At 49.7% G+C, this 57671-nt stretch carries 45 protein-coding genes; 27 read left to right on the top strand and 18 right to left on the bottom strand.

The features are described from left to right. The first annotated feature begins 89 nt into the window (after positions 1-89). Entirely contained in the window at positions 90-431 is a 342-nt protein-coding gene (locus EOE67_RS14350) for a hypothetical protein (protein WP_127700029.1), read from the top strand. A gap of 67 nt (positions 432-498) precedes the next feature. Then, entirely contained in the window at positions 499-1242 is a 744-nt protein-coding gene (locus EOE67_RS14345; RefSeq protein WP_127700028.1) for a substrate-binding periplasmic protein, read from the top strand. A gap of 127 nt (positions 1243-1369) precedes the next feature. Here the strand turns inward: EOE67_RS14345 and EOE67_RS14340 are convergent, their stop codons facing one another. From EOE67_RS14340 to EOE67_RS14330, 3 genes are read right to left on the bottom strand one after another with little or no spacing between them, the layout of a single operon-like run. Further along, on the bottom strand, positions 1370-2833 hold the full coding sequence (locus tag EOE67_RS14340; RefSeq protein WP_127700027.1) for an efflux transporter outer membrane subunit: 1464 nt from the start codon (positions 2831-2833) through the stop codon (positions 1370-1372). Next, positions 2826-6008: a multidrug efflux RND transporter permease subunit gene (locus EOE67_RS14335; protein ID WP_206099612.1), complete on the bottom strand. Its 3183-nt coding sequence runs from the start codon at positions 6006-6008 to the stop codon at positions 2826-2828. Before EOE67_RS14335 ends, EOE67_RS14340 begins: the two co-directional genes overlap by 8 nt. A 27-nt stretch (positions 6009-6035) precedes the next feature. Further along, positions 6036-7313: an efflux RND transporter periplasmic adaptor subunit gene (locus EOE67_RS14330; protein WP_127700025.1), complete on the bottom strand. Its 1278-nt coding sequence runs from the start codon at positions 7311-7313 to the stop codon at positions 6036-6038. Positions 7314-7630: 317 nt separating this feature from the next. Between EOE67_RS14330 and EOE67_RS14325 the strand changes: the two genes are divergently transcribed. Then, the gene (locus tag EOE67_RS14325; RefSeq protein WP_127700024.1) at positions 7631-8272 is read left to right on the top strand and encodes a TetR/AcrR family transcriptional regulator; all 642 of its coding nucleotides are present in this window, start codon (positions 7631-7633) and stop codon (positions 8270-8272) included. A gap of 368 nt (positions 8273-8640) precedes the next feature. On the opposite strand, the gene EOE67_RS14315 is transcribed toward EOE67_RS14325, so the two are convergent. After that, entirely contained in the window at positions 8641-10440 is a 1800-nt protein-coding gene (locus EOE67_RS14315; RefSeq protein ID WP_127700022.1) for an esterase/lipase family protein, read from the bottom strand. A 212-nt stretch (positions 10441-10652) separates the two neighbouring features. Here EOE67_RS14315 and EOE67_RS14310 point away from each other — a divergent pair, with 212 nt between their 5' ends. Next, positions 10653-11618: a sensor domain-containing diguanylate cyclase gene (locus EOE67_RS14310; protein WP_127700021.1), complete on the top strand. Its 966-nt coding sequence runs from the start codon at positions 10653-10655 to the stop codon at positions 11616-11618. Positions 11619-11717: 99 nt separating this feature from the next. On the opposite strand, the gene EOE67_RS14305 is transcribed toward EOE67_RS14310, so the two are convergent. Beyond that, the gene (locus EOE67_RS14305; protein ID WP_127700020.1) at positions 11718-12428 is read right to left on the bottom strand and encodes a SapC family protein; all 711 of its coding nucleotides are present in this window, start codon (positions 12426-12428) and stop codon (positions 11718-11720) included. A gap of 356 nt (positions 12429-12784) precedes the next feature. On the opposite strand from EOE67_RS14305, the gene EOE67_RS14300 reads away from it, so the two are divergent. Both EOE67_RS14300 and EOE67_RS14295 read left to right on the top strand, forming a co-directional pair. Continuing rightward, positions 12785-14533 carry a phosphoethanolamine transferase family protein gene (locus tag EOE67_RS14300; protein WP_127700019.1) on the top strand — a complete coding sequence of 583 codons (1749 nt, stop codon included), beginning with the start codon at positions 12785-12787 and terminating at the stop codon, positions 14531-14533. Between the two features lie 372 nt (positions 14534-14905). Next, positions 14906-15778: a porin gene (locus EOE67_RS14295; RefSeq protein ID WP_240652825.1), complete on the top strand. Its 873-nt coding sequence runs from the start codon at positions 14906-14908 to the stop codon at positions 15776-15778. Between the two features lie 141 nt (positions 15779-15919). On the opposite strand, the gene EOE67_RS14290 is transcribed toward EOE67_RS14295, so the two are convergent. Together EOE67_RS14290 and corA are read right to left on the bottom strand one after the other, a co-directional pair. Then, a complete protein-coding gene (locus tag EOE67_RS14290; protein ID WP_127700017.1) occupies positions 15920-16147 on the bottom strand; it encodes a hypothetical protein in 228 nt (75 codons plus the stop codon). Positions 16148-16312: 165 nt separating this feature from the next. Beyond that, a complete protein-coding gene (corA, locus tag EOE67_RS14285) occupies positions 16313-17257 on the bottom strand; it encodes a magnesium/cobalt transporter CorA (protein WP_127700016.1) in 945 nt (314 codons plus the stop codon). A 449-nt stretch (positions 17258-17706) separates the two neighbouring features. On the opposite strand from corA, the gene EOE67_RS14280 reads away from it, so the two are divergent. Beyond that, positions 17707-18114, top strand: a complete 408-nt coding sequence (locus tag EOE67_RS14280; protein WP_127700015.1) for a DUF5412 family protein — start codon at positions 17707-17709, stop codon at positions 18112-18114. Between the two features lie 391 nt (positions 18115-18505). On the opposite strand, the gene EOE67_RS14275 is transcribed toward EOE67_RS14280, so the two are convergent. Further along, positions 18506-21181, bottom strand: coding sequence for a TonB-dependent receptor domain-containing protein (locus EOE67_RS14275; protein WP_127700014.1), 2676 nt, complete (start codon positions 21179-21181; stop codon positions 18506-18508). Positions 21182-21324: 143 nt separating this feature from the next. Continuing rightward, positions 21325-24015, bottom strand: coding sequence for a hypothetical protein (locus EOE67_RS14270; RefSeq protein WP_127700013.1), 2691 nt, complete (start codon positions 24013-24015; stop codon positions 21325-21327). A 335-nt stretch (positions 24016-24350) separates the two neighbouring features. Between EOE67_RS14270 and phoB the strand changes: the two genes are divergently transcribed. The 5 genes from phoB (at position 24351) to EOE67_RS14245 (ending at position 29777) form a co-directional block, all read left to right on the top strand. After that, positions 24351-25037, top strand: a complete 687-nt coding sequence (phoB, locus tag EOE67_RS14265; protein WP_127700012.1) for a phosphate regulon transcriptional regulator PhoB — start codon at positions 24351-24353, stop codon at positions 25035-25037. A gap of 51 nt (positions 25038-25088) precedes the next feature. Continuing rightward, the gene (phoR, locus tag EOE67_RS14260) at positions 25089-26426 is read left to right on the top strand and encodes a phosphate regulon sensor histidine kinase PhoR (protein WP_127700011.1); all 1338 of its coding nucleotides are present in this window, start codon (positions 25089-25091) and stop codon (positions 26424-26426) included. Positions 26427-26645: 219 nt separating this feature from the next. After that, the gene (locus EOE67_RS14255) at positions 26646-27623 is read left to right on the top strand and encodes a DUF1852 domain-containing protein (RefSeq protein WP_127700010.1); all 978 of its coding nucleotides are present in this window, start codon (positions 26646-26648) and stop codon (positions 27621-27623) included. 75 nt (positions 27624-27698) lie between these two features. Then, positions 27699-28748 (top strand): methionine synthase, encoded by a 1050-nt coding sequence (locus EOE67_RS14250; RefSeq protein ID WP_127700009.1) that lies wholly within the window; start codon positions 27699-27701, stop codon positions 28746-28748. 198 nt (positions 28749-28946) lie between these two features. Next, complete coding sequence (locus tag EOE67_RS14245) at positions 28947-29777, top strand: sulfite exporter TauE/SafE family protein (RefSeq protein ID WP_127700008.1); 831 nt, start codon at positions 28947-28949, stop codon at positions 29775-29777. Between the two features lie 31 nt (positions 29778-29808). Here EOE67_RS14245 and EOE67_RS14240 read toward each other — a convergent pair whose 3' ends face one another. From EOE67_RS14240 to EOE67_RS14220, 5 genes are all read right to left on the bottom strand, one after another. Further along, on the bottom strand, positions 29809-30585 hold the full coding sequence (locus EOE67_RS14240; RefSeq protein WP_127700007.1) for a substrate-binding periplasmic protein: 777 nt from the start codon (positions 30583-30585) through the stop codon (positions 29809-29811). 177 nt (positions 30586-30762) lie between these two features. After that, positions 30763-32058 carry an amidohydrolase gene (locus EOE67_RS14235; RefSeq protein ID WP_127700006.1) on the bottom strand — a complete coding sequence of 432 codons (1296 nt, stop codon included), beginning with the start codon at positions 32056-32058 and terminating at the stop codon, positions 30763-30765. Positions 32059-32144: 86 nt separating this feature from the next. Further along, the gene (ppx, locus tag EOE67_RS14230; protein ID WP_127700005.1) at positions 32145-33710 is read right to left on the bottom strand and encodes an exopolyphosphatase; all 1566 of its coding nucleotides are present in this window, start codon (positions 33708-33710) and stop codon (positions 32145-32147) included. Then, the gene (ppk1, locus tag EOE67_RS14225) at positions 33707-35824 is read right to left on the bottom strand and encodes a polyphosphate kinase 1 (protein ID WP_127700004.1); all 2118 of its coding nucleotides are present in this window, start codon (positions 35822-35824) and stop codon (positions 33707-33709) included. The genes ppx and ppk1 overlap by 4 nt, the downstream gene beginning before the upstream one ends. A 108-nt stretch (positions 35825-35932) precedes the next feature. Continuing rightward, positions 35933-36439 carry a glycine cleavage system transcriptional repressor gene (locus EOE67_RS14220; RefSeq protein WP_127700003.1) on the bottom strand — a complete coding sequence of 169 codons (507 nt, stop codon included), beginning with the start codon at positions 36437-36439 and terminating at the stop codon, positions 35933-35935. Positions 36440-36759: 320 nt separating this feature from the next. On the opposite strand from EOE67_RS14220, the gene EOE67_RS14215 reads away from it, so the two are divergent. The 8 genes from EOE67_RS14215 to EOE67_RS14180 all read left to right on the top strand — a co-directional run bounded on the left by EOE67_RS14215 (position 36760) and on the right by EOE67_RS14180 (position 46813). Next, entirely contained in the window at positions 36760-37725 is a 966-nt protein-coding gene (locus EOE67_RS14215) for a PstS family phosphate ABC transporter substrate-binding protein (protein WP_206099611.1), read from the top strand. A gap of 223 nt (positions 37726-37948) precedes the next feature. Further along, on the top strand, positions 37949-40261 hold the full coding sequence (locus tag EOE67_RS14210) for an ABC transporter permease subunit (RefSeq protein WP_127700001.1): 2313 nt from the start codon (positions 37949-37951) through the stop codon (positions 40259-40261). 15 nt (positions 40262-40276) lie between these two features. Next, positions 40277-41938: a phosphate ABC transporter permease PstA gene (pstA, locus tag EOE67_RS14205; protein ID WP_127700000.1), complete on the top strand. Its 1662-nt coding sequence runs from the start codon at positions 40277-40279 to the stop codon at positions 41936-41938. A 74-nt stretch (positions 41939-42012) separates the two neighbouring features. After that, positions 42013-42819: a phosphate ABC transporter ATP-binding protein PstB gene (pstB, locus tag EOE67_RS14200; protein WP_127699999.1), complete on the top strand. Its 807-nt coding sequence runs from the start codon at positions 42013-42015 to the stop codon at positions 42817-42819. Between the two features lie 40 nt (positions 42820-42859). After that, entirely contained in the window at positions 42860-43570 is a 711-nt protein-coding gene (phoU, locus tag EOE67_RS14195) for a phosphate signaling complex protein PhoU (RefSeq protein ID WP_127699998.1), read from the top strand. 159 nt (positions 43571-43729) lie between these two features. Continuing rightward, on the top strand, positions 43730-44404 hold the full coding sequence (locus EOE67_RS14190; RefSeq protein WP_127699997.1) for a TIGR00153 family protein: 675 nt from the start codon (positions 43730-43732) through the stop codon (positions 44402-44404). 18 nt (positions 44405-44422) lie between these two features. Then, positions 44423-45694 (top strand): inorganic phosphate transporter, encoded by a 1272-nt coding sequence (locus tag EOE67_RS14185; protein ID WP_127699996.1) that lies wholly within the window; start codon positions 44423-44425, stop codon positions 45692-45694. A gap of 195 nt (positions 45695-45889) precedes the next feature. Then, the gene (locus tag EOE67_RS14180) at positions 45890-46813 is read left to right on the top strand and encodes a hydrogen peroxide-inducible genes activator (RefSeq protein ID WP_127699995.1); all 924 of its coding nucleotides are present in this window, start codon (positions 45890-45892) and stop codon (positions 46811-46813) included. A gap of 21 nt (positions 46814-46834) precedes the next feature. On the opposite strand, the gene EOE67_RS14175 is transcribed toward EOE67_RS14180, so the two are convergent. After that, on the bottom strand, positions 46835-47059 hold the full coding sequence (locus EOE67_RS14175; RefSeq protein ID WP_127699994.1) for a hypothetical protein: 225 nt from the start codon (positions 47057-47059) through the stop codon (positions 46835-46837). Between the two features lie 231 nt (positions 47060-47290). Here EOE67_RS14175 and queA point away from each other — a divergent pair, with 231 nt between their 5' ends. The 6 genes from queA (at position 47291) to EOE67_RS14145 (ending at position 53343) form a co-directional block, all read left to right on the top strand. Then, a complete protein-coding gene (gene queA / locus EOE67_RS14170; protein ID WP_127699993.1) occupies positions 47291-48325 on the top strand; it encodes a tRNA preQ1(34) S-adenosylmethionine ribosyltransferase-isomerase QueA in 1035 nt (344 codons plus the stop codon). Positions 48326-48398: 73 nt separating this feature from the next. Next, positions 48399-49604: a tRNA guanosine(34) transglycosylase Tgt gene (gene tgt / locus EOE67_RS14165; RefSeq protein WP_127699992.1), complete on the top strand. Its 1206-nt coding sequence runs from the start codon at positions 48399-48401 to the stop codon at positions 49602-49604. Positions 49605-49641: 37 nt separating this feature from the next. Beyond that, the gene (yajC, locus tag EOE67_RS14160; RefSeq protein ID WP_127699991.1) at positions 49642-49983 is read left to right on the top strand and encodes a preprotein translocase subunit YajC; all 342 of its coding nucleotides are present in this window, start codon (positions 49642-49644) and stop codon (positions 49981-49983) included. Between the two features lie 26 nt (positions 49984-50009). Further along, the gene (secD, locus tag EOE67_RS14155; RefSeq protein ID WP_127699990.1) at positions 50010-51863 is read left to right on the top strand and encodes a protein translocase subunit SecD; all 1854 of its coding nucleotides are present in this window, start codon (positions 50010-50012) and stop codon (positions 51861-51863) included. A 9-nt stretch (positions 51864-51872) separates the two neighbouring features. Next, entirely contained in the window at positions 51873-52814 is a 942-nt protein-coding gene (gene secF, locus EOE67_RS14150; protein ID WP_127699989.1) for a protein translocase subunit SecF, read from the top strand. 160 nt (positions 52815-52974) lie between these two features. Beyond that, entirely contained in the window at positions 52975-53343 is a 369-nt protein-coding gene (locus EOE67_RS14145; protein WP_127699988.1) for a rhodanese-like domain-containing protein, read from the top strand. Between the two features lie 87 nt (positions 53344-53430). Here the strand turns inward: EOE67_RS14145 and suhB are convergent, their stop codons facing one another. After that, positions 53431-54234 (bottom strand): inositol-1-monophosphatase, encoded by an 804-nt coding sequence (suhB, locus tag EOE67_RS14140; protein WP_127699987.1) that lies wholly within the window; start codon positions 54232-54234, stop codon positions 53431-53433. A gap of 461 nt (positions 54235-54695) precedes the next feature. Between suhB and EOE67_RS14135 the strand changes: the two genes are divergently transcribed. Then, entirely contained in the window at positions 54696-56435 is a 1740-nt protein-coding gene (locus EOE67_RS14135) for a potassium/proton antiporter (RefSeq protein WP_127699986.1), read from the top strand. Between the two features lie 85 nt (positions 56436-56520). On the opposite strand, the gene EOE67_RS14130 is transcribed toward EOE67_RS14135, so the two are convergent. Further along, on the bottom strand, positions 56521-57294 hold the full coding sequence (locus EOE67_RS14130; RefSeq protein WP_164852344.1) for a CPBP family intramembrane glutamic endopeptidase: 774 nt from the start codon (positions 57292-57294) through the stop codon (positions 56521-56523). A gap of 182 nt (positions 57295-57476) precedes the next feature. Continuing rightward, positions 57477-57671, bottom strand: a 195-nt coding sequence (locus EOE67_RS20705; RefSeq protein ID WP_206099607.1) for a hypothetical protein, incomplete at its 5' end; no start/stop codon positions are given.

Here is a 57671-nt window from a genome sequence, read left to right as displayed (position 1 = left end):
GCAAAAGTACCGCAAAACTAAATTAGCAGGTTAAGGAATACCAGAATCGTCCGATAACTAACTATCAGCAGTTATCAAGGACTCTCATCATGCAAGAACATCAACGCCTGCAAAAAATTCGCGACCTCGGTTTCAGATTGCAAGAATTGCAATTAATTAACCGTCGTGCTGAGTGTTCATATGCATTGTTGGCCTTGAACTACTTGTTTGGTGTTTATCAGATTGCCAAACCACAAGGGTTATCGCTCAACGACACTTTGCAACTGCTGGCTGATGCTGTGATGGTTCGTCATCAACTGCCACATCGTCGTTTGAACGCCGATTCAGTACTCGACTTTTTTTGTCAGCGTTATCAGGTTGCCGCACCTTATTTAGTGCATCCATCGTATCGTCGTCAGGCCCGTCCAGCACTATTACAGCAGACAATATAAGCTCTGAAGACTACAATAGCCTCAGCCACCCCATACAATCGCCGGAATGCAGTGAGGCATGGATTAATTGAAATATCTTTTTTGCTGGGTATTTTTATGCAGTTTTGAGTTGTCGGCGGCGTCGTTGCGGGCAATTTATGGCGACTTTAACAGTCCACCAGCGGTTATTTTGCAGGAGGGTAAAGTTGCTGCGGGTTTTATGCCGGATATCTATCAACTCCTTGCCAACGAGCTTGGCGTCAAATTAGACCTGGTGGCGATGCCACGTAAACGACTGGCCGACTTTTTACTCACTGGCCAGGCCGATATTTATTGTCGCGCCAGCCCTGAGTGGTATCCCGATCCCGGCTTAAAATGGAGCCCGCCATTATTGGTGTTTCAGGATCTGATTATTAGTCGCCGTAATTATCTGAATTTAAGCGATTTTACCAAGCGTAGCAAAGGCAGTGTTGGCGCGACTTTGGGGTATGTTTATCCAAAGTTACAACCCTTGTTTAGCAATGGGCAGCTGTTGCGGGTGGACAGTGTGACGCCTGCCACCAATGCCATCCGGTTACTTCGCGGTGAACTCGATACCGTGGTGTTATCGGATACCGAAGCCTTTTATATGTTGCGACTGACTGATTTTAAAACCCTGGTGTTGACCAGTTATCCCATCCACTGCATGTATGGTCCATCGTTATCTCCGCTGCAACGACTGAAGTTGAATCGGTTTATTCAGCAACAAGCCAGCACCGGAGTTTTTCAAAAAGTGTTGGATCAATACCGTGAACAAGGGTTGTTGTCGTCAGTGGTGCCGCCGCCAAGTTGATGTAAAGCATAAAAAAGGGAAAACGCTCAGCAGCGATCAAAGTGCGGGGGACAGGCCGCAGTCTTTGATCTTCATGCCACCAAGCGTTTTCCCAAGCAGGAACTTTTACCCTCTCTTTCCCCTCCCTTTACCCTTCCAGGACCGCGCCGCCAAAGCTGCGGTAAATATCGACCAACCGGCTGAAATTTTGCTGGGTCAGCCGGGCTTGTTGATCCCGGGCTGCCAGCAATTCGCGCTGGGCGTCCAATAACTCCAGAAAATCAGCGTTACCGGCATTAAAGCGTGCTTGTGATAGGCTCACAGCCTGCTCGGTGGCGGCCAGTTGTTGTTGCTGGATCAGCTGCTGGCGACGGCTGAGGTTGTAGCTGTCGAGACTAAGCTGCATCTCGCTTAAGGCGCTTAACACCGTCTGGCGAAATGTCGCCAAAGCCGCGTGTTCATCAGCATTGGCGGCGTTAATTCGCGCCTGCACTGAACTCCAATCCGCACCTTGCCAACTTAAGCTAGGCGCGACCGACCAGGCTTTTTGCGCACTGCCGACGGCTAAATCTGGGGACGCCAGAAAACCGATAAAACCACCGACCGACAATGACGGGTATAAATCGGCCTTCGCCACACCGATAGAAGCGGTGCTGGCGGCTAAGCGCCGTTCGGCGATTGCCACATCCGGTCGTTGTTGCAGTTGTTCATTTACCTTGGCCACCGCTTGTGGGGTTTTCAGCTCAGGCAGATTAAACGCCGAATTATCAAGCGCTAACGCTTCCACTGAACTGCCAAGCAGTGCTGCTAACGTCAGTTCAGCCCGTCGTTTTGCCAGCTGAAAATCTGGTAGCGTGGTCTCGACGGCAAAAGTCTGGGCTTTGACCCGCGACAGCTCCAGATCGGATGCCATACCGGCATCACGTCTGGCGCTAATCAGCTTGGTGGTTTGCTGCAAATTGGCCAGATTTTGCGATGCTACCTGCAGACGCAAAGCTGCACCGCGATAATCGCCAAAGCTCTGCGCCACTTGCGCGACCAACGTCAGCTGTGCGTCGCGCCAAGCAAATTCAGCACCTTGCGCATCGGCCAAAGCTACTTCACTGGCGCGTTTGATTTTGCCGAATAAATCTAAATCCCAACTTAAACCAACCCCGGTTTGAAACTGCCGACTGGTCACCCGTTCGCCTGAAGCAGAAACTTCAGCCGGTGTGGCATTAGCCTGATAACCCAGGCTGGGAATGCCTTTGGGTAGATTGTTATCGTCACTGTCAGCAAACACCGCATAAGCCCGGTCGACGTTCGCCTGTGCGGCTGCCAGCGTTTGATTGTTGGCAAGTGCCGTGTCAATCAGCCGGTTGAGTTCCGCATCGGCAAACCGCTGCCACCAGGACGTTAGTTGCTGGTTATCGCGCGCAGCAGCGGCAGGCGCTAACTGCGGCATATTGAGCTCTTGGCTGAGCTTGGTTGGCGCCTGATAATCAGGGCCAACAGTACAACCAATCAAACCGGTTAGAGCTAAGGCGAGCAGGCTCAGTCGTAAGGTTGATTTGTATTGTGTTGCTTTTGTATTGGTTGCCGCTTTGGCAGCTGTGTTGAATAAATTAACCATGAGTCGCTCCTTCAATCACAGCTGGAGTTGCCGCAGCGGCAGCCGCCTTACGCTCACCGCGTTTGGATAAGGCGTAGTAAAACAGCGGCGTTAAAATCAGACCAAAAATCGTTACCCCAATCATGCCGGCGAATACCGCCACACCCATCGCTTGACGCATTTCTGCACCAGCACCGGTCGAGAACACCATCGGCACCACACCCATAATAAAGGCGATCGATGTCATCAGGATTGGCCGTAACCGCAGTCGTGCTGCTTCTAAAATGGCGTCCATTGCGCGCATGCCATGGTCTTGTTTTTCCTTGGCGAACTCGACCATCAGGATGGCATTTTTGGTGGCGAGCCCGACGAGCACTATCAAGCCAATCTGGGTGAAGATGTTGTTATCACCGCCGTACAACAGCACGCCGCTGATGGCTGATAGCAGCGTCATCGGTACAATTAAAATGATCGCCAGTGGCAGACTTAAACTCTCGTATTGTGCGGCCAGTACCATAAACACCAGCAGTACCACCAGTGGGAACACCAGATATTCGGCATTGCCGGCCAGAATTTGCTGATAAGAAAGCTCAGTCCATTCGTACGTCATACCGGCTGGCAGAGTTTCGGCCAGAATTTTTTCAATCGCTGCCTGCGCTTCACCTGAGCTGAAACCTGGGGCAGGGCCACCGTTAATTTCGGCGGTGGTGTAACCGTTGTAGTGCATCACCCGATCCGGACCTGCGCTATGCGATACCTTAATGAACGAGCCCAACGGGATCATTTCACCTTGGTTATTCGAGACTTTTAACGCCGAGATTTGCGCCGGATCCTGACGGAAGGCTTCATCCGCCTGCACATTCACCTGATAAGTGCGGCCAAACTGATTAAAGTCGTTGGCATAAGTTGTCCCTAAATAACCCTGTAACGTCTGGAACACGGTATCTAACGACACCCCTTGCGACAGCGCTTTAGTCCGGTCCACATCCAAATCCAGCTGCGGTACATTCACTTGATAACTAGAGAACACACCTGCCAGTTCCGGGGTTTGCCAGGCTTTCATCATTACTTGTTGGGTGATATTGGCCAGCTCAACATAACCTAAGTTGGCGCGGTCCTGAATCTGTAAACGGAAGCCGCCAATAGTGCCCAAACCCTGCACCGGTGGAGGTGGGAAGATGGCAATAAAGGCGCCCTGAATACCGGCGAACTTGGCGTTTAAATCGGCAGCAATGGCGTTGGCAGACAGTTCCGGGCTTTGACGTTCGTCAAAGTCTTTCAGTGGCGTAAACACGATGCCGCTATTTGGACTATTGGTAAAACCGTTGATGCTAAGACCAGGGAAAGCCACTGAGTTCGAGACCCCAGGATGTTCCAGTGCGATGCGTGACATCTCTTTAATCACCGCTTCAGTACGGTCCAGCGATGACGCGTCCGGTAACTGGGCAAAGGCCACCAGGTATTGTTTGTCCTGGCCAGGTACATAACCGGTTGGCGTGTTGTGGAACAAACCTGCGGTTAAACCCAACATGCCGATGTAAATAATGCCGACCACAGCACCAAAGCGGATCACTTTACGCACCAGCAGACCATAACCAAGGGACGCTTTATTAAACAAGCGGTTAAACGGGTTGAATAACCAGCCGCCTAAAGCTTTGTCCATCACGCGGGTCAGTTTGTCTTTTGGCGCGTCATGCGCTTTTAACAGTAGTGCCGATAACGCCGGGCTTAACGTCAACGAGTTAATCGCTGAGATAAAGGTCGAAATGGTGATGGTTAACGCAAACTGCTTATAAAACTGGCCGGTTAAACCGGTCATAAAGGCAGTTGGAATAAAGACCGCAGCCAGTACCAAAGTGGTGGCGACAATCGGACCAGTCACTTCTTTCATCGCTTTTTGGGTGGCTTCTAATGGTGATAAACCATCAGCGATATTCCGCTCGACGTTTTCAACCACCACTATGGCGTCATCCACCACGATACCAATCGCCAACACTAAACCGAACAGTGACAGGGCATTAAGCGAAAAGCCCATCAGGTGCATAAAGGCAAAGGTACCAACCAACGACACCGGCACGGCCACCAATGGAATAATCGAGGCGCGCCAGGTTTGCAGGAACAGCACCACCACCAACACCACGAGTAAAATCGCTTCCAGCAGCGTTTTCACCACCGCTTCAATCGAGCCGCGCACAAACACTGTTGGGTCATAAACGATGTCGTAACTTAAACCTTGTGGGAAACTTTTTGAAAGTTCGGCCATTTTGGCGCGTACGTCATCAGAGATTTGAATGGCGTTTGAACCAGAGGCCTGAAACACCGGAATGGCCACTGCGTCTTTGTTATCAAGCAGTGATTTCAGCGCATAAGTGCTGGCACCCAACTCCAACCGTGCCACATCTTTTAAGCGGCTGATTTGACCTTCTGCGCCCACTTTAACGATGATTTGTTCAAACTCTTCAACCGAACTTAACCGGCCTTTGACGTTGATCAGCAGCTGAAAATCGCTGGAACCTGAAGGCTGCGCGCCAAGGCTTCCGGCAGCTGCTTGTTGGTTTTGCGAACGAATAGCGGCAACGATATCTTGTGGCGTCAGTTGTAACGCTGACACTTTATTCGGATCCAGCCACACCCGCAGGCTGTATTCACCGGCACCAAACAACCGTACCGCACCCACACCTTCAATCCGCGCTAATTCGTCTTTGACGTTTTGCGCGGCATAGTTCGATAAGTAAAGCATGTCATAACGATCGTCCGGCGAGGTTAAATGCACCACCATGGTTAAATCTGGTGAGGATTTTTCGGTGACGATGCCAAGGCGCTGCACTTCTTGTGGCAATCTTGGCTTGGCGCGATCGACCCGGCTTTGTACCTGGGTTTGCGCACGGTCGACATCGGTACCGATGGCGAAAGTGATGGTTAAGGTCATCCGGCCATCCGAAGTGGCTTGTGATGACATATACAGCATATTTTCGACGCCGTTAATTTCCTGCTCCAGCGGCGAGGCGACGGTATCGGCGATGACTTTTGGGTTGGCGCCCGGATAGTTGGCGGTGACGACTACTGTTGGCGGTACGACTTCCGGATATTCGGTGATCGGCAATTGCCACACTGCGATGGCGCCGCTGATTAAAAACAGCAGCGACAACACGGCAGCAAAAATCGGTCTTCTGATAAAAAATTGTGAAAGCATGATTCTGTCCTGGTTTAGTAGCTGCTGGGCTTAGCCGCGTGGTGCGCTTTGGGTGGAGACTGTATTCACAACGGCATCAACAATGGCGGCGGTGGCCGTTTTGGCGCTGGCTGCTTGTTCATCCAGTATTTGCTGTTGTTGTTGCAGCGACACTAACTGCTCGGCGCTGGCCATCTTTACCGGGTTCGGTGTCACCTGCATGGTCGGGCGAACGCGCTGTAAGCCATTCACCACAATGGTTTCACTGGCTTTTAAGCCGGAAGTGACGATGCGCAGGCCACCGACTTTTTCACCTAAAGTGACAGGGCGGTATTGCAGTTGTTGTTTGTCATCGACCACCAGCACAAACTTGTTGTTTAAGTCGGTGCCAACGGCTTTATCGTCAATCAGAATACCGTTGTAGCTGGCGCTACCCACCAGTTTGATTTTGGCAAACAAGCCTGGGATCAAGCTGTTGTCGTCGTTACTAAACACGGCGCGGGCGCGGATGGTGCCGGTTTGTGGGTTGATGCTGTTATCCAGGAAATCTAACGAGCCTGAAAAGCGGTAGTCATTGTCTGAACTTAACGCCATCAGCACCGGACTGGCTTCATTACGGCTATCGCCACGTTTACCGGTGGCCGCGAGCTGGACGTATTTCAGGTAAGTTTGTTCATCTGCATCAAAATAAGCGTACATCCGCGCGGTGGAGACGATGCTGGTGAGTTGGCTTTGACCGGCTTGCACATAGTTACCGGCGGTGATCAGCGCGTTGGACACGCGGCCGCTGATTGGCGCTCTTACTTGGGTGTGCGATAAATCCAGTTCGGCTTTGGTCAGCGCTGCTTTGACGGCGGCAACTTGCGAGGCACTTTGATCTTTGCGGGCGCGGCGGGCGTCCAGAATTTCTTCAGCGATGGCTTTTTGGCTACGCAGTTGTTCAGCACGTTGATAGTCGCTGTTGGCTAATTTTTGTTGGCTGAGGGCGCTTTGTAGTTCGGCTTGCAGACGGCTGACGTCGGCTGTTAAAGCGCGATCATCAATCTGGAATAACAGGTCACCGGCTTTAACTAAAGCGCCTTCAGTGAAGAACACTTTATCGAGGTAGCCTGATACCCGTGGCATCAACGCCACAGTTTCCGGCGCTTGTAAGCGGCCGGTAAATTCGTCCCATTCGGTAATGCGTTGTTCGACCACGGTGGCAACGTCAACCGTTGGCGCGGCGGGCGCAGCACCAGCACCGGCGGCTTCTGGTTGACTACATGCGGCAAGCACAACTGCGGCGATGCTGGCGAGTAAAAAGTTTCTTACAGTTGGTGTTTTGCGCATGGCAATGGTCCCTTCGTTGGTGTCTGCTGACTGCAATCATTGATGGTTGCTGTGTTATGTACCGATTGGTATTTTGTACTGGTTGGTAAATATATAGATTTCAAATCTAAGGTCAATCTTTTTTTGTACCGCATGGTAAAAAATTAAAGAACTTTTTCTGCTAAGGCGCTTTGCGTTTGGTTATATCGGGGATTTTGGCAAGATATCTGTACCGTTCGGTAGGTATATTGTGCTTTACAAGGCTTGCAAAGGTGATTACTCTGTGTGCATTATGAATTACCCTATTTCGGGTATGGTTTTATTTTGGAGCGCAGAAGATGACGGGAAACACCAGCACTATTGGTCGGCCACGTGCTTTTGACGTCGACAAAGCTTTGCAAAAAGCCCTCGAAGTGTTTTGGGAGAAAGGTTACGAAGGAACGTCGTTGCCAGATTTAACCGAAGCCATGGGCATCAATAAACCCAGTTTATATGCCGCTTTTGGTAACAAAGAGCAGCTATTTTTAAAAGCGATTGAGCTTTATGAAAATCGTCCTTGTGGCTTTTTTCAGCCGGCTTTGATGCAACCAACCGCTTATCTGATGGCAGAGCAAATGTTATTTGGTGGTGCTGCGGCCAGCAGCGATCCGAGTTTACCCAAAGGCTGTTTAATGGTGCAGGGTGCGTTGAGCTGTAGCGACAATGCCAACAGTGTCAAACAGGTCCTGATTGAAAAACGCCGCAGTGGCGAATTGCAATTACAACAAAGATTAGAGCGCGCCAAGGCCGAAGGTGAATTTGCAGCGGATGTCGACTGCGCCGCACTGGCTTGTTTTATTGGGGTGCAGTTGCATGGTATGTCCATTCAAGCCACCACTGGCGCTTCCTGCGAAAAGTTACAAAAAGTGGCAGCGATTGCGCTCGAGGCCTTTGTGGCTGCGACATCGGGCAAAATAGCGACGACTGATATCACAAGTTAGTTGGGGTTGGCCGTAAATCGCCTGGCAGCGCATCAACCAACGTTAGTTGTTTAGTGCGCTGCGATATGCCTTTACAGGGGGCGGCACAGGCTTCCGGCACTGCGCATCATAAAAAGGGCCGGCATGTTGTTGCCAGCCTTCCCCCGGCGATACCTGCTTACAAATCATCTTGCCATTCAATTTACTTTGCCATTTAAACCAATAAGCTGGCTCGGCTAAAGATGGCTGCACGCCAAGTAAAATCAACGTTAGCAAAAACGCGAACTGCCGAATAAACCTCCTGTGACTAACCAACTTTGCCTCCCGCATGAACCATCACTCGCCATCAAATCTCGATAAAGTTTGGCAATTTTAATGCCAGTCATTCATTACTGTGCCCGAAGTTTTTTCAGGATAAAAGCAATGGCTTCCGGCGATTGGTAAGAATTGTGTTCCGACAACACGATGATTTGCTCTTGCGCCTGACTTTGGTGGGCGCTGAAAAATGGCACCACTGAGTCGTTGAGCTGGGCGCAGCTTTTTTCGTTGTAACAAAACGGTGTGCTGGTACTGCCGACGATGGAAAAGACCGGTTTTTGGTAGGGGAGTTTGGCGATCTCCTGTAACAGCGGATGTTGTGGCGACAGCACGTCAACGCTCGTTGGCCCGTCTTTTTTTAAATACCCTTTCATCTGTGGCGTGACCAAATCATAACTGAGCTTTTTAAACACCCGCCGGTTTAAATCGCTGAAAATACTGGGTAATCTGATCCAGGCACTGGCGAGACGGCTGTACCAGCTTTCGGCCATTTCAGCGCCATGGTGTGGTGTATCCAAAAAGAACACCGACTGCACATAAGGCCGCGGTTTAAAGATAAACACGTCCTGGTAACGCATAAAGTCGCGGTGATCGCGGGGCAGTTGTTCGGGCCGACGCATAAAAGTTTGATCCCATAACCGATACTCAGGGTCGACAATAAAAGTCTTCGCGATAATGCCACCCATACTGTGGCCGATCAGCACCATCGGCAAATCTTCGGGCATCGCGAATTGTTGCTGCAACCTGGCGCGAAGCTCATCAACCTGAGTGCGTAGCCGCATTGCATTAAAAAACGGCGGCGCACCGGTCGGGTAAAAGGCATGCCAGATCTGATAGCGGTCGGAAAGCTTCGGATCGGCATAAATGGCATGGCTTAACCGTAGCCAAATCATCGGGCTAGAGTGCAAACCATGGATCATCAGAATTGGAATTTTACTGCCCGACAAAGGCGCGATGCTATAAATACCAAAGTCATAACTGCTGTTATTGCCATCAAATAATGCCGCCCATTCCGCCTGATCAATCCGCGCTTCTCGCAGCAACAACAGATAAGCCGTGGCACTGTCGTATTGCAGCGGGTAAGGTTGCGTGCCAAACAATACCGATTTTGGCTCGGTCAGATAATAGCCGGTGAGCTGGATCTGCAGCTGATCCTGGTCATCAAAATGCAGATGCGTTGCCAGCACCGTCACAGCGCGAAAAATGCCTTCGCGCGGGTAATTTTGATCTGACCCCAATTTGCTGTAAGCGCGCTCTGCTGCCAGCACCAATCCGATACCTTGTGGGTTTGGCGCTGCCGGGGTAATCCATGGTTCACGAAATACCAAATCTGCAATCTGGGTATAACGGCTAAAAGGCAAGCCACTTTCATCGGTTGGCAGTTGTAATTGCAGCTGAAAATCGCGGTGGCGTGGTTGCCATCTGCCTTGTTGCAATTGCGACCGCACCAAAACTTCAAGCCCGGTTTGATACCAACCTAAAGCTTGGGAACGCTCTGCGATATTGCTTGCATGGGGTAGTAGCGTTAAACCGCAGGCCAGTTGATGAAAAGCGCTAATCTGTGCAGAAGTCTGGGCTATCTGACACAACGCCAGCTGTGCACTCGGGGTTTCCGTTTGCAGGTGTTGATACCACAGCCGGAACTGTTCAGGATCCGAGATTGTAACCAACGGGTTTGAGAGCACTTTTTGCTGCACTATGACTTTCGGCGGCGTGGTACAGGCGCTCAGACCGAATAGCAGCGCTGGTAGCAAAGTACCATGGCGCAGGATTGCCTGTAGTTTGGATTTGAGTATTAAACACAGCGGGTGGTACACCATCTTCAGTTCTTCTCTGCAAATCGCCGTCCGGACGAAGTTATTCTGCCGCATCAATCTGCTTTACAACACCCTTTTTTACCGGTGTTTTGTCTACCGTCAGACGCCGTTATTTGCTGAAACTTTGTAACAGGATTGAACCTCTGGCCAAAAGTTGCAGTCACACTACGACATGCGTCAGTTTTGCAGTGGTTTTTACTGTAAGTTGTCAGGAAGACCTGATTGCACGCGTGACACCCGATGTCTTAATCACAGGAGTCACCGCCATGTATAACGCCACCATCCCTGATAACGAGCCGATGCGGCTTGCCACCCTTCATGCCTCCCAATTATTAAACCTGCGCGGCGGCGAGCAATACCACCGGCTCACCCGTTTAGGCCGGCGTTTATTGCAAATGCCGGTGTGTTTACTGAATTTAGTTGATGCGGAATATGTGCGGGTGTTAGCGGGGCAAGGCGTTGATCTAACAGAATTTTCCCGCGCCAGTTCGTTTTGCGGCCATACCATTTTGGGTGAAGATGCGCTGGTGATCCAGGATACCCGCCATCATCCGTATTTTTTCGACAATCCACTGGTAGTGGGACCGGAAGGGGTGCGCAGTTATATTGGCATGCCGATCCGAGCCTTTAATGGCTGTAAAATTGCCACTTTGTGTCTGATGGATAAAGTGCCGCGTGAAGTGGCGGCGGACGATTTAGCCGCTTTACGTGACTTAGCGCTGTTAACCGAACAGGAACTGGCCGCCGGACAGCTGGCAATTATTGATGATTTAACCGGTCTGGTGAACCGCCGTGGTTTTGAAACCATGGCCAGATTATTGCTGAATAGTAGCGAACGGCAGAGTTTACCTGCGGTGTTGTTGTATTTTGATTTGGACGATTTTTCCACCTTAAATCGCCATTATGGCGAAGCGGAAGGCGATCGGATGCTGATGCGTTTTTCCAGATTATTACGCCAGACGTTTCGCGGCAGTGATGTGTTAGGACGGTTGGGCGACAATTCTTTTGCGGTATTGGTGGCCAATAGTTCAGCGCAGCAAGCGGAACTGGTGGTGGATCGGATGCGCCAGTCGGCGCTGAGTCTGCAGCAGCAGGAAGGTTGGCCGGGCCCGCTGCAATTTAGCGTGGCGGCGGTGCATTATTCGCCGGCGCAAAGCCCGACGCTGGAGCATCTGTTAAGCCGCGCCGACCATTTGTTGTACAAAAGGCAACAAGGGCAGCGGTTGTGTTAGCCAATAACAGCACATGTCGCTGAATCGAAGACATAAAAAAACGCCTCAGTTGAGGCGTTTTTGTTGCGGTGTAAAGCACTTGGATACAGTGCCTTTTAATTACTCAGCCGCTGGCGCATCAATCGGTAAACGATTGATCAAGCTGCCGATCCGGTCCAGAGAACTAAAATGCGCATAAATCGCCTGTAACACGCCGAATTTACGCAGCGTCAGGAATTGTTCGTCGCTCAGCGCTTCAAACTTCTCACGGTCGATTACGAAAAAGCCGTTTAAGCGATGTTCTTTGCCAGCTAAGTCACGGTACTGCAGACCATCGGCTTTTAACAAACCCATTTCTTTGATTTGCGCCACAATGTTACGGCTGACGGCATTGGCATCGATATAGTCTTTAAAGAAAGTGTTCACGCCATTAAAGAATTCTGTAGGGGTGTTGTCCGCGTTAAACAGTGCCTGACCTTCAGTGCGGCTGATGTTGTCGGCTTGTTCATTGACACACAATAACAGCTGATCGTCATTGGCTTGTGCCAGATTAAACGGATAAGCCCGGATGCCGGCTGGCAAATACTGACCTTCCCACTGACCGTCTTTAATAAACAGGTTTTGACCTTCTTTCAGACCAAATACCGCGACCGGAGCGAATAGTTCTTCTACTTGCAGGAAAAAAATCGGATAAAACGCTGAGGCCGCGGCAAATTCCTGCAGCATTAACGGCGCGATATGACGGCCATTAACACTTTCCAGAGAGAACTGAGCTAACACGTGCAGATCTTTGTGTTGTTCGTTATTTAAGACAACTGGTTGGGCAAGCATAATTAGGTTCCTTACAGATTAGATTTGACGGCGGGTATACAGCAGAATGCGTGGTGATACGCGGGTTGAAGTACCGGCCTTAATAGTTCAGACCAGAGCACCATACTATAGAAATATGACAAAATACCAGTGCAAATCTGAAGAAATATGCTATGAATGCGGCAGTTCCAGCCACTGGTTTGGCTGTCGAACTGACTAACAAATTGAATTTTTGGGTGAAGCTGAGAAAATTGTCGAATTTATCACCAGAAAAATTTTACTGCGAAGGGTTGAACAGTGCTGAAATCGAGCAGTAAGAACAGCCCACTCACCACAAACCGTACCGCCAGATTGCCAGAAGAGCCTGATAACGCCCGATGAAACCACTGTTAAGTCACCCAATCACCGCCCCACTGTGTTTTTTATTACTCGTGCTGCTGGTGTTAGCACCCCAATTTTATCTGTGGCCAGAGCCGGCCAAGCTGGGGCATTGGCTGCGCTGGTCCATCGCACCAACTTTGTTGTTGCTGGCGTTATTGCTGACCGTCAGTAAGCAGTTGCACCGGTCAATCTGGGCCTGGTTTCCGTTAGTGCTATTGGCTCCGCAAGAACTGTTTTACATCGCGACTTATCACAAAGTAACCGATGCCCATGCCATGGCCATTATTGCCGAAACTGATTTGGCGGAAGCGGCCGGTTATTTATCCGGCTTGGGCTGGCTGATTTTACCTGCGGTATTGCTGGTGATGCTGTTGTTTGTGGTGACCAGTGCGGTGTTTAAAGTGCAGCAATATCGCTGGCTAAGTTTCGGCCGACCTGTGGTGTGGACGGCAAGTTTAGTGATGGTTGGATGGTTGTGGCAGCAAGAACTGCAATACCAACAACTTTATCCGCCTAAGCCAAAAGCCAATAGGACCGAAACCGCTCTGGCGCAACGGCCGCTGCCGAACAGTCATAATTTATTTCATCAGAGTTACCCATTGAATTTATTATTGGCCGCCAATGAGTTTCGGGTGCAAAAAGAAGCTTTGGCAAAAGTTGCTGCCAGGGTTGCCGATTTTAAGTTTGGCGCCACGCAGCCGCATCCACCGGCAGCGAAACAGATTTATGTGCTGGTGATTGGTGAAACGCTGCGCCCCGATCGACTGCAATTGAACGGCTATGCCAGAGCCACCACGCCGCGATTGGCTGGACTTGGCGATGTGGTCAGTTTTACCGATATGATCAGCCCCTGGTCCTGGACCCGGATGTCGGTGCCGGTGATTATTTCGCGTAAATCGGCGCAGGATCAGCAGTATTTCTCGTCGGAAAAGTCGTTCGTCGCGGCTTTTGCGGAAGCCGGTTTTGCCACGGCCTGGTTGTCGACTCAAAGCCCGCTGGGGGTGCACGACAGTTCGGTGGCACTGCATGCCGCTGAAGCGGAACAGGTGCAGTACCTCAATCCGGTTGGCTATAAAAAAGCCGGTTTTTATGATGAAGTGCTGGTCAAAGCGGTGCAGCGTGTGCTGGCACAAAATGCCCAAAAACAACTTATTGTGCTGCACACCCTCGGCAGTCATTTCAGTTATGCCGACCGTTATCCGGATAATTTTGATTTATTTCAGCCATCTGGCAAACACCAGGCGATTGGGATGCACGACCGGGCTAACAAAGAAATGTTGAATAACGCTTATGACAACACCGTGGCCTACACCGATCAGTTGCTGTTTAACCTGATCAAAACCTTGCAACAACAAGACGCCATCAGCAGTTTTATCTATGTGTCGGATCACGGCGAAAACCTGTTTGATGGTGAGTGCAGTAAAAGCGGCCATGGTCATCACACCGAATATGATTACCGGGTGGCGGCGTTGTGGTGGGGGTCTAAGCAGTTCCGCCAGCATTATCCAGAAATAGCGCAGCAAATTGCGATGAATCGGCAGCAGCCACTGAGCACCAATCAGATTTTTCACTCCATGCTGCATCTGGCACAAATCGGTTATCCCACAGCGCAGCCTGAGCTTAGTTTAGCCCAGTCGCCGGTGTCACTGACGGTGCGGCCAAGATTGTTGGCTTCCGGTCAGAATTTTGATCGCAGCCCAAAAGACGCGGTTTGCCGTGCATTGCCGGCTCCAGATAAGCGCTAGCGGGCCAGGTGTTGGATGGCGTACTGCGTCGCTGTTAATAAAACTGCATTGTGAATGCGTCATCGTTAAAGCGTTATTGGTTAAGCGCAGCGGCCATTTGTTGGATTGGCTTTCCTGTCATAATCTTGTCATATAAAAGCCATAAAATAGCCTTCCAACTGCAACGACAAAGTAATACTGAAGACATTATCCGGTCATAAAGCTGTGATATGTGGGAAAATTTTCGTCTGTAGCCACCAATTAGCCACCAATGATCTGGACATTTAACCACAACGGTTATACTGATCGGGTCTAAGCTGTCGAATCACTTTCCTCAATGCTGAGAAGGATTTAATTATGTTTGCAAAGAAAACTCTGCTTTTGGCTATGTTCATGACTGTTGCCTTACCGCTGCAGGCAGATCCGCTGACGGTCTACGGTAAAATTAATGTGACGGCACAAAGCTCCGACGAAGGTGCCGGTTCTTTCAGTGAGTTAAAAAGCAACGCTTCGCGGTTCGGCATTAAAGGCGATTATGAGCTGGATGGTGAGTTGTCGTTGGTGTATCAGCTGGAATGGGAAGTTGATCTGACAGACGACGCTAACGAGAAAAATATCAAAGGCCGCGACCAGTTCATCGGGTTAAAAGGCAGCTTCGGTACCATTAAAGCCGGTCGCAACGATACCGCGCTGAAATTATCTCAGGGTAAAGTCGATTTATTTAACGATTACGAAGCAGATATCAAGACGTTGTGGAAAGGCGAGAACCGGATGAATAATTCGCTGGCCTACATCAGCCCTTCGTTTCAGGGTTTTTCGCTGCTAGTCAGCCATATTATGGAAGACACACCGGAAGGCAAAGATGGTCAGTCGTTTGCGCTGTTGTACGGCGATGACGCGTTAAAAGAATCAAAGCTGTTTGCCTCGGTGGCGATGGACAACGAAGTCAATGGCTACGATGCGACGCGAGTCACGGGTCAGGTAAAAGTGCTTGGTCAGCTGAAAGTGGGCGCCGGTTTGGTGCAGCAGGAAGCGGTTGCGACCGGTAAAAAAGAAGACGGTTGGTTAGCAAACTTATCTTATCCACTTGATAAATATGAGTTAAAGGCTCAATACCAGACGTTGGAAGAGCACAAAGGTTTTAGCTTTGGTACCGATTATAAAATTGGCAAAGACACCAAGTTATTCGCCTGGTACAGCAGCTTCGATTTTGATAACAAAGTTGATACTGATTATCTGGCGATTGGTATTGAACATAAATTTTAAGATGAGCTGACGGTTGTTGCCCCTCTATGGGGCCGACAGGTCACGCTACCCAGACTCAATAAAAAATCCCGTCTGTAGTCATTGCAGACGGGATTTTTATTTGGAGAAAGCGCAGTAATGAAGGTTTAGGTTTAATCAGCATCAAAGTGACGATGGATTTGCCGCTGCAACTTTTGCCACTTCCACTTTTTTCAGCGGTGGGTTGACCCACACCACATGACCGACATTGCGCTGCTTACGTTGTGAATTTTCCAGCTGATCCAGTTGTTCCTGATCCACCACAAAAGCATAATTTTTATCAACATTGGCACAACCCGTGACGGCGAATACCAGGCTAGCGGCTACTGCATACATTACATTCTTTTTCATTGTGATCCCCTTATTTACGTCTGTAGCTTGAATATAGACAAAGCAGGGGTTTGGTTGCCAGCATATTTTTGTTACACGCAGATGACAGTGCTGAAATATTTCAAAATAAATTTTATATCATTGATATTTAATGATTTTATTTTTATTTTTGAGGTGGCAATTTTATTACAGCCAACCTTTGCGCTTAAAAAACAAGTAGGGCGCTAAACCAGCCAACAGCATCAGGCCAATCGCCATTGGATAACCAAACTGCCAATTAAGCTCCGGCATCAGCTGAAAGTTCATGCCGTAACTGCTGGCGACCAGCGTTGGTGGCAGGAAAATCACCGACACCACCGAGAAAATTTTAATAATGCGGTTTTGTTCGATGTTGATAAAACCCATCGCCGACTGCAGTAAAAAGTTGACCCGCTGCGAAAACGATTCGTTATGCGGCAACAAAGATTCGACGTCGCGCAGGACGTCTCTTGCTTGTTCCAGCTGATCCACTGGCAAGCGGGCTTTGCGCAATAAAAAACCGATCGCGCGCTGGGTATCCATCAGACACAACCGCACTTTCCAGCTCATATCTTCCAGCTGCGTCAGCCGTAACAAACTGGTTTTAAAGGCTTCGTTTTGTTTGCCTTTTAAAATCACCTGGCTGATCACTTCCAGCGCTAGCGAGATTTCTTCGATGGTGTCGGCCAGCTGTTCAATTTTGACTTCGAATAAATCGAGCAGCAGCTCGTAGGCATTGCCGACCGACAACAAGTGATTCCGCGCCCGCATCCGGTACAACCGGAATACCGGTAACTCGCGCTCCCGCAAGGTAAAAAGCCGGCCATCACGAATGGTAAAGGCCACAGTGGTGGTGCTGGCGAGTTCTTCCTGATAGAAAAACAGTGAGTGAATATGCAGCCCGTCTTCGTCTTCAAAAAAACGCGCTGATGCTTCGATATCATTTAGCTCCGGCCGCTGTGCCAGCTCCTGGCCAAAACGGTCGGTAATAAACTGCCGCTCAGCCGTATCCGGCTCCTGTAAATCCAGCCAAATTGCTTGTGATATGTCATCTAGCTGTTGTAATTCCAGTCGCTGTAACCGTTGCTGATGCAGGTTGAAAATTCTTAGCATGGTTTTCTCCAGCAGTTGCCTGGGGTCAGTGGGCGCACCGCCAAGCTGTTGTTTTTGGACTTTGTTGGATATTTTTGATTCTGGTTGATTTTACCTTGGTTAGCTGCACTTGCGGGGATCTTTCTTTGGCAACAAAGGGTTGTTTTTTTCTTTGGCGGCAAAGGGCCGGTTTTAAAAGCGTTTCGCCGTTGGCAAAACTGGAAAACTGCATTTGTAATGTAGGTTGGATAAGCGCAAAGCGCGCCATCCGACAGGCGATAGGCTTGCTTTGTGGTGGCTCCCGGTGGAATGGGGCTTCACTTAACACCCTACATTTGGAAAAACTGGCTTTCTTAAGCCGGTCGCAGTTCACGAAAAAATGAGTGGGGTCAAGCAGCGACACGCAGTGCTATTGACACTGGAACGACTAATGGGTGACCCTGAGGGCTATGTTTGGTAGTTAACTGTATATGGAAATGTGGAAAAAAATAGCAATCAGGGTGTTCTCGGTCATTGGAATAGTGATGGCGCTGTTTGTGCTAAGTATCATCTATTTTTTGGGTGGTAGGTGCGGGAGCGAACCTTATAAATCTGTCGTTTCGCCAAATGGCAAATACAAAGCGGTGATCTATCAGTTTGATTGCGGCGCAACAACTGGGTTCAGCACGCAAATATCAATCTTGGGTGCAAACGAAGATTTAGAAGAAAGTGGAGGCAATGTTTTTAGCTCCGATGGCCACCCTAACGATGCTGCTCCTGAGGTGCGGTGGGTTTCTGACCATCAGCTCAATATTCATCAACGCGCTGGCTTCCGGGTCTATAAGCAAGAAGTTTCATCGGGCTGGCTATGGAACAAAATAGACATCACATACAATTAAAAGCTGTTGAGTGCGGAAGCTATTGGGGACGGCGCAGGTCATCGATGCTTGTGCCTTCATTGCTTGGTCTCAAAGGTGAGGAAAAAGCACGAGCTGACGCTGCGGGCATTTGCAAAACTGAAAACTGTATTTGCAATGTAGGTTGGATAAGCGCGGAGCGCGCCATCCGACATGAGATAGGATTGTAGGTCAGTGTCAGGTCTGTTTACCAATTGCCATTTGGAGTTGGTCTTAAAAGCGTTTCGCAGTTGGAGTAAAAGAAACAAAACTATATGACGACAGCGGCGCACTACCGCTGACGCGGTGAGTGACGCCCTACTTTTTGCACAATTCAACGGTAAAAAAAAGCCCCGGTCATCAACCAGGGCTTGGTAGTTGCACTAGAACAACCTTAGAACTTCTGGCTAAAACTCAAGCCAACGCTGACCCCTTGCTCGCGCATTTGCAGAATTTCGCCTTGTTGCAAAATTTCGATGTCGCGGTTCAGGATGTTTTTCGCCGAGAATTTCAACGAACCATCGGTAAATACGTTGTACGAGTAGACGAAGTCCAGCGAGTTGAATGGTTGCTCGTAGGCGTCGTCTTTGCCGTCGATACCGGCGAAGGCGATGCGTTTGCCGAACACGTTGTAAGTTAAAGTGGCGGTATGGTCTTCGTTGTCCGAGTCAAAACCTAATTGGAAGTTGACCACGTATTTCGAGTGACCAGTTAACGGCCTTACTAAGTTGGTCAGGTTAGTTTCACCCAGTGATTCGATTTCAATTTCTGATTCGCTGTAAGTGAAGTTACTGACCACAAAGAAGTTGTCCAGCATCTGGCCAAAATCACCTTCAAACATATCCAGTTTTTGTAACGCTTCAGCTTCGACACCGTATACTTCACCGCCGATGGCATTTCTGAATGACATCAGCAAGTTACCGTCAGAGCCTTTGAGTTCAACGGCTTCAATCGGGTTGGTTAAGTCTTTATAGAACAGACCCAGACTGTAGTTACTGCCGCTGTCCAGATATTGCTCCCAACGCAGGTCGTAGGCGCTGATGCTGGTGCTTTTCAAATCCGAAAAACCAATCACTTTAAAGTCGGTGATAGGATCAATAAACAGCACCGGTGTCACTTCCCGTAAGTCCGGACGCACCACAGTTTCGCTAAAACCGAAGCGATATTGGGTTTCTTCCGACTGCATCCAGGTCACGGCAAGGGCAGGGTACAGATCGTCTTCCTGACGTGGGAAATCAGCAACATTGCCTTGAATTTCGCCAGTGGCTGGGTTTAACGGCACTGAAATCTGGCGGAAATCTTCGTAGCGTAAACCAGCGTTCACCCGCCAGGTCATGTCGTAAGTCGCTTCGACGCCGACATAAGCGGCATCAACCTGCTGCGCTGCCACGTAATCATCAGCTTGCGCCGTCACGTCAGACAGCAAAAAGCGTTTGGCTGGGTTGCTGATATTGGCATCGGAGAAAATGTTTGAAAATGACTGACTTAACTCTTCGTTGCTAAAACCACGGGTATCCAGCTTAAAGCGGTTGGTACCGGCGTTACGCTGCCGTTCGAAGTAAGCGTAACCGGTGCTGAACGCGTATTCGGTTGAGCCGATCGTCATTGGGTACTTGGCATTCCAGCTAACGTTTTCAGTGTTGTCTTCGAGCTGACCAAACTGGTAAATGGCGGCGTTGTCGCTGCGGCGCATGGTGCGGTTGAGTAAACTGCCATCTTCGGCCAGCTGACGCACATACCGATATTCGACTTCGCTTGGCGCGTTCCGCTCAGCTTTCGCGTCGGTGTATTGCCAGTCCAGCGCTAAGTCATTTAAAAAGTCGAGCGTGTGGCGACCGCGGATCTGGTTGGTCAACATGCTGCGTTCTTCGTACAAAATCGAATAATCTTCGTTTTCACGCAGCGCTTCGTTGATGGTTTCAATCGAGTCACCAATTTTGATTTTGATCTCATCTTTGGTGTCGCTTAAATAAATGCTCGAAGTTTCAATGCGGTGGTTACTGTCAAACTCCAAACCGAAGTTCAGCATGCCAGACATTTTCACCTGATGCTCGGTACCGCGAATGTCATCATAACGATTGAGCGGCGTCAGTTCGGTGCCAGAGCTGATGGAGTAATACCGTTCCTGCTCTTTGAAGTTTTCAGATGATTTGTCGTAGCTGACACCCGCCATCACACCAAATACCGTGCTGCCGATGTCAAAACGGTTGCCGTAAGACAGGCTGGTATCGTACTCAGGGCCGATGCTTTTATTGTTGATGTCTAAATCACGGTTCAGTTCCAGACCTAAGTTGCGGTTGATTTTTTCAGCCGCCACTAAATTTGCAGGCGTGATACCGCCGAGGCCCTGAGCAATTTTCACCACATCGAGCGAGCCGTATTTATTTAGCGCATCCTGAATACCGGTGGATAAACCACGGGTGCCATCATCTTTACCACGCCAGTCGTCGCCGCCACCGCGGTAATCCAGACCGTCGTCACTGCTTAAGCTGTTGTAACCAACACCCACTGAGAAGTTGAAGATTTCTTCACGTGGAATACTGACGGTGCGGATATTGACGTTACCACCACCAAAGGCGGCTGGCAGTTCCGGCGAAAAGGCTTTTTGCACCACCATACTTTCGATAATGCCGGCCGGGAACATGTCCAGTGGCACCACGTTCCGGGTTGGATCCGGGCTTGGCACCTGGGCGCCGTTTAATAAGGTTGAAGAATAACGTTCACCCAGACCACGGACGTAGATAAATTTATCTTTCACCAGCGTCAGGCCAGTGACTCGGCGCAGGGCGGCAGCGGCATTGCTGTCACCGGCGCGGGAAATCTGTTCAATACCAAGTAATTCAGCAACATATGGTTGCTGACGGCGCTCTTCGGCTGTGGCTGCAGCGGAGCTTAATAATCTGCCGGATACACTGATCCGTTCAACTTGTTCAGCAATTGCTGCATCTGGCGCTGCGGCCGACGTTTCTTGGGCAGAGGCGGGCATGAAGGCTACGGCAGCGCTGGTGGCTAACGCCAAAAGCACACCACGGTTCACGCGACTATATACAAAACTTTGCTTGCTGCTCATTGTGACTAATTCCTGTGCTCTTGCTGATCTGCTTTGGCTGCGGCTGTTGCATCTTTGGCAATAACTACAGCGGGTACATACGTGACTTGTTGTTTCTTATATAAAAAATTGCCGCCGGCTAGTGAGGCCGGCGGCAGGGCAGGTTATTGGGTTAAACCAACAGTCCAGCCTTTGGTCCAGTCGCTGGCCGCATCAACAGCACCAACAGTGGTTGGTTTGCTGAAGAAGCTGTTCACAGTGGACATATCTTTTGGTGTGGTGGTATCGATGGTGAAGATACCGTTGATCACTGCCGCCTGGTCTACCGCTGTTTTGTTGCCGGTCTGCGCTTCAAACCATTGTTTTAAAGTGGTTGTTGCAGAGACTGAACCTTTAAACGGTTCCGGGCAGCCAATCACTGAGTGCGTCATCACTAACGAACCGGCAGCAGCTAATGCCTGAGACTGCGTGGTTTCGATTTCCAGACATTCACCCATACCGGTTGGGCCGGTGATCAGGAAGTTATGCAGCTGACCGTTTGAACCCGCGCGTAACAACACGCCTTCAGAGTCTTTTTCAGCCGATTTGTAGCTGTTACCGATAATCGTCATGTTGGCGATAGTCGGGTTCGAGATTGGTGTGGCAGAGAAGTTTGATGACTGGTTGTCACCTTCGATGCCGCGGTTCGCTTCGCTATTGTCCTTGCCGTGTTTGGCCAGGATGTATTGTGCTTTACCGTTCCAGCCGTCAGCCCAGTCGACATAGTCATCACCGTTGCTGGTCAGCACCACGTATTTCACGTTCACCGTACCACCGAAGAACTCGATACCGTCATCCAGGTTCTGGTGCACCTGAATGTGGCTGACGGTGGTGCCTGAACCAACACCAGCAAAAGTGATGCCGTTCAGTTCGTTATCCTGCAGTACTTCGAAGCCGGCGTGTTTCACTCGCACGTACTTCAGCACGCCAGAGTTATCCGCTGCATCAGCGCCACCGTATGGACCGGCGTTGCCTTCGGCTTCGATTTTACAAGCGGCCAGATTGGCCTGGTCGCACTTGTTGCTTGGTGCTTTACCCAGTAACACCATGCCGCCCCACTGACCGGCAGCCGTCGGCGCGCCAATCACGTCTTGCAGTGAAGTGAACGTGATTGGGCTTTGCTGAGTACCTTCAGCATTCATTTTTGAGCCGCGGGTTACCACTAAGAAGTCAGCACCTGAACGACCATAAACCGTTACACCAGGTTGTACTGTTAAGGTGGCCGCTGTGGTGTTATCCACACCAATACGCACGCGGCCGTTTAACACGTAATCCGCACCGGCAAGTAATGTCACATTGCTGGTGATGTCGCCTTTCAGTTCACAGTTCAGTTTGCCGGTTAACGATGCCACTTCTGACGTACCAGCCGGGCAAGCTGCGATCACAGATGCCGGGTGCAGGCCAAAAGTCCAGCCCTTGGTCCAATCAGACACACCATCAAAAGCACCGATGTAATCGACATCGTCAAACCATGAATCAACAAAGTTCGACACGTTGTAACCGTTTTTCAGCGCTGGTGACGTGCTGGCTGGCATATAACCGCCAAGCAGGGCGTCGGTTGCTTTGTTACCAGTTTGTGCCAGGAACCAGGCTTTCACGTCCAGTAAGGTATTACCGGCAGCATCTTTCGGGTTTTTGAACGGCTCTTTACAGTCGATGATTGAGTTACGCATCAGCAAACCACCGTTTTGTGATTGCTGTACCGATTGCTCAGTTTCGATTTCCAGACATTCGCCCATGCCCGCCGGGCCTTTGACGATACTGTTATAAATTTCACCAGCAGAGCCAGCGCGCAGCAAAATACCTTCAGAGTCAGCGTCGGCTGATTTGTAGTTATTGCCAAGGATGGTCATGTTAGAGATTTTTGGTTTACTGACTGGCGTCGCCGAGAAGTTTGAAGACTGGTTGTCAGCTTCAATACCGCGGTTGGCTTTGGAGTCATTTTTGCTGTGCTGGATCAGCACATGCTGCATTTTACCGGTCCAACCATCAGCCCAGTCTAATGAGTCGTCGCGGTTGCCGGTTAATACCACGTGTTTGGCATTGACCGTACCGCCGAAGAATTCCACGCCATCGTCCAGGTTGTTGTGAACCTGAATGTAGTCAACCACAGTGCCTGAACCAACACCGGCGAAAGTGATACCGTTTAATTCGTTGTCAGTAATAACTTCGTAACCGGCGTATTTCACCTGCACGAATTTTAAAATACCGCTGTTATCTTCTGGTTTGTCGCCACCGTAAGGGCCGGCGTTACCTTCAGCTTCAATTTTACAACCAGCCAGTGCTGCTTGATCGCACTTGTTACTTGGCGCTTTACCCAGTAACACGATACCACCCCATTGCGCGGCAGAATCTTCAGTCACTGAACCAATCATGTCGTTAACAGAAGTAAAGACGATTGGGCTGGCGCTGGTACCAACGGCGCGAATTTGTGAGCCACGGGCAATCACCAGATAATCAGCACCAGATTTACCAAACACTGTGGTGCCGGCTTCGATATTTAACACTGCGCTTTGCGCGTTATCGTTACCGACTGTTACTTTACCGCTTAACGCCCAGGCGATATTGGCGGTTAAGGTAGCGTCTGCTGTTAAAGTGCCGGTAATTTCACAAATGGGTTTAGACACACCACCTAAGCTGGCACCTTGTTTTGCAAAGGTCGGGCACACTGAAGTGACTGGTGGGGTGGTAGGTGTCGTTGGATTGGTTGGGTTTGCGCCAGCACCGGTATTTAATACGATGTCACCACCGCCACAACCAGCCAGCATCATTGCTGTTGCCATCGCGCTTAATTTTAAAATCTTACCAAAAGCCATTACGTTCTCCGTCTAAAGCTGTGGGTTATCGAAAACTGTGCAGACGATAGAAGAGAGGTGTGACTGTTATATGACAGAAAATCGACGTTCAGATGACAGCGCGCTGGCGCTTATGCAAATCAGGGCTTGCAGCTGGGTAAGTCAAAAAAACTTCACTAAACTGTCATGTAACTGCAAAGCGTGGCCGCGAAAAATGGTCGTAGGCGTGACAATTGAATGTGACCAATAAGTGTACTGAAATAAACAGCTTCGAAAACAAGCTGGTTTTTTCATAAAATTGTCATAATAGCCATGGATACTGCGATTATCAGATCAGTACTTACGGGTGACAGGATATGTCGAGAAGAATTTTGATTGTGGAAGATGAAGCACCAATTCGCGATATGTTGTGCTTTGTGCTGGAACAAAATGGTTATCAGGCCAGCGTGGCCGGTGACTTTGATGCGGCGATTAATCAGCTGGTAGAACCGTACCCGGATTTAGTGTTACTGGACTGGATGCTGCCTGGTGGCAGTGGTATTCAAATTGCCAAAAAAATGAAGCAACACGAGCTGACCCGCAACATCCCGATTATTATGATCACCGCCCGCGGTGAAGAAGAAGATAAAGTACGGGGCCTGGAAGTGGGCGCGGACGATTACGTCACCAAGCCGTTTTCACCAAAAGAGCTGATGGCACGCATCAAAGCGGTGATCCGCCGGGTTGCACCAACCAGCTTAGACGAAGTGATTGATGTACAAGGCTTAAAACTGGATCCGGTGTCGCACCGCGTCACTGCTTCAGACAGTCCTCTTGATATGGGACCGACCGAATTCCGGTTATTACACTTCTTTATGACCCATCCGGAGCGGGTGTACAGCCGTGAGCAGTTGCTGGACCATGTTTGGGGTACCAATGTGTATGTCGAAGACCGAACGGTCGATGTGCATATCCGCCGGTTACGTAAAGCAATTTCGGTCGCAGGTCATGACCGGTTAGTGCAAACTGTACGTGGTTCTGGCTACCGTTTTTCGGTAAAATAACCGCCGTTGTGGCGCTTTTGCCAAAGCCCAAACCTATTTTCAGCAGGTATTATGCGGTTATTACTTTCGAAACAGGCCATTCTGGTCCGATTGGTATCGATTGCGTTGGTGGTCGGTTTACTGGGCTGGTTGTTTGATCTGACGCTGGAATTTTTGCTGGTTTACCAGATGGTGTTGGTCGGCTGGCATTACAAACATTTGTTTATGCTGGATAATTGGTTGTGGCGCGATCGCAAATTGTCGCCGCCAGCCGGTGATGGCAGCTGGCAACAGGTGTTTGACGGCATTTATTACCGGCAGCGTAAGTCTCGCAAGAAAAACAAAGAGTTACGTGTATTAGTGCGTCGGTTTCGCGATGGCGCCGAAGCCTTGCCTGACGCCATTATTGTGCTCACGTCCGACTGGTCGATCATCTGGTGCAATAAACTGGCGCAGCAACTGGCTGGTTTACGCTGGCCGATGGATGAACATCAGCGCATTGATAACCTCATTCGTAACCCTGAATTCCAGCAATTTTTGCAACAAAAACAGTTTGATAGCGCACTTGAACTCGTGTCACCGCTGTCCGATGAAGTGACGCTGGAATACCGCGTGCTGCAATATGGCGAGAAGCAATATCTGCTGATCATCCGCGATATCACCCAAATCAAGCAGTTAGAGCAAATCCGCAAAGACTTTGTCGCCAACGTGTCGCATGAACTACGGACGCCGCTGACGGTATTGCAGGGTTACCTGGAAGTGATGGATGTTGACAATATGCCAGCGCCGCCGATCTGGCAAAAAGCCCATACCGTGATGCTGGAGCAAACCAAGCGGATGGACGCACTGGTGCAACAGCTATTGACCTTGTCCAGGATTGAAGCGGCAGCCAAAGTGCAGTTTGATGCGGTGGTCGACGTGCCGGCGATGCTGCATTTGCTGGAGCAGGAAGCCATTAGTTTAAATCGCGAAAAACAGCATCAGTTGCAGTTTCAGGTTGATCCCAATTTGCGGGTCACCGGCATGACAGAAGAGCTACGCAGTGCTTTTTCTAACCTCATTACCAATGCGATTAAATACACGCCACCGGGCGGTGAAATTCAGGTGTGCTGGCAACGACAGCATCAAAAAGCGTTGTTTTCGGTGACCGATAATGGCGAAGGCATCGCGCCGCACCACGTCAAACGCTTAACTGAAAGATTCTACCGCGTCGACGAAGCCCGCACCCGCAGCAGCGGTGGTACCGGCCTCGGGCTTGCCATCGTCAAACACGTATTGTCACGCCATCACAGTAAGCTGATGATTTTCAGCGAGCCAAAACGTGGCAGCAGTTTTTCCTTTAGTTTGCCGCCAGAGCTAGTGGTGGGTGTCCAAACACTACATCAACCGAAATTACCGCGTAAGAAATAACGATTAACATTCGGGGTCAGATTGTATGGCCTCGAATGCCCTCTAATTTTCACAGCCCCCCGTTTGCATGAGAAATCCTCAAGCAGAATTGCAGATAATTCGTTTTTGTTCATTTCCCCATCCGCGTATAAAGCTTCTTAAGAAGTGGCATTTAGACGTATAGCCTTCTGTTTGTCTCTGGCTTCAAGTTTGTCGCAAATCATTGGGGAGTGGATCACCATGCATAAAGATTTTACATTTTCGATTAAAAGTATTTGTTTTGATGAGCATTATTCGCCGTCAGACAAAACGCGGATGACCACCAACTTTGCTAATTTGGCGCGCGGCGACAGTCGGCAGCAGAATCTGCGTAATACCTTAAAAATGATTAACAATCGTTTTAACTCGCTGGCGCATTGGGACAATCCGGCAGGCGATCGCTATGCGGTTGAGCTGGAAATCGTGTCGGTGGATATCAATATCGAGAACGCCGGCAACGCCTTTCCGTCGATTGAGATCCTGAAAACCAGCATCCTGGATCAGCATACCCAGGAGCGGTTTGACGGCGTGGTCGGCAATAACTTTTCTTCTTATGTCCGGGATTACGATTTCAGCGTGTTGCTATTGGAACACAACAAAAATCAGCCACAATTTAGCATTCCGGCTAATTTTGGTGAGCTGCATGGCCAGTTATTCCAACATTTCGTCAACTCAGCAGCCTACAAAAACAACTTCAAAAAACCGCCGGTGATCTGCCTCAGTGTGTCCGATAACAAAATTTATCAGCGCTCAGCCAATCATCATCCGGTGCTTGGGTTTGAATATCTGCCGAATGAGTCGTCGTTGACCGAGCAGTATTTTAAGAAAATGGGCTTACAGGTGCGTTATTTCATGCCGGAGAGTTGTGTCGCGCCCTTGGCTTTTAATTTCTTTGGCGATTTGCTGAATGATTACAGCAATCTGGAGCTCATCAGCACCATCAGCACCATGGAAACCTTTCAAAAGATCTACCGGCCAGAAATTTATAATGCCCACGCCGTGGCAGGGCTGCGCTACCAACCTGATTTAAAAAGTCAGCAACATTCACTGACCAAAATTGTGTATGACCGGGAAGAGCGCAGCAAGCTGGCGATGCAGCAGGGTAAGTTTGCCGAGGAGCAATTTATCAAGCCTTACCAGAGCTTTCTTGAGCAGTGGTCGGCCAATTTCGCCCGCTAATTCAAGTAACAGTTCATACAAGAATCCAGACAAGAATCCGTACAACAATCTATTAAAATTCAGCGCGGTATGATGATGAATACGAAGACAAAAAAACTATTACCCACCTCCACTGCAGGCAGTTTACCCAAGCCGTTATGGCTGGCAGAGCCCGAAACCCTGTGGTCGCCGTGGAAATTACAAGGCGATGAACTGACCGACGGCAAAAATGATGCGTTACGCATCGCCATGCAAGAACAGCAACTGGCGGGGATTGATATCGTCAGTGATGGTGAGCAAACCCGGCAGCACTTTGTCACCACTTTTATTGAACACTTAAGCGGTGTCGACTTCACCAAACGCCAGACGGTACGCATTCGTGATCGCTATGATGCCAGTGTGCCAACGGTGGTGGGGCCTGTTTCCAGAACCAAACCGGTATTTGTCGAAGATGCGAAGTTTTTGCGCCAGCAAACCAGCAAGCCGATTAAATGGGCGCTGCCAGGTCCGATGACGATGATCGATACGCTGTATGACGATCATTATCACAGCCGGGAAAAACTGGCATGGGAATTTGCCATCATCCTTAATCAGGAAGCTAAAGAACTAGAAGCCGCCGGGGTCGATATCATTCAGTTTGATGAGCCGGCTTTTAATGTGTTTTTTGATGAAGTGAATGATTGGGGCATCGCAACCTTAGAGCGCGCTATTGAAGGTCTGAAATGCGAAACGGCGGTACATATTTGTTATGGCTACGGCATCAAAGCCAATACCGAGTGGAAAAAAACGCTGGGCTCTGAGTGGCGGCAATATGAAGCAGTGTTCCCGAAACTGCAAAAATCCGCCATCGATATTATTTCGTTAGAATGTCATAACTCGCAGGTGCCGATGGAATTGCTGGAACTGGTCCGGGGTAAAAAAATCATGGTTGGGGCCATTGATGTGGCCAGCAATATCATTGAAACCCCGGAAGACGTAGCCGCGACCCTGCGAAAAGCGCTGCAGTTTGTCGATGCCGACAAGCTTTATCCTTGCACCAACTGCGGGATGGCGCCGTTATCCCGCCAGGTGGCCCGAGATAAGCTCGTTGCACTGAATGCCGGCGCTGAAATTATCCGCCAAGAACTGCTGGCAGCTGCCAGATAGCGCCAGCACGAGCAGTATAGGGCGGACTCGCCGCGTCCGCCGTTGTGCTTTGAAATTGCGTATCACCATCCGGCGTACTGCCGCTGACGCGGCGAGTAGCGCCCTACCGTAATCCAATTAGAAACCGTAGGGCGGACTCAACCCAGCGCCCGCGCTGGGGCAGTCCGCCATTGTCTTAATCACAAGAAGTAGTCATCCATGGATCTTATCGAATTTGCCAGCACTCACCTTTTCAGCGTTTTAGCTTTAGCCGTCACTGGCATCTTCGCTGGCATTTTGGCAGGTTTATTGGGCGTGGGCGGCGGTATCGTGATTGTGCCGGTGCTGTTTTTTCTGTTCCAAAGTAATGGCGTGTCCGCCGATTCAGCCATGCTGATTGCCACAGCGACGTCACTGGCGACCATGATCCCTACCTCTTTGAGTTCAATTCGCTCGCACCGCAAGCAAGGCAATGTTGATGTTGACTTGTTGCGACGCTGGAGCTTATTTGTTGTCAGTGGTGTGTTGGTCGGAAGTTGGCTGGTGACGCGGGTTGACGGCACTATGCTGACAATCCTGTTTGGGGTGATTGCAATTTTATCTGCGCTGAACATGTTGTTTCGAACAGGGAAATCAGCACTGTTTTCACAACTACCCGGTATCACAGCGCAGCGCGTGATGGCGGCCGGTACTGGCTTTTTCAGTTCGATGGTGGGCATTGGTGGCGGGACTATTTCGGTGCCATTACTGACACTTTATAACTACCCAGTCCACCAGGCCGTCGGCACTGCTTCGGCCATCGGGTTACTAATTGCGTTGCCAGGCGCACTCACCATGCTGCTGCTTGGCAACACCCCAAATGATGCGCCGACTGGCACCATCGGCTTTGTGAATCTGCTTGGTTTTTGTTGCATCGTGCCGCTCACCGTTTTGTTCGCACCAGTAGGCGCAGCGCTGGCAGCCCGGTTGGATAGTGCGAAACTGAAAAAAATCTTCGCCATTGTTGTGCTCTGCACCGGCGTAAGGATGTTGGGACAATGTTTGTTTTAGCCAGGCAGGTTACGCTGGCTCTTTGATGGCTTTAACGATTCCGGCGCAACAGTTTTTCCACGTGCTCCGGCCGCTGGCGGGCTTCCTGTTCAATCAGGTCAATTGAACCTTGTTTCAGGTACTGCAACAAGCGTGATTCCACCTGCTGTTGCAGCTGTGGCCTGGCAAAAGCCAGCCGGTAATGTACTTTGGGTAACACATCAAAACTCTGCACTGCAGAGGCCGGCTGATGCAATTCCGCTAGTCGCCGGTAGAACGTCAGTTTGTTCAGCACTAACAATTCAGTGCGGCCTTTGAGCAGCAATTTGACCGCCTGGATATGATCAAAAACTTCCTGATAAGACGGTGCTTGCTGACTGGCCGCTGCGAATTCAGGACCAAGCACATGGCTGGCATTTTGGAATCCAACCAACTGATAATGGCTTAAATCGGCAATTTGCCGGATTTGGGCAGTAAAGTCTTTGCGGGCGAATACCAGATTATGCACTTCCAGATAAACCGGGCTGTAATAAAGGCCTGGCAGCTGGTCGCCAGATTGCCGAGTGGCGACATCAATCCGTTTTTGTTGTAATAGCTGCGTCAGCTTGGCATAAGGCGCAACCACAAACTGCACCTGATAACCAAGTTCAGTAAACAGCCGATAGGTCAACAACACATCAAAATGATAAGCGCTGCCTTGGCGACTGGCGTGGATCTGATCGGTAAAGCCGATGCCGATCACCACATCGGGTTTTGCCGCCAATACCGGCGTGCTGTTGCTAAAAAGACCAAGCAGCAACCCAATCAACCAAAGACGTGAACAGTTCATCAAAGTCCTTATGATTGCTGATGCCAACCAGCAGCAAGGGGCAGGGCGTGCATTCCATGCTGAAGCAGTGTTACTTGACTATAGGGTGCTCTAGCGACGAATGAAGCATAGCAGAACAGAAAAAAGGGGGCGTCGCTGATTGATTGCACAAACAGCGCAGCCCCCTTTGTTTACTGGTTACCCTTTATGCAGGAAATCCACAGCCAGGCCTGATAACGCCCGGACGCCATTTTCCAGCGCTGCTTCGTTCACCCGGAAAAACGGTGAGTGATTGGGGGCGGTTTTACTGATGTCAGCGCCTGCATCGGCGATGCCCAAAAAGAAAAACATCCCCGGCACTTGCTGCTGATAAAACGAAAAATCTTCCGAAGCGGTAATGGGTTTAATGCCGCTGACGCCCGCTTTACCGGCCGCCCAGTTTAAGCTTGGCATCGCCCATTCCGTCAGTTTGACGTCGTTCCAGGTTACCGCTGCAAAACTATGTTGATGAAATTCAGCGGTGGCGCCGCTAGCGGCGGTGATATGTTCGGCGGTGTGTTTCATTTTAGCCAGCAACTGCTCGCGCATCTGCGGGTCAAAAGTGCGGACGGTGCCGCCAAGCACCACTTCTTCCGGAATAATATTCCAGCGCACACCACCATGCACCTGGCCAATAGACATGACGGCGGGCGCTTGGGTCACATCCAACTGACGCGCCGGAATTTGGTGTAAAGCGGTGATCAGTTGGCCGCTAACGGCAACCGGGTCAATACCACGCCATGGGCTTGAACCATGCACCTGCACGCCTTTGACTTTAATTTCAAAACTGTCAGCCGCCGCCATAATGCCTTCAGCTTTCACCTGCAACTGACCCGTTGGCCCTGGCCAGACGTGGATACCGAAAATGGCATCAGGTTTGTTCTTCGCAAACAGTCCTTGTTTTAGCATTAATGACGCGCCGCCTTCTTCACCCGCTGGCGCGCCTTCTTCGGCCGGTTGGAAGATAAACATCACGCTGCCCGCCAATTCTTTTTGATGCTTGCTCAGCACCGTCGCGGCGCCGAGGAGCATCGCCACATGCGCATCATGACCACAAGCGTGCATCACGCCAACTTGCTGGCCGTTGTACTCGGCAGTTGCTTTGGAGGCAAAGGGCAGATCAACCTGTTCTTTGACCGGTAAGGCGTCCATATCGGCACGCAGCGCCACCAACGGGCCGGGCTTAGCGCCTTTTAAAATCGCGACCACCCCGGTATGGGCGATGCCGGTTTGCACTTCCAGACCTAACTTTTTGAGTTCAATGGCCACCATTTTACTGGTGCGAAATTCGCGGTTGGACAATTCCGGATGTTGATGTAAATCACGCCGCCATTCGATGACTTTTGGCATGAGAGCCTGAATATCAGTGGCTAGGGCGGCTTTTAAATCTGCCGCGAATAATGCGGGCGACGACAGCGTGGCAGCTGTCATGATGGCAATAAGAGATAAACGCATGCTGGTTCCCAAAATAGGCTAAGGTCTATTCAAGGTAACTAATTTTAAAGCATAAGCCAACTTTTACAGTACAAGCCAACTGAAGCTTAATCTTCGATGACGTCCTTGGGCACTCCCGGACATTCCAGAGTGAAATCAATCCGCTTCAGAAATTGTTGTTCCGTGATGAGGTCGGCCACCAGCACCGTTTGTTGTTCAGTCCAATGCTCGGGTAATTGCAATTGCAGGGCATGATCGCTGGCGGTCAGTTGTAGTTGCGGCAGCATATCGTCGCGGCGTTTTTGATTGAGTAAAATCGCCAAGCGGAAAATCACCAGGGCGTAACATAAATCCTGTGCGGTATAGAGGTAAAAATCAGGGAAATCTTCCGGCTTAATTTTCCGGCGGTGAAAACGCACCAGGCAGCCAAGCAGTTGCTGTTGTTCCTGATTAAACCCCGGCAGGTTGGCGTTATACAGAATATAGGCACTGTGCCTTTGCACGCTGGACGAGTTAATTTGCAGGCCAATTTCGAACACCGCTGAGGCAAACGACAATAACTGCTGCCAGTTGTCGTGAAGTTGCCAGCGTTCTTGCACCTGACTAAAAATCTCCAGTGCCGTGGTCTGCACCCGTCTCGCCTGAGCGACATCAACGGCATAACGTTTTACCAGACTCTGGATAGTATGGCTTTTAATATCCTGATGTTGCAGCCGGTCGCTCATTTCATACAGCACACCTTCGCGTAGCGCAGCATCGACATAGACCATTTGCTCGATGCCAAGCATTTGAAAGGCGGCAATCAAAATAGCTAAACCGGGTGCCAGTAACAGCTTACGATCGTCGGTCAGGCCTGGTAAATCCAGCAGCTCACAGCTGTCAACGGTTAGCACTAATTCTTTGATTTTTAATAAATGTTCCAGCTCGATACAGTGCGGATGCCAGCCAAAACCGGTGACAATATCTTTGATAGTTTTAATGGTGCCGGAAGTGCCAACCGCCTGTTGCCAGCCAGTGCTGCGATAGGCATTGACGATATTTTCCAGTTCCTGCTCGGCCTGTAATACCGCACGCTCAAAGCGTTTGTCGCTGATTTTACCGCGGGCAAAAAACTGCTTGGCATAACTGACACAGCCCATATTACGGCTGGCTAATTTCAGTGGCTGAAAGTCGATGCCGATGGCAAATTCGGTACTGCCACCACCAATATCCATCACCAGCCGTTGATCGGCGTAGTGCTCAAAATGGGCCACGCCCTGATAAATAAAGCGCGCTTCTTCCTGACCTGAAATCACTTCAATCGGAAAGGGAAAGACGGTTTTGGCTTTGTGCAAAAAACTATTGGCGTTTTTCGCCCGGCGCAAGGTGTAAGTGGCAATCACCCGCACTGCAGAAGGTGGTACACCTTTGAGCGTATCGGCAAATTGCGCCAACACGTTCAGGCCACGCGCCATTGCTTCATCGCTAAGCATTTGTTGATCGTCGAGGCCGTCGGCTAACTGGACTTTTTGCTTCTCCCGGTGCAACAACTGCAAGGCACCATCCACAATTCTGGCGATCACCAGGTGGAAACTGTTGGAGCCTAAATCAACGGCCGCAATCAGTTCGGCGGCCGGAATGGCGTCGGCCGCGCTGGCACTGGCCGAGCTTGCAATAGGAGTTAAATGGGTCATTGTTCTGCCTGAATAGTCGGACCAAAATGCTGGCCTGCCAGATAATCGTAGATGGCCTGCTGCGAGCGGATACTCTTTTTGTTACCACGTTTGACGTAGTTATTTTGCTGCTGAGCGTCAATGATACGGGCTTTCACGTTATCGTGCCATTGCAAATCCAGTACCGTCATAATTTGCTGTTTGATTTTGGCATCGTAAATCGGCACGCCAACTTCGACCCGCTGATCAATATTGCGGGTCATCCAGTCGGCAGAAGATAAGTACAAGTCGATGTCGCCACCGTTCAGGAACTGATAAACCCGCGCGTGTTCCAGATAGCGGTCGAGCACGCTAATCACCTGAATATTCTTACTTTTCCCCGCGACTCCCGGAATAAGCGAACACATGCCACGCACGATAATGCGGATCTTCACCCCGGCCTGACTGGCTTTGTAGAGCAAATCAACAATTTCGTTATCCACCAGGTTGTTGATTTTGAGCAAAATTTCCGCATTGCGGCCGCTGGTGGCAAAATCCATTTCCCGCTGAATAAGCGCGGTTAACTTGGCTCGACTCCAGGTGGGCGATACAATTAAGTGGTTAAATTTAAAAGGTTTATAGCTGTATTCAATAAACTCGAACACCTGGTCTACTTCATCACAAATTTCATCGTGGCAGGTGAACAAGCTCATATCGGTGTAAATGCGCGCAGTTTTTTCATTAAAATTACCGGTGCCGATATGGGCGTATTTCACCGCTTTGCCTTTTTCCTGACGGGTGATCAAACATAACTTTGAGTGAATTTTTAAGGTAGTCAGGCCAAATACCACCTGAATACCGGCCTGGGTCATTCTCCTCGCCCAGTGGATATTATTTTCTTCGTCAAAACGCGCTTTGAGCTCAACCACCACTGTCACTTTTTTGCCGTTGCGCACCGCATCCAGCAACGACTGGATCACCCGTGAGTTTTTCGCGACGCGATACATGGTCATTTTGATCGAGCTAACTTTCGGGTCAAATGACGCTTGCCGTACCCATTCAGTGAAATAGGTAAAGTTGTGATAAGGGTAGTGCAGCAGCACATCGTTACTGCGAATGGCATCAAAAGTGGTGGTATGTTGTTCAAAATCCGGACTGGGCAGCGGCGGTAGTGACGGATATTCCAGGCTGGCGTGGCCGATATTCGGGAAGCTGATAAAGTCTTTAAAATTGCGGTAGCGGCTGCCAGGAATGAGCGAATCCAGCGAACTGGCGCCGAGCTGTTTTTTCAGAATTTTCAGCATATGCTCTGGCATCGTCGCATCGTACACCAGCCGCACCGGCTCTGATTCCAACCGTTGGCGGATGCCTTTGGACATCTTGTCGAGCAAGCTCTGATCCAGGGTGTCGCTTAAGTTATATTCGGCATCTTTGGTTAATTTCAGCGAAAAAGCCTGAATGTCGCAAAACTCAAAAAAGCCGCGGAAAAGGTCATGCAGACAATGAATGATTAAATCATCCAGCATCATAAACTGATGGCGATAACGGCCGCGTTTTTTGGTTTTATTTAAGTACAGCGGCAGTTCGATAAACCGCGACACTTCGTCGGTCGGCACCTGCACAATGGCATATTCGGCTTTGTTGGTACCGGTCATTTCTACCATCAGGTAGGTGGCGTTGTCTTCAAGACGTTTGGATAAATGCAGATCTTCATTCGATAATAAAATCGGCGAGATATGCCGCAGTACCCGCTCCCGAAAGTAGGTGCGGATCCAGGCCGACTGCGATTCATTCAGTTTGTGATGGTCGATAAATTCAATGTTGTGCTTGCGCAGTTCGAGCAATAACTCCAAGTAGATGCCATTGAATTTATCACCTAATTTCAGCACGTTACGCTGAATTTTTAACATCAGCTCTTCGGCGTCTTCTTCTTCGGAATGGTATTTTTTCAGCAGGATACGTCGCTTCACATCAGCCACCCGTACCCGATAAAACTCATCCATATTGTTGGAGTAAATACCCAGAAAACGCAGGCGTTCGATCAAGGGATTGCGCTCGTCCGCGGCTTCCTGCAATACCCGCTCGTTAAAAGCTAACCAACTCAGTTCTTTAGGGAAATAATGCAATTCGTTCACTGTCGGTAGTTGTGCATTCATAGACAAACCAATGATCTTTGTGGATGAAGGCTTACTCTATGGCAATTTGATGAAAGATTTATGAACAAGATAGCTGTTGCCAGCTATCTTGTCTGCGCGGCAGCTCAGTTAATGCAGATTTTCGACGTCAACCATCACATCCGAGGCGATGTCTTCCAGTGCCCGAATGACTTCGTCTTTATCCAGACCATCTGGTAACTCTACCGTCGCAATGGCGTTAAACAGCGGCACTCCCCAGTTCGGGGCGCTTTGCTTCGAGCTTTCAAAGTGCACAATGTTGGTGCCTTTGTGTTTAATCACCGATGACAGTTCGCGCACGATGCCCGGACGATCGTTGCCGGTGATCACAAATTTCAACAGTTTGTGTTCGTTGACTTCGGAAGCGATACCTTCATGGATTTTAATATCTAATCCGGGCATCGACTCCAGTGCTTTTGACAATTCAGCCGCATGCTCGGCTGCAACTTCGACTTGTAAAATTCCGGCAAAAAATCCGGCTAAGTGACTCAAATTACTGGCGGTCCAGTTGCCATGATGGCTGCTGATAATAGTGGCCAATTGCTCCACTAAACCGGCTTTGTCTTTCCCAATCAGTGTCAGAACTAACTGCTTCATAGCGCAATTCCTTTTCTTAATTCGTACTACAAAAACAAATTTTATTATTGTCTGATCTATTAACGATAGTTTTACCTGCTCAACCCTGGTATGTCCAGCCGTGGAACCGGCGTTGGTCGCAAAGATTTTACCCAGCTTGGCAAAACCAGCAGAAACTATAGACCTTCAATTCAGAAATACAATCCATAGCCACTTAGATTGCCAACACAAATTTGCGTAACGTCATAATATTGTCATATTACCTTCTTATGATGGCGAGGAATTAAACAGGCAATCGCCTGACTCAGCCACAAGAGGACTGCACAGTGAAAAATTTTACTCTGTTAACTACCGCAACTTTGGTTGCCGCGACTTTGTCGTTCAGCACCACTGCCGCACCAGCCAAGGTTGACCCGGCGCTGCCTGAATATCAGAAAGCGAGCGGTGTTTCAGGCAATATCTCCAGCATCGGTTCAGACACTTTAAACAACCTGATGACGCTGTGGGCTGAAGATTATCGTAAAGTGTATCCAAACGTGAATATTCAGATCCAGGGCGCAGGTTCTTCCACGGCGCCAACAGCGCTGACTGAAGGTACTTCAAACTTTGGCCCGATGAGCCGTGCAATGAAGCCATCAGAAGTTCAGGCGTTTGAAACAAAATATGGCTATAAGCCAACTGCAGTGCCAGTCGCGATTGACTTACTGGCGGTGTATATCAATAAAGATAACCCGTTAAAAGGTTTAACCATTGCCCAGGTCGACGCCGTGTTTTCTGCGACCCGCCGTTGTGGTTATAAAGAAGATGTCACCCGCTGGGGTCAGCTGGGTTTAACCGGTGCCTGGGCCAATCGTGATTTCACCACTTACAGCCGCAACGCAGTCTCTGGTACTTATGGTTACTTTAAAGAACACGCCTTATGTAACGGTGACTTTAAAGCCAGTATCAACGAACAGCCTGGTTCTGCTTCAGTGGTACAAGGCGTGAGTGAATCGATTAATGGTATCGGTTATTCTGGTATCGGTTACATCACTTCAGGTGTGCGTGCGCTGCCGTTATCGAAAAAAGAAGGTGCACCATTTATCGAAGCTTCTGCTGAAAACGCTTTATCAGGTGCATACCCGCTGTCGCGCTTTCTGTACGTTTATGTCAACAAACATCCAAATAAAGAGTTAGCGCCAATGGAGCGTGAGTTCATCAAAATGGTGTTGTCAAAACGTGGTCAGGAAGTAGTGGTCCGTGATGGTTATGTACCAGTGCCGAACAAAGTTGCTGCCAAAGTTTTGGCTGACTTAGGTATCAAATAACGTCGAACCACTTTTGCTGCAGTGTCTGGCTGCAGCATATGCCAAAGCACTGCCTGCGCGGTGCTTTAGCTGTTTTGGCTAGTGTCAAATTGCCGCTATTCTTTTCTGAGTAGCTCAATGTCTATATGACCGTATTGTGACAAAAAACTTCATTGTAATATTTCTGAAATAAAACTCATCTATGCTTTGCACTATCCGAAAAGTCAGTCGTGGATGTGCACCAATGCAACAGACCTCCGTAAGTACCGCCAGTACCCCAAGTACTGTAAGTCCCGAGCCCACTCAGGTGACCCGTTCCTTACTGCCCAGCGGTGAGAAAAGGGCGCGCTTGCGCAAGTGGCGCAGTTTTAAAGATAAAGTGTCACAGTATGGTATCGCTTTTGCCGGTATCAGTGTGGTGGCGGCTTTTGCCACAATCTTCATTTATTTGTTTTCTGAAGTTGGACCGATATTTTCGTCGGCCGATGTCGAGAAACAACACAGCTATCCAAGTGCCAGCCCGCAACCACTGTTCAGTAATCTGGAACGCTATGGTGAAGTCGGTCTGGTGGCCGATGCTGGTGGTCAGTTGCAGTTTTTTGATGCCAAAACCGGTGCCGCGCAGCAAAAAATTCAGCTGGCGTTACCGGCAGATGCCACCATCAGCAGTTTTGCTAAAGGTGAACCACGCTCTGGTCTGATTGCTTTTGGTTTAAGCAACGGCCAGGTGCTGGTGGCCAAACATGAATACAACTTAAGCTACCCGAATGACAAACGGCAAATTGTGCCGGTGGTGACTTATCCACTCGGTGACACGCCGATCCAGCTTGATCCGCAACAACAACCGATCTTAAGCCTGGCGGTGCAGGAAGGCCCTTCAGGTACGGCGATTACCGCCTTTACCGCCGATGGCCGTTTGTCCTACAACCTGTTTGAAGCCCAGACCGAATTTCTGAGCGGCGAAACAACGTTAGTGCGGACCGACTATCAACTGCCGGAAGCGCCAAAAACTGTGCGTAAAATGTTGGTCGATACCACGCTGAAAAACCTGTTTGTCGCGGATATGGACAACAAAATCCATTATTACGACATTAGCGAACCGGCATCTGCCCGTTATGTGGAAGCCGTAACCGCAGTCGCCACTGGTCAGAACATTACCGCGCTGGAGTTTTTGGTCGGTTCAGTGTCGTTAATTGTGGGTGGCAGTGATGGCACTGTCAGTCAGTGGTTTTTAGTCCGCGACGAGCATAATAACTTTCACCTGAAGCACATTCGTGACTTCGACCAGCATCCGGCGGCCATTACCCAGATTGAACCTGAGTATTCGCGCAAAGGTTTTATGGCAATTGATGAAAAAGGCCACCTGGGCATCCATTACGGTACTTCAGCCCGCACCTTGTGGTTGGAACCGCTAGCCGACGACATTCAGCCGGCAAGGCTGGCGATTAGTCCGATTAATGATGCTTTTTTGATCCTTGATACCAAAGGTCAGACGCATAATTTCCTGCTGGAAAATGCCCACCCGGACGTATCGTGGAAAGCGATGTGGAATGAAGTCTGGTACGAAGGTCGTGGCGAAGCAGATTATATCTGGCAAGCCTCGTCGGGTTCTGATGAATTTGAAGCAAAAATGAGTCTGGTGCCACTGGCAGTAGGAACGTTAAAAGCAGCGTTGTTCGCGATGTTATTTGCCACGCCACTGGCGGTGATGAGTGCGCTGTACACCGCTTATTTTATGACGCCAAAGCTGCGCGGTAAGGTCAAACCGACCATTGAAATTATGGCGGCCTTGCCAACCGTAATTCTGGGTTTCCTGGCTGGTTTGTGGCTGGCGCCTTTTATCGAAAATTATTTAAGTGCCGTGTTCTCCATTTTACTGTTGTTGCCGCTGATGATGTTACTGGCCGCCTGGTGTTACCGTTATCTGCCGGCAAGCCTGCGTAACCGCATTGGACTTGGTTGGGAAGTGGCGCTGCTGGTGCCGGTGATCATCGCGTTTATCTGGATTTGTGTCAGTTTAAGCCCGGCGATTGATAATCAGTTTTTTAATGGCAGCCTGCGCCAGTGGTTTACTGACAATGGCATTACTTACGATCAACGCAACGCGCTGGTAGTGGGCATTGCCATGGGTTTTGCGGTCATTCCGAATATCTTCTCGATTGCCGAAGATGCGATTTTTAACGTGCCACGTCATTTAACCCAAGGTTCATTGGCCCTCGGTGCAACGCCTTGGCAAACGATGATGGGTGTGGTGTTACCAACGGCAAGCCCTGGTATTTTTGCCGCAGTGATGGTTGGTTTTGGCCGTGCTGTGGGTGAAACGATGATCGTGCTGATGGCAACCGGCAATAGCCCGGTGGTGAACTTCAACCTGTTTGAAGGCATGCGCACACTTTCGGCCAATATCGCGGTGGAGTTACCGGAAACTGCTGTTGGCAGTACCCACTTCCGCGTGTTGTTCCTGGCGGCACTGGTGCTGTTTGTATTCACCTTTGTCTTTAACACATTAGCCGAAGTGATACGGCAGCGTTTACGTCAACGCTTTAGCAATCTGTAAGTTGGAGTCATGACGATGAGAGCTTGGTTCAAAACGGGAACTCCGTGGATTTGGTTAAACGCCGGCGCAATTGCTTTGTGTCTGGTGATGGTGATTGGCGTTCTGGGGCTGATTCTGGTGCAGGGTGGCAGTCACTTCTGGCCGGGTAATTTGCAGACGGTGCAAGCAAAACAGCCGGATGGCAGTGAAAAAATGCTGCTGGCGGAATTAGTGCGCACCGAAGAAGTCAGTGCCGCAGTGTTAAAAGACTCCGGCGTTAAGCTGGATGACGGTCAGCTGGTCTACCCGCGGCATTTACTGAAAGTCGGTAACCGCGATCTATATGGCCGTGATTTCGCCTGGTTTTTAGACCGCGATTTAGCGAACTGGCAACAGCCACAAAACGCCACGGTGATTGAGCGGCGCGAATGGGGTCATTTCTTCGGCTTCCCGCAAAAACTGCTGCAGCAGGATAAAGTTGTTGCTGAAGGCGATGCGTTGTGGGCGGAACTGGAGTTGCGGATTGACCGCGCCAACGATATCCATGATGCCATCAGCGCCATCGAAAAGACCGATATTGGCCGCATCAACAAAGGCCTCGAAAAACTGCGACTGGAAAAACGTAAGCTTGAATTGGCCGGCGCCACCGCAGAACAACTTTCAGCTTATGAGCAACAGGCCGCGCAGGACAGAGCGGAGCTGGATGCACAGTATGCCCAGTTACAACAGCAGCTGGATGCACTCAACGCTGACGCTAAGCGTGACAGTTTGGTGATGACGTCTGCTGAAGGCACTGAAATGACCATCAGTCTGAGCAACATCGTGCATGCCCATCAGCCAAACGCGATGAATACACTGCAGAAAGTTGGCCATTATGGCTTTGCGCTGTGGTCGTTTCTGGTTGATGATCCACGCGAAGCGAATACTGAAGGCGGGATTTTCCCGGCAATTTTCGGCACCGTGACGATGGTGATTTTGATGTCGATCATCGTGACCCCCTTTGGTGTGCTGGCGGCGATTTACCTGCGCGAATATGCCAAGCAGGGTACGGTGCTGAAAATTATCCGGATTTCGGTGTATAACCTGGCCGGTGTACCTTCAATCGTTTACGGTGTGTTTGGTCTGGGCTTTTTTGTGTACATTCTGGGCGGCAATATCGACCAGCTGTTTTATGCGGAATCTTTGCCTTCGCCAACTTTTGGTACTCCAGGTTTATTCTGGGCCTCGTTAACGCTGGCGCTGCTGACGTTACCGGTGGTGATTGTGTCAACCGAAGAAGGCTTGTCACGTATTCCGAGTACCATCCGCATGGGCTCATTGGCCCTTGGTGCGACCAAGTCTGAAACTTTGTGGAAAGTGGTGGTGCCGCTGGCCACACCTGCGATGATGACCGGTTTAATTCTGGCCATCGCCCGTGCTGCCGGTGAAGTGGCGCCGCTGATGCTGGTGGGTGTGGTGAAATTAGCACCAACGTTACCGGTCGATGGCAACTTCCCGTTTGTACATTTGGATCAGAAAATTATGCACCTGGGTTTCCACGTTTATGACGTTGGTTTCCAAAGCCCGAACGTCGAAGCGTCACGGCCATTGTTGTATGCCACTGCGCTGGTGCTGGTGGTGCTGATTGTGGTGCTGAATATGGCGGCCATTCAATTGCGTAACAGATTGCGGGAAAAATACCGCAGCGAATCGGATTAAGCTGAGCTTTGATGCCACCGGCGCCTGCGGGCGCCACTGCAACCCGGATTAAATTTGAAAGAGTGAATGAAACAATGAGTCAACAGCAACTGCAAAACAGCACCAGCGACCTGATCCTGGCCGATGAAAAAGTAAAGCTGACGGTGAACAACCTGAATCTGTATTACGCTGACGCCCGCGCCTTAAATGGCATCAATATGACCATTCCGGAAAAGCGCGTCACCGCTTTTATCGGCCCGTCAGGTTGTGGTAAATCGACCTTGTTACGCTGCTTTAACCGGATGAACGATTTGGTCGATATCTGCCGGATTGAAGGTGAAATTCTGATGGATGGTCAGAATATTTACGCCCCATCGGTGGATGTGTCGGAACTGCGCCGTTCGGTTGGCATGGTATTCCAAAAGCCCAACCCGTTCCCGAAAACTATTTATGAAAACGTCGCTTATGGCCTGCGTCTGCAAGGCGTGAAAGACAAGCGGGTGCTGGATGAAGTGGTAGAAACATCACTCAAAGGCGCGGCGCTGTGGAATGAAGTAAAAGACCGGTTACACGACAACGCCTTTGGTTTGTCAGGTGGTCAGCAACAACGACTGGTGATTGCCCGTGCGATTGCAATCGAACCTGAAGTGCTGTTGCTCGATGAGCCGGCATCGGCGCTGGATCCAATCTCGACGCTGAAAATTGAAGAGCTGATTTACGAGTTAAAAGACCGTTACACCATCGTCATTGTCACGCACAACATGCAACAGGCGGCACGGGTTTCTGACTATACTGCCTTTATGTACATGGGCGATCTGATTGAATTTGATGCGACGAACAAAATGTTCACCAATCCATCAGAGCAGCAAACAGAAGATTACATTACTGGCCGGTTCGGCTAATTGAAGCAGCCACCGACATAAGGTTTAATAGGAGTCCATGATGGATAAATTAAATTTAACCAAGCACATTTCCAGCCAGTTTAATGAAGAAATTGAGCAGATCCGCAACCACGTGATGGCGATGGGTGGTTTGATTGAACAGCAACTGTCTGATGCGCTGACGGCCATTGCCACCAGCGACGCCGAACTGGCGCGCCAGGTCATCGCAACTGATTTAGTGGTCAACGACTGGGAAATTCGCATTGATGGCGAATGTACCCGTATCATTGCCAAACGCCAGCCTGCCGCCAGTGATTTACGGCTGATTATGGCGATTATCAAAGCCATTTCCGACTTAGAACGGATTGGTGATGAAGCCGAACGTATCGCTAAAGTGGCGCTGGAATCGTTCAGCAGCGCGCAACAGGATTTGCTGGTGAATCTGGAAAATATGGGACGCCATGTGGCGCAGATGCTGCACGATGTGCTGGATGCTTTTGCCAGAATGGACGTCGAAGCCGCACTCGCTGTGTACAAAGAAGATAAAAAAGTCGACCGCGAATATGAAGCGATCACCCGCCAATTGATGACCTATATGATGGAAGATCCACGATCTATCCCGAAAATCATGAATGTATTATGGTCGGCGCGTTCGCTGGAGCGGATGGGCGATCGTTGTAAAAATATCGCAGAGTACGTCATTTCCTTTGTGAAAGGAAAAGATGTCCGCCATAGCGGTGAAGACATTCTGGAGCAGGATGCCCGCAGCTAAAAAATCACTTTCTTAAATAAAAATGTTACAGCAACGCCAGTTCTGACTAAAATTCAGGCTGGCGTTTTCATTTTGCTGGAAAATGTCATTTTTATTACTGAATGATTGCAGTACAATGCGCGCCGACTTTCGTCCACATCAAAACCAAGAGGCAAACCTATGCCAAGTGCATTTTTGGCTGTATTCGCAAAATCTCCAATTAAGCCGATCGAAGAGCATATCCGCAAAGTATTGGCAGCAAGTGAACAATTACTGCCATTTTTTGCTGCGGTGTATAACAAGGACTGGGATACTGCAGCGGAAGTCAGGAAGACCATCGTCGCGTTAGAAAAAGATGCCGACAAATTAAAACGTGATATCCGGGTCCACTTACCACGTGGTTTGTTTTTACCGGTAGAACGTACCGATATTCTCGAGCTGGTATCACAGCAAGATAAAATTGCGAACAAAGCCAAAGACATTACCGGCCGGGTATTAGGTCGGGAGCTCGAAATCCCCCAACCCATTCAGGTTGAATTCCATGCCTATCTGCAACGGTGCCTTGATGCTGTGGCGTTGGCTTGTGAAGCCATCAACGAATTAGACGAGTTACTGGAAACTGGTTTCCGTGGCCGTGAAGTTGATCTGGTGATCAAAATGATCGAAAAAATCGATGAAATTGAACACGACACCGATCAAATGCAAATTGGCCTGCGCAAATTTGTGCGTAAAGCAGAAGCCGAGTTAAATCCGGTTGATGTGATGTTCCTGTACCGCACTCTGGAGTGGGTCGGGGATCTGGCGGACACAGCCCTCAAGGTTGGTTCACGGCTTGAAATCATGTTAGCTCGTTAATTCCAAAGGTATTTTATTATGGAAATTTTGTCACAATACGGCGTCTATCTGCTGGCCGCCGCTGCTTTTTTTGGCTTTGTCATGGCCTACGGTGTAGGTGCCAATGACGTAGCTAACGCGATGGGGACCTCGGTCGGTTCAAAAGCGCTGACCATTAAACAAGCCATTATCATTGCTGCAGTTTTTGAATTTACCGGTGCCTTTTTTGCCGGTGGTGAAGTGACTTCGACTATCCGTAGTGGGATTGTTGATGCGCAGGTGTTTGCCGCAGTGCCGGAGTTATTGGCGTACGGCATGATTGCCTCCTTGATGGCGGCTGGTAGCTGGTTATTAGTTGCCACTTATTTTGGCTGGCCGGTCTCAACCACTCACTCGATTGTTGGCGCTATCATCGGTTTTGGTGCAGTTGGCGTTGGTATGGAAGCTGTGCATTGGGGTGAAGTTGGCGGCATCGTCGGCAGCTGGGTCGTCACGCCGTTACTGGCGGGTATTCTTGCTTATTTAATTTTTATGAGCGCACAAAAGCTGATTTTTGACACCGATAATCCGTTAGAAAGTGCCAAGAAATATGTACCGTTTTATATGGTGTTTGCTGCCTTTATCATGGCGTTTGTCACTGTAACCAAGGGCCTGAAGCACGTTGGTATCAACATGACCGATGAACAAGGTTTTTTACTTTGTGTCGCTATTGCTCTGGTGGTGGGTCTGATCGGTAAAATCGCCATTAGCCGGGTTAAGATTGATCCGGAAGCTGATAAAGAAATGCACTTTAACAACGTCGAAAAAATCTTCGGCATTCTGATGATTTTCACTGCCTGTTGTATGGCATTTGCCCATGGTTCAAATGATGTGGCCAATGCGATAGGACCTTTGGCTGCTGTGGTTGGGGTGATTCAGTCGGGTGGTCAGGTTTTAGATAAAGTCGCGCTGGACTGGTGGATTTTACCTTTAGGTGCCGTTGGTATCGTGATTGGTTTGATGACCTTTGGTGCCCGGGTTATCCAAACCATCGGCTCGAACATCACTCACTTAACCCCAAGCCGTGGTTTTGCTGCTGAAATCGCTGCTGCCAGCACCGTGGTTATTTCTTCAGGTATGGGTTTACCAATTTCGACCACTCAAACCTTGGTCGGTGCGGTACTCGGCGTTGGTATGGCCCGTGGTATTGCGGCGCTGAACCTGAGTGTGGTGCGTAACATCTTTATTTCCTGGGTGGTGACGCTGCCAATCGGTGCGTTCTTGTCGATTTTGTTCTTCTACATCATCAAAACCATTATGGAAATGCTGTAACCGAAGCAACTCACAAGTTGTGTACGTTTTAACAACCCGCTACGGCGGGTTGTTGTTTTTCTGCGGCCACTGTTTTTGAGCCTACTATTTTTAACAGCAAGCCAAATGAATGCGCTTGCAGTCTCCCGGTAATTCCTCTAGCATCAAATTCATCGGTATTACAGGTACAAAGTGCCCTTTGCTGCGGAAAATCTGATGAAACGTCTGCCCAGTATCAAACAACTCCAATATCTGCTGGCTTTACACGAACACCAACATTTTGGTCGTGCCGCCGATGCCTGTTATATCGGTCAATCGACTTTAAGTGCCGCTATTGCCAATCTGGAAGAAACCATGAATGCGCAGTTGCTGGAACGCGACCATAAAACCTTTATTTTCACGCCGTTGGGCGAAGATGTGGTGCGCCAGGCGCGGTATATTATCGAACAATGTGAAGAGCTGACCGATTTCGCCCGGCATCAGGGCAAACCGATGACCGGCCCGTTTCGCTTGGGTTGTATCCCAACGATTGCGCCTTTTGTGCTGAGTGAAGTGATGACCTTGTGCCGCGAGCGGTATCCGGAGCTGCAATTGTTGCTGCGCGAAGATACCTCGGACAATTCGCTACAAGGTTTAGCCGAAGGCCGGCTCGACATGGTGTTACTGGCGTTGCCTTATGAAACCGGCGCTTTTCATACCGAAGTGCTGGCGCAGGACGGTTTTAAGCTGGTATTACATCAGGACTGGCTGGGACGTGGTTTCCAGCAGGATATTTCGCAGTGGCCGGATGAAAGTATCTTTTTGCTAGAGCGCGAGCATTGTTTAACCGGCCATGCGGTCAAAGCCTGTGAGTTGGAAGACTCACGGAAGGTGAACCCGTTTTTCGCCACCAGCCTGCACACGCTAACCCAGATGGTAAATAACAAACTCGGCGTGACTTTTATGCCACAAATGGCGATTAACAGTGGTTTGTTAGAAGGTACGCAGCTGATTAGTCAGTCGCCGCAGAATGCTACCGCTTACCGTGATATCGGTGTGGCCTGGCGGCCAACGTCCAGCAAAGCGCGTAGTTATAAATTGATGGCAGCCTTGATTGCCGAAGTGCTGCAGCAAAAGTGTGTGGCTGATCCAGGAGTCTGAATCAGCTTTATTGACAGTAAATCAGGGGCGCTGGCGAAATTTGCTGAAGTACACCCGGTGTTCTTCAGCATGTTTATCGGGTAACAGATACAGTAGCAATAACGAGAAGAAGTTGAGCAGCGGCAACAAACCAAGCACTGCAAACAACCAGGGGCTATAACCTTTTTCGCTCGCCAACTGGTGACAATACCAGCTTAAGATAATCAGGCTACAACCAAACAACCATCCTGCAAACCATAAATCCATTTTACTGTTCCTGTTCTGGCATCCTGCCACTTGCATAGATGTGACTGATTATAGTTCAGCTATTGCTGATATAAAAAGCATTATTTAACAATCCAGCTGTGAATACCTATGTTCGGTAACATTGTTGCAGATCCACGCCTTGTTAGCCTTGGCAGCCAATTTGAGTTCAAAGGCGCAGCCAAGTACAATGGCGACCCTTTTTTCTAGTTTGTCAGTAAAGCGGACTATTTTATGCTACGTACCGATTTTTCCTTTGAGCTGCCGGAGCAGCTGATTGCCCGTTATCCTCAAGCTGAGCGTTCTGCCAGCCGGTTGTTAAAACTGAACCGCCACACCGGCGAACTGAACCATCAACATTTCACCGATATTCTTGCTGCGTTTAATGCTGGCGATTTGCTGGTATTTAACAATACCCGCGTCATTCCGGCACGGTTATTTGGCCAAAAAGCTTCCGGCGGCAAAGTCGAAGTGCTGGTGGAGCGGATTTTAGATACAAAGCGCTTTTTAGCCCATGTCCGCGCCAGTAAAGCGCCCAAAGCGGGCAATCTGCTGGTGCTGGAAAACGATGCCGAAGTCGAAATGGTGCAGCGCCATGGCGAGTTATTTGAGCTTCGCGTTACATCAGATGAGCCAGTGCTGGACATGCTGGAGCGCCTTGGTCATATGCCGCTGCCGCCTTATATCGACCGGCCGGATGCGGCTTCTGATCGTGAACGTTATCAAACCGTCTACAACCAAAAACCAGGCGCTGTTGCCGCGCCCACCGCTGGATTACATTTTGACCAGCCGCTATTGGATGCATTGCAGGCCAAAGGCGTGGAATTTGCCTTTGTTACTTTGCACGTTGGCGCTGGTACTTTTCAGCCGGTGCGGGTGGATAATGTGCTGGAACATCAAATGCATGCCGAATACATCGAAGTGCCGGCTGAGGTGGTGGACAAGGTCAACGCCTGTAAAGCACGTGGCAATAAAGTGATAGCGGTGGGGACCACTTCAGTGCGTTCGTTGGAATCGGCGGCGCAGTTTGCCAAGGCGCAGCAATTGCCGTTACAGCCTTATGCCGGTGATACCCGGATTTTTATCTACCCTGGTTATCAGTTTGCAGTGGTGGATGCGCTGATCACCAACTTCCATTTGCCGGAATCAACCTTGATTATGCTGGTGTCGGCCTTTAGCAGCCGTGATTTTGTGATGCAGGCTTATCAAACCGCTATCGCGGAGCAGTATCGGTTTTACTCCTACGGCGATGCGATGTTGATCCTGTAACCCGCCAATCTTTCTGCTACAATCGGCCGGTTTTTAATAGTGCTGGACTGTTTTTCCGGCCAAAGAGGTTAAAGTGAAATTTGAATTATTAACGACTGACGGCAAAGCCCGTCGTGGCCGGATGGTGTTTGACCGCGGTGTGGTTGAAACCCCAGCCTTTATGCCAGTAGGTACTTACGGTACTGTTAAAGGCATGACCCCGGAAGAACTTGACGCCACCGGCGCGCAGATTTGTCTCGGTAATACCTTCCACCTGATGCTGCGACCAGGCACTGAAATCATCAAAAAACACGGTGATTTACATGACTTTATGCAATGGCAGAAACCAATTCTGACTGACTCCGGCGGTTTTCAGGTGTTTAGCCTGGGTGAACTGCGCAAAATCAAAGAAGAAGGGGTGACCTTCCGCTCGCCACTGAATGGCGAAAAAATCTTTTTAACGCCAGAAAAATCGATGGAAGTACAAGCGGCGCTTGGCTCCGACATCGTGATGATTTTCGACGAATGTACGCCTTATCCAGCCACTGAAAAACAAGCCAAAAAATCGATGGAAATGTCACTGCGCTGGGCCAAACGTAGCAAAGATGCGCATGGTGATAATCCGTCAGCGTTGTTTGGTATTATTCAGGGCGGCATGTATCCAAATCTGCGGGACGTTTCATTGCAGGGCCTGGAAGACATTGGCTTTGATGGTTATGCCATCGGTGGTTTGTCGGTTGGCGAGCCAAAACATGAAATGATCAAAATCCTTAATCATACAGCTGACCAGTTACCAAAACATAAACCACGTTACCTGATGGGTGTCGGTAAGCCGGAAGATTTGGTGGAAGGGGTGCGTCGTGGCATCGATATGTTCGACTGCGTGATGCCAACCCGCAACGCCCGTAACGGTCATTTATTCGTCAATGCTGGCGTGATTAAGATCCGCAACGCCAAATATAAGGACGATATCGCACCTTTAGACGCAGAATGCGACTGTTACACTTGTAAAAGCTATTCGCGGTCATATTTACATCATCTGGACCGTTGCAACGAAATTCTCGGCGCACGCCTTAATACCATCCACAACCTGCGGCACTATCAAATTCTGATGCAAGGTTTACGCGATGCTATTGCTGCAGGTAAGCTGGACGCTTTTGTGGCAGACTTCTACCAGAAACGGGGTCTGCCGGTACCTGCTTTGGATGTGTTACCGCCGCTGCCGGCCGTTGAATCAGCTGCCGAAGTATCGTTAGAGGCGTCGACAGCAGCACCGATAGAATCACCAAAAGAATCGTAATTTTTAATTTTTAGTTTTTTAATTTAAGGGGACAACCATGAGTTTATTTATTTCGAATGCCTACGCGCAAACAGCTCCAGCCGGCGGCCAGCCAGGCGGCGGCCTTGACATGATCATCATGTTGGTGGCTTTTGGTCTGATTTTCTATTTCCTGATCTACCGTCCACAAGCCAAGCGGATGAAAGAGCATAAAAACCTGATGGCGGCGTTGGCTAAAGGTGATGAAGTACTGACCCAGGGCGGCTTGATTGGTCGCATCAGCAAAATTGCTGATGACAAAGATTTTGCGGTCATCGCGCTGAACGACACCACCGAAGTGACAGTTCAAAAAGGCGCTATCACCGCAGTGTTGCCAAAAGGCACCTTGAAGTCACTGTAAGCTAACTTAACCACAAGGATTATATTGTGTTAAACCAGAATTCAATCTGGCGTTATCTGTTAGTGTCGATGGTACTGTTGGTAAGTTTTATTTATGCCTTACCTAATCTTTACCCGAACGACCCGTCATTACAAATTAACGCCAGCCGTGGGGCTGAAATCAGCCAGGACGTTATCCCAAGCCTGCAAGCAGAGCTGACGAAGAAAAATATCGAACTGAAAAGTATTGCGATGGACAAAGGCCACATTCTGGCCCGCTTTAACAATACCGAAGATCAGTTAAAAGCCCGCGAAGCCGTCGAAGCTTTGTTAGGTGACAAATTTGTCATCGCGTTAAACCTGGCGCCAGCGACACCGGCCTGGTTAGACGCTATTGGTGCTGCACCGATGAAGCTGGGTCTGGATTTACGTGGTGGTGTGCACTTCATGATGGAAGTGGATATGAAAACCGCCATGGATAAAAACGTCAACGATTTGGTGCAGGTGTACCGGGTCGATTTGCGTACCGCCAAACTTCGTTATCGTTCAGTGACCGCCGATCTGGTGGGACAGAAAGTGAACATGTCATTCCGTACTGCCGAAGACGTCACCGCTGCTAAAGCACTGCTGAGCAAAAATGATCCGGATATGGAATTCAAAGAAACGGCTGACTTTGGTTTACAGGCCGGTTTCAGCGAAGCGCGCCTGAAAGCTTTACGTGAAGACGCTGTGGCACAAAACATTACCATCATCCGTAACCGGGTGAATGCGATTGGTGTGGCAGAACCTTTGGTCCAACGTCAGGGTGCTGAGCGGATCGTCGTGCAACTGCCAGGCATTCAGGATACCGCCCGTGCTAAAGAAATTCTGGGGGCAACTGCCACGCTGGAATTTCGGTTAGTTGATGAAAATGCTGACGTACAGAGCGCGGTTGCAGGCCGTGTGCCAGCCAGTTCGCAGTTGTTTGTTGACCGTAGTGGTCGGCCGGTGGTACTGCAAAAGCGGGTGATGTTAACGGGTAACCATATCGTTGGCGCCAATAGTGGCTTTGACGAAAACGGTCGGCCACAGGTTAATATCGATTTAGATGCCAAAGGCGGCTCGACCATTTCTGAAGTGACCAAAAATGCCATCGGCAAATCGATGGCGACGGTATTTATTGAGTACAAACCGACCAATAAAAAAGATCAAAATGGTAAAACCATTTTAGAGAAAAAAGAAGAAGTGGTGTCAGTGGCCACCATTCAGGCACGGCTTGGGCGCAGCTTCCGGATCACCGGTCTGGATGCACCGGGCGAAGCGCAAAACCTGGCGGTATTATTACGTGCCGGTGCGTTAATTGCGCCAATTCTGATTGTCGAAGAACGCACTGTTGGTCCAAGCCTGGGCCAGGAAAACATCGATCAGGGGATCAATGCGATCATCTGGGGTATGTTGACGGTCGTTATTTTTATGACCATCTATTACAAGTGGGTTGGTGTGGTCGCAAACCTGGCGTTGGCTTCCAACGTGGTGGTGTTGATTGGCGTGATGTCGATGGTGCCCGGTGCCACACTCACCTTGCCTGGTCTGGCGGGGATTGTGTTAACCATTGGTATGGCGATTGACGCCAACGTTTTGATTAACGAGCGGATCCGCGAAGAAATCTCTTTAGGCCGTTCGGTACAACAAGCCATCCATGAAGGTTATGACAGGGCATTTGCCACTATTGCCGACTCCAACATCACCACGTTCCTGGTCGCTTTGATCCTGTTTGGTGTGGGTACAGGTCCGGTGAAAGGTTTTGCTGTGATCCTTGCTATCGGTATCATTACTTCAGTATTTACTGCGGTCACGGTATCACGGGTGATGGTCAATATGATTTGGGGTAATGGCCGCAAAATCGACAAGCTGCCAATTTAAGGAACCACCATGAGACTTTTTAACTTTACATCAGCATTAGATTTCATGCGTTTGAAATGGTGGGCCATCGGATTTTCGACCTTCCTGGTTGTGGCGTCATTGGTGTCTATTTTCACCAAAGGCATCCACCTGGGGTTGGATTTCACCGGTGGTACTGTCATCGAGGTTGGGTTTGAGCAACAGGCCGACTTGGATAAAGTTCGGGACAGCCTGGCGAAAAATGGCTTTCCGGATGCCGTGGTGCAGTACTTTGGCAATACGACCGAAGTATTAATCCGGATTGCGCCGCGCGAAGATTTGCAAACAGCTGAAATCGGTACGCAAATTCTGGAAGCGATCAAACAGGTCGAGTCGGGAGAAGTGACCAACCGCCGGGTTGAAGTGGTGGGTGCGGCAGTTGGTGACGAACTAAAAGAAGATGGTTTCCTTGCCGTCATCAGTGCGTTTATCGGCATCATGCTTTATGTTGCGGCGCGTTTTGAATGGCGCTTCTCGGTGGGCGCTGTTGCAGCCTTGGTGCACGACGTCATTGTCACCATGGGCATGTTCTCCATTTTGGGTCTTGAATTTGACTTAACCGTATTGGCGGCCTTGCTGGCGCTGATTGGTTATTCGATTAACGATACCATCGTGGTCTTCGACCGCATCCGGGAAATGTTCCGTAAAATGCGGGACGCGACGGTAGAAGAGAGTATCAACGAAGCGATTACTTCGACCCTGAGTCGTACGACCATGACGTCTTTTACCACGGCATTAACACTGGTTGCTTTGTTCTTTATGGGCGGCGCGCTGATCCATAACTTTGCTGCTGCGTTGATTTTTGGTATTGCGATCGGTACTTATTCGTCAATTTACGTTGCGAGTTCTATCACTGTGATTCTCGGCGCCAGCCGTGAAGATTTGATGCCAACCGTGATTGAAAAAGAAGGCGAAGGTACACCGCCGGTCTAACTTGTGCTGCATGCCGGAGTCGGCGGTTCACGCGGACTCCGGTTATTTACCGCAGCAGAAAGTTAGTAGCAGAAAGTTGGTAGCAGAAAGTTGGTAGCAATAAGTTGGTAGCAGAGCCTTTGTCATAAAAAAGCTATTCGCGATTGTTGGAGCAATGACTATGAGTAAACAACATAACACGGGTTTTCTGGCGCTGGTGACGGATGCCAAAAGCCGGGTCAAAGAAATTACCATTGATGAATTCCAGCAACATCAACGGCCATCGGTGTTGATTGATGTGCGTGAAGACCGCGAATGGCAGGCCGGCCATTTACCGCAAGCCATGCATCTGGGCAAAGGTATTATTGAACGTGATATCGAAGCCGCAGTGCAGGACAAGCAACAAACCTTAGTGTTGTATTGTGGTGGTGGATTCCGCTCGGCGCTGGCTGCTGATGTGCTGCAAAAGATGGGTTATACCGACGTGCTGAGTCTGGCCGGCGGTTATTCGGCCTGGGTTAATGCCGGTTTGCCGTTGGAAAAGCCGTAACGTTGCAGGGCAGTAGAAAAACCGAATAAAAAAACCGCCAGTTGGCGGTTTTTTGTATTCTGACGCCTCGAACGGAGGCTACATCAGTTACTTCATTAATGAATCAGTTAAATGTGGACGCATGCCCTTGAGCATCGCCTGCAGCACTTTTGGGCTCGCTGCCACAATATTACCGCTCTTCATCTGGTTATTGCCACCGACGAAGTCGCTGACCAAACCACCGGCTTCACGCACAATCAATTCGCCCGCAGCGATATCCCATGGTTTTAAACCAATTTCCCAGAAACCATCAAAACGACCGGCAGCAACATAAGCCAAATCCAGTGCAGCAGAACCGGTGCGACGGATATCAGCAGCTTCGGTGAAGAAGGTTTTAAAGGTTTCAGTGTAAGCATCTAAATGGTGTTTATGTTTAAACGGGAAACCGGTCGCAAGGACGGTGCCGCCTAAATCTGGTAATGACGTCACGCGGATACGGCGACCATTTAACTGCGCGCCACCACCACGACTGGCGGTAAAGACTTCACCACGCAGCGGGTCAAAAATAACCGCTTGATCCAGCTTGCCGCGGTAACGCAGCGCGATAGAAACAGCGAAGTGGGGGATGCCTTTGATAAAGTTGGTGGTGCCATCAAGCGGGTCGATGACCCATTGGTAATCACTATTGTTGTTGGTGTATTCGCCACCTTCTTCCGCGATGATGTCATGATCCGGATATGACTTACGCAGAATATTGACGATGGCCTGTTCGGCTTCTTTGTCGACGTTGGTGACAAAGTCGTTGGTGCCTTTCTGAATGGACTGGACCATGTCCAGCTGACCACAAGCACGCGCGATAATATTGCCTGCGCCACGCGCAGCACGAACAGCGATGTTTAACATCGGATGCATAGGATTACCTTATTGTATAAAGAACAGTCAAAAGAGCGGCGCGTATTATATCGGCTGGGAGCCGAAAGTACAGGTTAATTTTTCAACCTTGTGTCAGCCGCTACATCAAAGCAGGATGTAGCAGAACAGCTTTCCCTGCTGGGAATGAAGGGAATTGCCGTAGATCTCAACTGTACGCCAGTTGATATTTTGTGCTCAGAGAACAGTTAATTGTGAAAATGGTCGCTTTCAAATGTAGTCTGCATCAAATTACTTTTTTCTGTAGGTAAAAAAGACTTAGTGTTCAAGTATGTCTCACCAATCTAAATATTATAATTTTCTATCTATTTGATATTTAATATTTTTAAATTTTATTTTTGATTTTAACTGAACTTCAGATTGAAGTTGATGACTTAAGCTACTATTTTAATGATTAGCCTGCAAATTCGAATGCAGGAAAAAGCTGAGATGGGAGGTCGACCTTGGATGCAAGTACCATTAATCACTTATTGCTGATTGGCGCGATTTTAGTCGCGGCCAGCATTATGGTGAGTTCAGTGGCCAATAAAATTGGCGTGCCTATTCTGGTGATATTTTTATCGGTTGGCATGATTGCCGGCGTCGATGGCCCTGGCGGTATTGCGTTTGACGACTACTCATTGTCGTATATGGTCAGTAACTTAGCCTTGGCGGTGATTCTGCTGGATGGTGGGATGCGCACCAATGCCCGCAGTTTCCGGGTGGCACTGACGCCTTCGTTATCTCTGGCAACTTTTGGTGTATTAATTACCGCTGGTTTAACCGGTGTTGCGGCGGCCTGGTTGTTTAACCTTGAATTATTGGAAGGTTTGCTGATCGGCGCTATTGTCGGTTCCACCGATGCCGCTGTGGTATTTAATTTGCTCAACGGTAAAGGCCTGAACGAGCGGGTCGGCGCGACGCTGGAAATAGAGTCGGGCAGTAACGACCCAATGGCGATGTTTTTAACTGTTACCTTAATTGCGATGCTGGCGAGTGGCCAAACGTCATTTGAATGGTCGGTGTTGGTCAGTCTGGTGCAACAATTTGGTATCGGTATTTTACTTGGCCTCGCCGGCGGCTGGGTGCTGCTGAAGCTCATCAACTCTATTCACATCGCCGATGGTTTGTACCCGTTGCTGGCGGTCAGTGGCGGTATTATTTTGTATGCGCTGTCTGGTGCTGTCGGTGGCAGCGGTATTTTGAGCGTGTACGTCTGTGGTCTGGTGCTTGGCAACCAAGCGATCCGTAACCGCCACGGTATTTTGCATATGTTTGATGGTTTGGCCTGGCTCAGCCAAATCGGGATGTTCCTGGTGCTTGGTTTATTGTTAACCCCAAGCGAGCTGTTACCGATTGCGGTACCGGCGCTGCTGTTGTCGTTGTGGATGATTTTGTTCGCGCGTCCGTTATCGGTGTTTATTGGGTTGCTGCCGTTTCGTGGCTTTAGCTTTAAAGAGCGGGCGTTTATTTCCTGGGTTGGCCTGCGTGGCGCGGTGCCGGTGATCCTGGCGGTGTTTCCGCTGATGGCCGGGCTACCCAATGCGCAACTGTTTTTTAATGTGGCGTTTTTTATTGTGCTGGTATCGTTGTTATTGCAGGGCACTACTTTGGGCTTTGCCGCACGTTTGGCGAAAGTGGTGATCCCACCAATGCCATCGCCAATTTCACGCGCCGGGATTGAAATTCAGCTAGCCAGCCAGTGGGAAATTTTTGTTTACCGCCTCAACGAAGACAAATGGTGCATCGGCAGTGAACTGCGCAGCCTGAATATGCCGGATAAAACCCGCATTGTGGCGCTGTTTCGTGACAATGTGCTGCTGCACCCTTCGGGCAGTACCAAACTGATGGCGGGCGATATTCTGTGTATTATCGGTCACGATGCCGACTTGCCGGTCCTCGGCCGGATGTTCAGCGAAACGCCACAACGTAACTTTGACTTTGAGTTTTTCGGCGATTTTATGCTGGATGGCGCCGCCAAACTTGATGATTTAGCGATGTTCTACACACTCGATTTAACCGAATGTGGCGACTGTGTCCAGCTCAATGAATTTATCGCGCAAAAACACGGTGGCAAGCTGGTCGTCGGCGATACGGTGTTATGGTCAGAGATGGTGTGGACAGTGGCAGAGCTGCAGGACGGTGAAATCAGCCGGGTTGGCGTGCGTCCGGTCACAACGGCTGGTGTGGAAACTGTGGTTTAAGCGGTTTTTGAGTGTGTCGGCAGCAATGAACATTGGCGGACAGCCTGCGGCGAGTCGCGCCCTACGGTTGGACATTCAATGATCCTTAGGGTGTGCTCGGCGCTGCCCATAGTGCGGTAAAGATAAACAAATTCATCACAGCATTAAAGAAGATATGGGACAGGATAGCGGGAGCGAGCGAATCGCTAGCCTTTCGAAGCCAGGCAAATAAGAGTGCTGTGACAAACATCAAGATGACCCAAATAGCTGCAGATGCCGGATAAAGTTCGAAGCCAGTTGCTGAGAGGACGAGTCCATGATGGCATAAATGCACAATTGCGAACAGACCGGCCTCTGCGATCGTGCTCTGCCAGGTAGAAAATTGTTGTTCCAGTGCGCGCTGCAACAAGCCCCGAAAGAAGATCTCCTCGCCAACCGGGCTAAAGATGATGGCCGGCAAGGTAAAAATCAGATACAGCTGCCACAATCCAAAGGATGTGGTATCGAAAGTCTGGCGATAACCATTGGCGATGCTCACAAACCAATTTTCCGGTGAGTTGCCGAACAGTGACATACCGATCAGGAAACAGACCGTGGCAGCGAGCACCCCGGTGCAGGCGCCAACGACGTAGAAGCTTGCGTTATTAGGTCGCCGCAGCCCGATTTGTCGTCGCCCGGTGGCGGTGAGCAGGATCCAGGGCAAAACTGCCATGACCAGAAATCCAACCGGCAGCAACCAACGCAGCGACGCTGAACCAAGAGTTCCTGCCGCTCGCATAAACAAAAAGACGATGCCGAGCACCAGTGCCAATATCCACAAATGACTCGACAGACCAAGCCAGACTGGCTTTACCGAAATCGGAAGTACAGCAGGTTTCATGATCCCTCTCTCCATGCACGACGGGATTAAACCCGCGAGATCCAAATTAAGATACATTTTTTGGCGCATTTAGTTTCATTAATTTAACTTTAAGTGAGCCCTAAATCAACCACTTCAGTGCGGTGCCAACAACCAATAGCGGGATCGCACCAAATGTGGTGACTGTGTTCAGCTCAATGGATTTATTGCCAAAAATACGGTGGTAAGGTGAGTTTAACTGGGTTGGCGTCCGGTGGAGTCCGGCAGGCGCGGAAACTGTGGTTTAAGCGGGTTTTGAATGTGTCGGCAGCAATGAACTTTGGCGGACTGCCTGCGGCGAGTCGCGCCCTACGGTTGAACGTGAAAAAAACATTGGCGGACTGCCTGCGGCGAGTCGC

Origin of the sequence: Rheinheimera riviphila (assembly GCF_004005945.1) — a bacterium.
GTDB classification, from domain to species: domain Bacteria; phylum Pseudomonadota; class Gammaproteobacteria; order Enterobacterales; family Alteromonadaceae; genus Pararheinheimera; species Pararheinheimera riviphila.
The sequence above is the reverse complement of the archived record's forward strand: the minus strand, read 5'-3'. Positions and strand labels throughout refer to the sequence as shown.

What these genes read in the sequence shown, in the direction of transcription:
- EOE67_RS14350 (WP_127700029.1), top strand. Translation starts at nt 90, where the DNA reads ATGCAAGAACATCAACGCCTGCAAAAAATTCGCGACCTCGGTTTCAGA.
- EOE67_RS14340 (WP_127700027.1), bottom strand. Translation starts at nt 2,833, where the DNA reads ATGGTTAATTTATTCAACACAGCTGCCAAAGCGGCAACCAATACAAAA.
- EOE67_RS14330 (WP_127700025.1), bottom strand. Translation starts at nt 7,313, where the DNA reads ATGCGCAAAACACCAACTGTAAGAAACTTTTTACTCGCCAGCATCGCC.
- EOE67_RS14325 (WP_127700024.1), top strand. Translation starts at nt 7,631, where the DNA reads ATGACGGGAAACACCAGCACTATTGGTCGGCCACGTGCTTTTGACGTC.
- EOE67_RS14315 (WP_127700022.1), bottom strand. Translation starts at nt 10,440, where the DNA reads ATGCGGCAGAATAACTTCGTCCGGACGGCGATTTGCAGAGAAGAACTG.
- EOE67_RS14310 (WP_127700021.1), top strand. Translation starts at nt 10,653, where the DNA reads ATGTATAACGCCACCATCCCTGATAACGAGCCGATGCGGCTTGCCACC.
- EOE67_RS14305 (WP_127700020.1), bottom strand. Translation starts at nt 12,428, where the DNA reads ATGCTTGCCCAACCAGTTGTCTTAAATAACGAACAACACAAAGATCTG.
- EOE67_RS14300 (WP_127700019.1), top strand. Translation starts at nt 12,785, where the DNA reads ATGAAACCACTGTTAAGTCACCCAATCACCGCCCCACTGTGTTTTTTA.
- EOE67_RS14295 (WP_240652825.1), top strand. Translation starts at nt 14,906, where the DNA reads ATGACTGTTGCCTTACCGCTGCAGGCAGATCCGCTGACGGTCTACGGT.
- EOE67_RS14290 (WP_127700017.1), bottom strand. Translation starts at nt 16,147, where the DNA reads ATGAAAAAGAATGTAATGTATGCAGTAGCCGCTAGCCTGGTATTCGCC.
- corA (WP_127700016.1), bottom strand. Translation starts at nt 17,257, where the DNA reads ATGCTAAGAATTTTCAACCTGCATCAGCAACGGTTACAGCGACTGGAA.
- EOE67_RS14280 (WP_127700015.1), top strand. Translation starts at nt 17,707, where the DNA reads ATGGAAATGTGGAAAAAAATAGCAATCAGGGTGTTCTCGGTCATTGGA.
- EOE67_RS14275 (WP_127700014.1), bottom strand. Translation starts at nt 21,181, where the DNA reads ATGAGCAGCAAGCAAAGTTTTGTATATAGTCGCGTGAACCGTGGTGTG.
- EOE67_RS14270 (WP_127700013.1), bottom strand. Translation starts at nt 24,015, where the DNA reads ATGGCTTTTGGTAAGATTTTAAAATTAAGCGCGATGGCAACAGCAATG.
- phoB (WP_127700012.1), top strand. Translation starts at nt 24,351, where the DNA reads ATGTCGAGAAGAATTTTGATTGTGGAAGATGAAGCACCAATTCGCGAT.
- phoR (WP_127700011.1), top strand. Translation starts at nt 25,089, where the DNA reads ATGCGGTTATTACTTTCGAAACAGGCCATTCTGGTCCGATTGGTATCG.
- EOE67_RS14255 (WP_127700010.1), top strand. Translation starts at nt 26,646, where the DNA reads ATGCATAAAGATTTTACATTTTCGATTAAAAGTATTTGTTTTGATGAG.
- EOE67_RS14250 (WP_127700009.1), top strand. Translation starts at nt 27,699, where the DNA reads ATGAATACGAAGACAAAAAAACTATTACCCACCTCCACTGCAGGCAGT.
- EOE67_RS14245 (WP_127700008.1), top strand. Translation starts at nt 28,947, where the DNA reads ATGGATCTTATCGAATTTGCCAGCACTCACCTTTTCAGCGTTTTAGCT.
- EOE67_RS14240 (WP_127700007.1), bottom strand. Translation starts at nt 30,585, where the DNA reads ATGAACTGTTCACGTCTTTGGTTGATTGGGTTGCTGCTTGGTCTTTTT.
- EOE67_RS14235 (WP_127700006.1), bottom strand. Translation starts at nt 32,058, where the DNA reads ATGCGTTTATCTCTTATTGCCATCATGACAGCTGCCACGCTGTCGTCG.
- ppx (WP_127700005.1), bottom strand. Translation starts at nt 33,710, where the DNA reads ATGACCCATTTAACTCCTATTGCAAGCTCGGCCAGTGCCAGCGCGGCC.
- ppk1 (WP_127700004.1), bottom strand. Translation starts at nt 35,824, where the DNA reads ATGAATGCACAACTACCGACAGTGAACGAATTGCATTATTTCCCTAAA.
- EOE67_RS14220 (WP_127700003.1), bottom strand. Translation starts at nt 36,439, where the DNA reads ATGAAGCAGTTAGTTCTGACACTGATTGGGAAAGACAAAGCCGGTTTA.
- EOE67_RS14210 (WP_127700001.1), top strand. Translation starts at nt 37,949, where the DNA reads ATGCAACAGACCTCCGTAAGTACCGCCAGTACCCCAAGTACTGTAAGT.
- pstA (WP_127700000.1), top strand. Translation starts at nt 40,277, where the DNA reads ATGAGAGCTTGGTTCAAAACGGGAACTCCGTGGATTTGGTTAAACGCC.
- pstB (WP_127699999.1), top strand. Translation starts at nt 42,013, where the DNA reads ATGAGTCAACAGCAACTGCAAAACAGCACCAGCGACCTGATCCTGGCC.
- phoU (WP_127699998.1), top strand. Translation starts at nt 42,860, where the DNA reads ATGGATAAATTAAATTTAACCAAGCACATTTCCAGCCAGTTTAATGAA.
- EOE67_RS14190 (WP_127699997.1), top strand. Translation starts at nt 43,730, where the DNA reads ATGCCAAGTGCATTTTTGGCTGTATTCGCAAAATCTCCAATTAAGCCG.
- EOE67_RS14185 (WP_127699996.1), top strand. Translation starts at nt 44,423, where the DNA reads ATGGAAATTTTGTCACAATACGGCGTCTATCTGCTGGCCGCCGCTGCT.
- EOE67_RS14180 (WP_127699995.1), top strand. Translation starts at nt 45,890, where the DNA reads ATGAAACGTCTGCCCAGTATCAAACAACTCCAATATCTGCTGGCTTTA.
- EOE67_RS14175 (WP_127699994.1), bottom strand. Translation starts at nt 47,059, where the DNA reads ATGGATTTATGGTTTGCAGGATGGTTGTTTGGTTGTAGCCTGATTATC.
- queA (WP_127699993.1), top strand. Translation starts at nt 47,291, where the DNA reads ATGCTACGTACCGATTTTTCCTTTGAGCTGCCGGAGCAGCTGATTGCC.
- yajC (WP_127699991.1), top strand. Translation starts at nt 49,642, where the DNA reads ATGAGTTTATTTATTTCGAATGCCTACGCGCAAACAGCTCCAGCCGGC.
- secF (WP_127699989.1), top strand. Translation starts at nt 51,873, where the DNA reads ATGAGACTTTTTAACTTTACATCAGCATTAGATTTCATGCGTTTGAAA.
- EOE67_RS14145 (WP_127699988.1), top strand. Translation starts at nt 52,975, where the DNA reads ATGAGTAAACAACATAACACGGGTTTTCTGGCGCTGGTGACGGATGCC.
- suhB (WP_127699987.1), bottom strand. Translation starts at nt 54,234, where the DNA reads ATGCATCCGATGTTAAACATCGCTGTTCGTGCTGCGCGTGGCGCAGGC.
- EOE67_RS14130 (WP_164852344.1), bottom strand. Translation starts at nt 57,294, where the DNA reads ATGAAACCTGCTGTACTTCCGATTTCGGTAAAGCCAGTCTGGCTTGGT.